This is a genomic window from Myxococcus sp. AM010, from assembly GCF_013372585.1.
Lineage (GTDB): Bacteria > Myxococcota > Myxococcia > Myxococcales > Myxococcaceae > Myxococcus > Myxococcus vastator.
Genome location: NZ_JABXEO010000044.1, coordinates 1 through 56,282, shown reverse-complemented (window position 1 = coordinate 56,282; position 56,282 = coordinate 1). Strand labels below are relative to the sequence as shown.

Below are 56,282 nucleotides of genomic sequence, written 5' to 3'. Positions count from 1 at the left end.
ACCGCTCACCTCCCAAGGCATGAATCAATGACAGCCGGCCCACGAGCGCGCCACCTCCCTGCACCTCCGCGGCGACGCCCCAGTCATCCGTCAGCAGCGCCCGGCCCCGCAGGCCAAAGGCGCCCACGATTCCGCCGCCGCGCGAGCGGATGCCGCCCGCGAAGGAGTCCTTGCGGTGGTCGTAATAGAGCATCGCCTCGCCCCGGAAGGGCCCGCCCCGGCCCAGCCACACGCCGTAGCCGAAGGTGAAGAGCAGCTGCTCGTGCAGGTTCCCGTCGCTCACCGCGCCCGGGTACGTGATGGCCTCCGCCGACGTGCCCACGCTGACCTCCGCGAAGGAGCCCGCCATGGCCGGGCTGATGCGCGACATGGCCAGCCGGCCCCGCAGCGCCACCTCTCCGCTGATGAGCGCGAAGCCCTCGGTGGGGTAGCGGTGGAGCTGGCCAAAGGCCTCCACGTCCAGCGCGCTGCCATCCGTGCCCGCCAGCGAGCGCTCCGGCGCGCCCAGCAGCCGCCACGCCCCGCCCAGGCGCACCTGGGTGTTGCCCTCGGACGGGTCCACCCGCACGGCGCCCAGCAGGCGCAGCGAGTCGAAGCGGGCCTGCGCCCCCACCGTGAGGAAGTGGCGGTAGTCGAAGGCCGCGTCATTCACATACTGGTAGCCCACCTCCAGCTCCAGCGGCGGAAGCAGCGGCGGCGCCACGCCCGGGTCGAACGCCGGCGCCGTCACCGCATACAGATTGGCCAGCGCGGAGATGCCCAGCACGCTGAAGCCCGCCAGCGTCACCGCGTACAGCGGAGCAATGGTGCGCCGCGACGCGCCCGTCAGGGCGATGGGCACCCCGCCCAGCGCGATGAGCCCCAGGCCCGCGCCCTCCAACGCGAAGAGCCGCTTCGCCGTCTGGCCGTCCCCCGCCACCAGGGCCCCCAGCCCGTGGAAGAGCAACCCCGGCACCACCGCCACCGGCACCGCCAGCGGCTTGAAGTCGGGGCGCTCCGGGGGCACCTGCCCCAACGCCTGCTGGGAGGGGCCGACCCGCGCCTGGAGGGGCGCATCCACCGGGACCTCCGGGCCGCCATCTCCACCTCGGGCCAGGCCCGGCGTCGAGAACAGCAGCACTCCACTCAGACACACGGCGCCCCACCGCGAGCGAAGGGGGAGCTCGGACACCATCGGCGACGCCTCTTTCTCCGTGAGGGACCGGCCGCCCCCGCCCGCCGGCAAGCGCAGGCGAGTCCGCTAGATAACCGCGCCGGGGCCCCGCGCGGCAGGCGCCCTGCGTGAAGAACTGTGAAGCCTCACACCTCGGCAACCCTGAAAAACTTCGCACAGAGTGCAATCTGGAACCGAGATTTTCCCCGGAAGGAAGGTATGCTCCTCCCCCGTGGCGGAAAACAGCCCTCAGCAATTCGGTAAATACGTCCTCCTCTCGAAGATCGCCGCGGGAGGCATGGCTGTCACCTACCGCGCGCGGATGACGGGCGCGGCGGGCGTCACCAAGCCCTGCGTCATCAAGCAGATCCTCCCGCACTTCGTCGACGATGCGGACTTCGTCGAGATGTTCATCGGCGAGGCGCGCGTGGTGGCCAGCATGAGCCACAGCAACATCGCGCAGATCTTCGACTTCGGTGAGGTGGACGGGCAGTACTTCATCGCCATGGAGCTGGTGCAGGGCCAGCCCCTGTCCAAGGTGCTGCGCCGCGCCCAGCGGATGGGCATTGGCTTCTTGCCGGAGTCCCTGGCGCTCCATGTGGCCAGCAAGCTCTGTGACGGCCTGGACTACGCGCACCGCCACGTGGGCGACGACGGGCTGACGCTGGGCCTGGTGCACCGCGACGTGTCCCCGGACAACGTCCTCATCTCCTATGAGGGCGAGGTCAAGGTCATCGACTTCGGCATCGCCAAGGTGACGAGCGCGGTGGAGGCGAAGACGTCTCCTGGCACCCTCAAGGGCAAGTACCCGTACTTCTCCCCGGAGCAGGCGCAGGGCCGGCAGGACCTGGACGCGCGCACCGACGTGTACGCCGCGGGCGTCGTCCTCTACGAGATGGTGTGCGGCAAGCGCCCCTATGAAGGGGAGTTCGTCACCGTCCTGCCCCGCATCCTCGTGGGCGACCGCCTGCCGCCGTCCGCGCACAACCCCACCCTCAGCGAGGACGTGGAGACGGTCATCTCCCACGCCCTGGCGCTGGACCGCGAGGCGCGCTACCAGACGGCGAAGGACCTGAGCGAGTCGCTGGTGGAGCTGCTCTACCGCGACAACCCGCGCTTCACCCCCACCCTGCTGTCGCAGCTCATGGCGCACCTCTTCGCGGAGGAGCTGACCGCCGAGGGCCGCCGGGTGGAGGTGTCCCCCGTCTTCCAGGAGCAGCTCGCCGCCTGGCAGACGGGCGTCACGGAAGCAACCCAGGGCCGCGCGCGGCTCCCGTCCAGCAACGCCCAGCGGGGCTCCAGCCCCGGCGTGCGCAGCCGGCCCGGCAGCGACAGCGGCCGCCCTGGCAGCGACAGCGGCCGCCCTGGCAGCGACAGCGGCCGCCCTGGCAGCGACAGCGGCCGGCCCGGCAGCGACAGCGGACGCCCTGGCAGCGAAGCAGGCCGTCGCCCCGCGAGGAGCAACCCGGGGGTGCGCCGTCCCACGAGCAGCGGCATGCGGCGGGTGACCCAGTCCCAGCTGCCTCGCTCCGAGGGCGGCGCCCGCAGGACGTACACCGCCGAGCGCCCCGGCCCCCCCGTTCCGGAGCTGGGCGACGAGCCGAGCACCGACGCGGGCGAAGCGCCCCTCCCCACCCAGGCCACGCCGCACGACACCCCCATCGAAGTGCCCGCCGCCGAGGCCGAGGAGCCCACCACCCAGGCGCACCCGGTGGGGACCTGGAGTGGCAAGGGCTACCGCACCACCGTGGACGACGCCCGGGACGCGCTTGCGCGCGAAGAGGCCGCGCGCGTGGCGAAGGGGAAGGAGAAGGCGCGCATCGTGACGATGTCCGTCATCTATGCGGCCGCCGCGCTGCTCCTCGTCGGCGTGTTCTACAAGCTCGTCTTCGCGCGCGAGTCCACGTCCGACGACGCGTACGCCTCCACCACCACGCTGTGGCTCGCCTCCAAGCCCGCGGGCGCCACCGTGCGGCTCAACGACCAGGTGCTCAAGGGCGCCACGCCGCTGATGGTGGAGGTCAAGATTGGCGAGGCCAACACGCTGGCCCTGACGCTGCCCGGGCACCTGCCCTGGACGAAGCGCTTCACGCCCACGTCGAGCCTGGTGGAGCCGCTGACGGCGGAGCTGAAGCCCATCGCCGCGCCGCCACCGCCGCCGCCCGTCGAGGTGGCCGTGGCGGCGGCGCAGGAGGACGCGGGCGCCGCGCTGGTGGCGGACGCTCTGGAGGACGGTGGCGCGGGCGCCCCGGACGAGGACGCGGGCGCCGCGCTGGTGGCGGAGGCTGGCGGCGCCCCCCTGGAGGACGGTGGCGCTGGCGCCCCGGAGGAGGACGCGGGCGCGGCAACGGACGTAGCCGTCACCCAGGGCGGGGCCGAGGAGGAGGACACGCCGCAGCGGACGATGCAGGAGGTGGACTACCCCACGCGCGTGTTGGTGCTGCGCCCCCGGTACAACGCCGTCCCCCTACCCGAATACAACACCGCCAGCATCGAGCTGAACCCCGGCACGACCTACTCGGTGTGGACGCAGGGCAACGCGTCCATGGCCGAAGGCCGACGCACCGCCTCCGGCACGCTGGCCTACCTCATCGAGGGCGACGGGCCGGTGGACAGCAGCTTCGGCCTGCTCGGCACGTCGACGCGCACCATCAAGGGCGCCCGCAAGCTCCACGTCTTCGCGCTGGATGACGGCGGGCCGGACGACAACAGCGGCTCCATCCGCATCAACGTCCGCCAGTCCGCCTACGTGCCGCCGCGCTCATTCACCTTCGACGCGAAGGAGCACGCGGTGCAACTGAAGCCCGAGCACCAAATCGTGCTGCGCGGCCTCAACCCGCGCTCCACCTACCTGCTCACCGTGCGTGACGACTTCGCGGAGCTGCGCCCCGGTGCCAACGGCCGCGTCCGCCAGGTGCTGTGCATGGAGCGCGGGCCGGCGCCCGAATCCGTGCGCGCCACCCACCGCGTCCTCGAGACCGGCAAGCGCTACCAGGTGAAGAACACGGAGGACCTGCACTGCACCTTCCCCGACCTCCAGGTGAGCGACAACAAGGGTGCCTTCGAGGTGGACATCGTCGACGTGACGGCCATGAGCCGCAAGGAGCGCGCGGAGGCCCTGAGGGGCTCAGGCCGCTCGGAGCGGTAGCGGCGCGGAGGCCCGGCTCGACAAGGACGGGAAAGGCACGTGGGCGCGGGGCCTGGGGGGCACCGGGCCCACGCGTCTTTCCTCGGGACGGACTCAGATGTCCAGGTTCTGCACGTCCAGGGCGTTGCGCTCGATGAACTCGCGCCGCGGCTCCACCGCCTCGCCCATCAGCAGCGAGAAGATTTCGTCGCTCTCCACCGCGTCCTCCACCCGCACCTGGAGCAGCGTGCGCGTGGCCGGGTTCATCGTCGTGTCCCAGAGCTGCTCCGGGTTCATCTCACCCAGGCCCTTGTAGCGCTGCAGGCCCAGGCCGCGCTGCGCGTCCTTGCGGACGGCGGCGAGCACCTCCTGCACGGAGAAGACGGTGATTTCTCCCGCATCCACGCGGACCTTGTACGGCGGCTTGCCCAGCGCCACGAAGGCGTCGCGCAGCGCCGTCAGCTCCACGTACTCCGGCGACGACAGGAAGGCGTGGTCGAGCACCGTCTCCCGCATGGCGCCATTCACGTCGGTGTGGAACACCAGCTTCTTGGTGTGGTGCTCGGGGTCCTGCACCAGCTCGTGGCGCACGCGGCCCAGCACGTCCGGCATGCGGCGCTCGAAGGTGTCGTAGGCGGCCTTCACCACCGTCTCCAGGGCCGCCTCGTCCGTCAGTGTCTCCGCCGACAGCCGCGCGCCCTGCACCAGCGCGTCCACCACGCGCGCGTCCCGGCGCTTGGCCTGCTTCTCCAGGCGCTCCTCGTACGTAATCACCTTCTCCAGCAGCGCCTTCAGCTCCGCGCCGCCCAGCTCGCCCTCGGGCGTCAGCACCCGCGCGTGCTCGGAGGCAATCTTGAGCAGGTACTCGTTCAGCGCGGCCTCGTCCTTGACGTACTGGTCCTTCTTGTTGCGCGTGACTTTGTAGAGCGGCGGCTGCGCGATGTAGAGGTAGCCCTTCTGCAAGAGCTCCGGCATCTGCCGGAAGAAGAAGGTGAGCAGCAGCGTGCGGATGTGGCTGCCGTCCACGTCTGCGTCCGTCATCAGGATGATGCGGTGGTAGCGCGCCTTCTCCGGGTCGTAGTCCTCCGCGCCGATGCCCGTGCCCAGGGCCGTAATCAGCGTCACGATTTCGGCGCTGGTGAGCATCTTCTCGAAGCGGGCCTTCTCCACGTTGAGAATCTTGCCGCGCAGCGGAAGGATGGCCTGGTTGCGCCGGTCCCGGCCCTGCTTGGCGGAGCCACCTGCGGAGTCACCCTCCACGATGTAGAGCTCGCTCTCGTTCGGGTCGCGGCTCTGACAGTCCGCCAGCTTCCCGGGGAGCCCGCCGCCGTCCAGCACGCCCTTGCGGCGCACCGTCTCACGCGCCTTGCGCGCGGCCAGCCGCGCCCGGCAGGCGTCGCCAATCTTCGCCACGACCTTCTTGGCGACCATGGGCGTCTCTTCCAGGAAGGAGCCGAGCTGGTCGTTCACCATCTGCTCGACCAGGCCCTTCACCTCGCTGTTGCCCAGCTTCGTCTTCGTCTGCCCCTCGAACTGGGGGTTGGTCAGCTTGATGGAGATGACGGCGGACAGGCCCTCACGCGCGTCCTCGCCGGTGGGCGTCTCCTTGAGGTCCTTCCAGAGGCTGCCCTTCTCCGCGTAGCTGTTGAGCGTGCGCGTCAGCGCCGCCTTGAAGCCGGACAGGTGGCTGCCACCCTCGTGGGTGTTGATGTTGTTCGCGAAGGTGTAGATGCGCTCGTCGTAGCCGTCATTCCACTGCATCGCGATGTCGAGCGCGACGCCCTCGCGCTCCGTGCTGAAGGCGATGGGCTTGTCGTGGAGCGTCTGCTTCGACTTGTTGAGGTACTCCACGAACGAGGAGATGCCTCCGTCGAACTTGAAGTCGTGCTCCTTGTTCGTGCGCTCGTCGCGGACGGTGATGTGCAGTCCGGCGTTGAGGAAGGCCAGCTCGCGCAGCCGCTGGCTGAGCGTGTCGAAGCTGAACTCCACCAACTCCATCACCGTCGCGTCCGGCTTGAAGGCGATGTACGTGCCGCGCTTGTCGGTGGTGCCCACCTCGCGCGGCGGCGAGTCCGGGATGCCCTGCGCGTACGACTGCTCGTAGACCGTGCCGTTGCGCTGGACGCGGACCTTGAACCACTCCGAGAGGAAGTTGACGCAGGTGACGCCCACGCCGTGGAGGCCGCCGGAGACCTTGTACGCGCCGTTGCCGAACTTGCTGCCGGCGTGCAGCTCCGTGAGGACGACCTCCAGGGTGTCCTTGTTGGGGAACTTGGGGTGCGGGCCCACGGGGATGCCGCGCCCGTTGTCCTGCACGCTCAAGGAGCCATCCACGTGGATGACGACCTCGATGTCGGTGCAGTGCCCGGCCAGCGACTCGTCCACCGCGTTGTCGACGACCTCGTACACGAGCTTGTGGAGCCCGTAGGTCATCGTGTCGCCGATGTACATGCCGGGGCGCTTCCGGACCGCCTCGCGGCCCTCGAGCTTGGTGATGCTGTCCGTCCCATACTCCACGGGCGGCGGAGCAACCGCCGAGCCGGTAGCGGGGGTCTTTTCCATGTGAAGCTGTCCTTGGGAAAAGGAGCCTTGCAACAGGTCCGTGCGTACCACTTCAAGGCACGTCGAACAAGGTTAACGAGGACTCGCAAGGCTGCGTAAACATTCGTGAAATCCGCCTGGCCGCCTGCCTGGGAGGCGGCCCCCGGAGACGAGGTGTTCAGGCGTCGAAGCGGGGCGGCGGGAGGCGGTCCTCCAGCGCCGCGAACAGCTCGTCGAAAACAGCCTTGCGGGCGAAGAGATGCCGGGTGACGAGCACCCGCCCTTCCTCCTTGAGGAACAGGGCGAGCACGCTCCCCTTCCGGCCAATCCGGCGCACGTGGTCAATCTGCCCCCAGTGCAGGTCCAGCTCCTTCTTGCTGAAGGGCCGGGCCACGCGCACGCCCCGCGCGTCCACCGTGACGCCCCAGCCCGTGCGAGGCCGCAGGCGGTGGAAGGACACCAGGAACGTCAACATCAGCCCCGCGGACACGCCAGCGCGGGCCACGGCCTGGACACCCCCTGCGTCACGGGCCTCCGCCAGGGCCCAGGCGGTGAGGACGGCCAGCACGCAGGCCCCCACGAACAGGGCGATGCGGGTGGCGCGAGGGTCGAAGGCGTAGAAGCGCGGGCTGCTCATGAGTGCCCCCGCACCCTAATCCTCCCAGCGCGCGGGTGCGCGGTTTTGAGCGCCGCGTCTGTTCTCCGCCGGGCGGAGCGTGCCCTACGCTCCTGAGCCCCATGACGAATGCCGAGCTGTCCGCGCGCCTGCTGTCGAACGTCATCGCCTTCAAGCACCTTCAGCGGGAGCGGGGCACGCTGCGGCACCTGGGCCTGCCGGGCGTGGACGCCTTCTGCCTGCCGGAGCACCCGGAGCACGCGCGGGCCCAGCAGGCCTTCTTCCACGACGCGGGGGCGCTGCGCGACGCCCTTCCCGCCCTGACGGACTTCTACCGGCGCCTGGACCTGCCCGGCTGGCGCGTGGTGCTGCCGCCCGGAGACGCCGAGGCCCGGCGGGTGCTGGAGGCCGCCGGCTTCGGCCCCGACGCGGTCCGGATGGACGCCATGGGCCTGGCGCTGGGGGACGTGCCCGACGCCCCTCCGGACATCTCCCTGGAGGTCTCCGAGACGCAGGACGACATGGTCGCCATCAACAAGCGCACGTGGGGCCAGCTGGGGCGCCAGCTCGACGTCTGGCTGCGGCCGCCACGGCTGCCCGTGCACACGCTGGTCGCGAAGGCGGCGGGCGTTCCCCTCGCATGTGGCCTGGCCCGGGACGTGGGTGACACCGCGGGCATCTACATGGTGGCCACGGTGCCCGAGGCCCGGGGCCGGGGGCTGGCCGCGCAGGTGATGCGCGGGCTGCACCACCAGGCGCGCGCACGGGGGATGACGGCCGCGGTGCTCCAGGCGACGCCGGAGGCGAAGCCCCTGTACCAGCGCCTGGGCTACCGGGATTTGGGCGCGTGGGAGACCTGGGGCCGCCTGGGCCCTCCTGCCTGCTTCACATCGTCAGATGGCGGCTGACGGCTTCCAGGAGCGTGTCCACGTCCACGGGTTTACGCAGGTGGCCGCAAGCGCCAATCTCATCCGCGACCTGGCGCGCGTTCGCTGACGCGGAGAAGACGAGCACCGGGATGTCCCGCCAGGGGGGCACCTGACGCATGGCCCGCGCGAACGCGCCGCCGTCCATGACGGGCATCATCATGTCCAGCAGGACGAGCCCCGGCAGCTCCGTGGCCGCGCCCAGCACCTCCAAGGCATGTTTGCCATTGCTGGCCCCCAGCACCGTGTAGCCCGCGTCACGAAGCACCTCTTCCAGGGCCTCGCGAAGATCCGCGTCGTCATCCACCACCAGCAACGGCCGACTCACTCACGCCTCTCCTTCTCCAACGGCCCATCCAGGGGAGCGCGCGCCGTTGTCCCGAGCACAGTAACGGCCATCGCACTCCCCCGACGTCGCGAAAAACACGCTGCGCCCTCCCGAGCGCTGGCTGGTGAACGTCCGGGCATTGCCGAGCAGGTTTTCCAGGCCCCCACGGAGCAGACGAGCCCCCGCGCCATCATCTCCGGGGCAAGCCTACTTCCAGGACAGCTCGTACTCGCTGTCGAGCAGGCCGACCTGGCGGCCGTGGACCCGGACCTCGCGCGCGCCCACCGCCTCCAGCACGCCGTACAGCACGCCCTCGTGGTAGGCGGCGGGCATGAAGTCGCGCCGCATGATGAAGCGGGCGCTGGTCTCCCCCGTCCACAGCGGGTAGCGCTCACCGTAGGTCACCGCGGCGAGGTAGGCCTCTCCCAGCGACTGCAACAGCAGCCGCGGCTTGCCGCTGGCCGTGCGCATCAGCTCCCGCCCGAAGACGGACGCCACGAAGTCCACCGTGGCCTGCGTTCCCATGCGCCGCAGCACGCCCTCGAAGCCCTCCAGCTGCGGGGCGAGCAGCCGCGCCGCCGTGGACGACATCCGGAGGAACCGGGTGATGGGGTACATGTGGAGGAGGTTGATTTCCCAGATGCCGGCCACGCCCTTGCAGCGGGCCACGGCGCCTTCGCCTCCCAGGAAACCCACGACGTCCAGCGTGCCCTGGAAGAACATTCCACGCGCCATGTCGTCGTCAGTGGCCGCCAGACGCCGCAACTCCAGCTCCCAGGCCGCGCCACCACCCGCGCTCGATTCGTAACCCGCGTACATGCTCATCTCCCCGAGGGGCCCTTCCAGGGCGCCCGGGGAACACACCGCCACCTCACCTCGCGGATGTTTCCGGGCTCACAGGATTCCTCCCACTTCCGGGAAGCCAACAGTCGCATATTTTTCCGGTACTGTCGAATCAAACCCGGTTCGCCCCGCGGGCCGAGAGGACCATCCGCCAGCCAACGAATGGGGACGGATGGCCCCAGCCGGGCTCAGCCCGCAATCAGGGAGGCCTGGGCGGCGGCCACGGCGGCGCCGGGCTCCGAGCGGTGGCCGGCGGCGATGAGCGCGCGCTCCAAGGCGCCCACCGTGGCGAGGACGTCCGCGGGCCCCACGCGGTTCATGTGGCCCACGCGGAAGTAGCGCGTCTTCAGGTCCGGGTGGAGGCCACCGGCGACGACGACGCCCTGCCCCTTCACGCCGCCCACCAGGGCCGCGTCCACGCCGTCCGGGTAGTACACGGCGCTCAGCGTGTTGGCGGCGACGGCGTCGGAGGTGGGCAGCAGGCGCAGGCCCATGGCCTTCCACGCCGCGCGGAAGGCGCGCGCCATGCGCTGGTGCCGGGCGAAGCGGGCGTCCATGCCCTCGGCCAGAATCTGTCCCAGGCTCACGTCCAGCGCGGCGACGAGGTTCACCGGCGGGGTGGCGAAGTAGGCCGGCCTGCCCGCCTCGTAGGCCTCCATGATGGGCAGCCACTCCGCGAAGTCCGCGTAGACGCTGGCCACCGGCGCCTTGCGCTCGCGCCACGCCGCCATGGCTCGCGGGCCCACGGTGAGCAGCGCCAGGCCGGGAGGAACACCCACCGCCTTCTGGCTGGCCGTGAGGTACACGTCCGCCTCCCACGCGTCCTGGCGGAAGGGCTCCGCCGCGGTGGCGCACACGCCGTCCACCACCGACAGCACGCCGTGCTTGCGCGCGGCCCGCACCAGCGCCTCCGCGGGGGCGAGCACGCCGGTGGACGTGTCCACATGGGTGATGGACAGCACCTTGAAGCCGCCCTTCGACAGGTGCGTCTCCACCTCGTCCAGGGAGGGCACGTCTCCCGGCGCGGCGCGCACGTGCGTCACCTGGGCGCCGTGGCGCTCGAGAATCTTCGCCATCCGGTCGCTGAAATAGCCGGTGTTCACCACCAGGGCCGCGTCCCCGGGCTCCACCAGGTTGGCCACCGCCAGCTCCATGGCCAGCGTGCCGGAGCCGGACACCACGAAGGGCTGCGCGGAGGGCGCCAGGCACACCTCCCGAAGCCGCTTCAGGGCCCGGCCGAAGACGGCGATGAAGGCGGGGTCCGTGTGGCTGAGGGTGGGAGCGCCCAGCGCCTGGAGCACCTCGGGCTCGAACTCCACCGGCCCCGGAATCATCAGCAAGTCTCTCACGGCGTCACCGCTCCTCTCGCGCAGCCGGCGCGAGCAGAGGTGCCCGCGGCCCGGGCCGACTGTGGCGGTCCCCGGCCGCGCTGTCCACGCGCATGTGCTCCGACTCAGAGGCGGACGAGCAGCTCGCGGAGAATGGCGAAGCCCTGCCGGAAGTCCTCCAGGCGGGCCTGCTCGTTGGGGGCGTGGTAGTACTGCATGTCCCCAAAGCCCGTAATCTGCACGTCGCAGCCCTGGCGTTGCAGGTCCCTCACGAGCGGCAGCGAGCCGGTGAGCGAGAAGGGCGTGGCCGCCGCACCGCGCACCACCTGCATGGCCTCCTTCAGCGCGCGCAGGCCCTCCGAGTCCAGCCGGCAGGCGATGCCCTCCGTCCCCTCTCCCTGGAAGCGAAACGCCAGCTCACCGCGCTTGCCGCCCGCCGTGCGCGTGCGCGGGAAGTGCGCGGGGGCGTCGTCGCGCGCCAGCCGGGCGTCGAGCTCCGCCATGAAGTCCGTCACCGCCTTGCGCACCTCCGCCAAATCGTAGAAGGGCGTGAGGCGGAGGTCGCCGCGCAGGACGACGTCGGCGGGCACCTTCGTCTCCTTGGTGTTGGGTGCCTCCACCACGGTGGCCTTGAGGCTGGAGGACGACAGGAAGCCCCAGCGCTGCTCGTCCTCCGTGGGCGGGAAGCGCTCGTGGAAGAAGCGCGCCAGCTCCAGCGACGCGGCCATGCCCAGCTCCAGCGCGTTGACGCAGTTCTGCGGCATGCCGGAGTGGCCGCCCACGCCCGTCACCTTCAGCTCCCACAGCGACACGCCCGCGGTGCCCAGCGTGGGGCCGAAGTTGGCGCTGTCCAGCCAGTACACCGGCTGGCCGTCCAGCGGCTTGAGCAGCCCCTGCTCGGCCACGTAGTTGAGGCCCAGGCCCGGCAGCTCCGAGGACTCCTCGTTGGAGATGAGCACCACCTTCAGCGTGCGGCTGGGGCGCACCTTGCGCTCGGCCAGCTGGGCCAGCAGGTCCGTGAGCACGGCGACGTGTCCCAGGCAGTCGGTGACGCCGCGCCCGTAGAGCACGCCGCCGGGGCCTTGCCACAGCTCGAAGGGGCTGCGCTCCCAGCCCTCGGCCTGTTGGTCCGCCGGGACGACGTCGAAGTGCGCGCCGACGAAGCCGATGGCGCCCTCCCCTTCGCCCGGCACGGTGAGCACCAGGCAGGGACGCGACGCCTGGCCCGGGCCCGCCACGGACTCCGCCTGGATGAAGCCGCTCTCGATGTGCGGCGCCAGGGTGTCCAGCACCACCTGCGCGGCGAGCCGCTCCTCGGGCACCAGCCCCGCGCCAGGGTTGTTCTGCAGCTTCGGAGTCAGGGCGATGAGCCTCCGGAGCACTTCGAGGAAGCGGTCCTCACGCAGGGCAAGAGCTTTCATGAAACGGATTGGAGCCCAGGCGCGCGGTGGAAGTCACCGGAAACGAACAGGCGCCTCGGCCAGGACAGGCGCTGGCGTGGAGCGGTGGACGAAAGGGTCCGCGCAGCCTGGGTGACGCGGCGCTCCATGGCCGGCACTGGTGCGGCGCCGGGTCCGTCCGCATCTTGGAGGCACCATGCCAAAGACATCACCGCCGAGGCCGCCGCGCGCGCTGTTCATCCGGGACTGGGCGCCCGCGTCCCCCGAACCACGGCCCGAGAAGGAAGCGCAGGTGACCACGATGGCGGTGGGTGAGGAGACTGGCGACGGCGGTGAGCTCCAGCGCTGAGGACGCCCGTGACACGGACAGGCACGGTGGTGCTGCTGGGTGCGCGAGACGACGCCCACGTCCAGGAGGTGGCGCGCCGGCTTCGCGCCGAGGACATGGACACGGTGGTGGTGGACACGCGGGCCTTCCCCGAGCAGACGCGGCTGTCGCTCACCGAGTCGCTGGACGGCATCGTCGTGGACGGGCGTGAGGTAGGACGGCCAGCCGCCGTGTACCTGCGCGGCCTGCATGCGCACCCAATGGCCTTCGGGGTGGATGCCCAGGAAGCCATGGACGCGGACTGGCGCACCACGCTCACCGCGTTCCGCGAGAAGAGCGCACTGCTCCTGGGACTGCTGGGCCGCTGGGAGCGGCTGGGCGTGCCGCTCTACAACCCACCCTCCTCGGACGGGTGCATGCACAAGCCCGCGCAGCTCGCCGCGCTCCAGGCGGTGGGGCTTCCCGTGCCCCAGACGCTGTGGACGAATGACGCGGAGGCGGTGCGCCGCTTCGCCCGGAAAGGGCGCGTGGCCTACAAGCCCATCTCAGGCGGCGCGGCGACGCGGGAGTTGAGTGCAGCGGACCTCACGGACGAACGCCTCGCGGCGCTCGCCGCCGCGCCCGTCACCTTCCAGGAGCTGCTGCCGGGAGAGAGCCTGCGCGTGTACGTGCTGGACGGCGCCGTCATCGCGAGCCTGCGCATCGTCTCGTCGGCGCTGGACTTCCGACAGCACGAGGAGCTCATCGAGCAGGTGCCGCTGTCTCCCGAAGTGGCACGCGACTGCGTGAGGGCGTGCGAGGTGCTGGGCCTGCGCTGGACGGGGATGGACTTGAAGCGTGACGCGGACGGGGTGCCGCGCATCCTGGAGCTGAACTGCTCGGCGATGTTCCTGGGCTTCGACGCGCGAGGCGGCACGGACGTGGCGGGGCACCTGGCGCGCGCGCTGGCGCGGCACGCACGCGGCGGGTAGCTCAGCGGCGGCCGAGGAACTGCGGGTCGGACCAATCCCAGAGCCGCTCCGGGTGGTCGTCCACGTCGAGCGGGAGGCTGTTCCAGCGGTACACCGCGCGCGAGCTGGCGCCGTGGACATGGAGGACCAGGCTCAACACGGCCAGCACCGCGAAGGTGGCCGTCAGGCCGCGCCGGGCCTCGGGGCCCTTCCACTGGAGCGCGCGCACCACGGGGACGAGGAAGAAGACGAGGTAGGGGACCATGTCCGAGAAGAAGCGCGGGCCATACGAGTGCCCTGCCCACCAGTGCGGGAAGGTGGAGATGGCGACCCAGTGCAGCGCCACCACTGAGACCAGCGCGGCATGCAGCCGGGTGAAGGTCCGGGCGCGCACGTCCATCCACAGGCCCCACGCGCTCATGAGGAGCACGGGGGTGAACACGAGCAGCCCGCGCGCGGGGGACACGAGGTTGCCGGCCAGGGCCTCGGCCACGCGAGCGGCGGACAGCTCCAGGCGCTGCGGTTCGTAATAGGGCGCCAGCACGGAGCCGTAGTGGACCAGGTTCACCGTCACCCACGGGATGGCCACGGCGAGCGCGCCCGCGAAGAACCTCCAGGCCTGACGCGGATGGGTCCACAGCACGTAGAGCGACAGCACCAGCACGGAGAGGCTGTTGGTGGGCCGCATGACGTAGGCGAGGGCCAGGGCAACGCCCGCCCAGGTCAGGTGACGCGGGGCCTCGCGCGCGCGGACGAGGCAGAGGAGCACCCCGGTGAGGCACAGCAGCGAAGGGCCGTGCTGCCACAGGGCGCGGCTGGCGGTGGAGAGCAGCGGCGTGCAGAAGACGAAGACGGCGGCGAGCAGCAGCGCGCGTTGGCGGGACAGGTGCAGCGCGGCGCCCAGCACGAACATGACGACGCCAGCGAGCGCGGTCAGCGCGGAGGCGAAGAGGCGCTGCGGGCCATTCCACGCATCCAGGTCGACGCGGCCGGTGGCGTCGTAGATGTGACGCCAGTGCGCCAGGGGCTTCGCCAGGGCCGGATGCAGCTTGCCCACGGGCGTGGCGAGGCGCACGAAGCCATCCACCAGCACGACCATGGGCACCGCGGCCAGGGAGGGCCCCAAGGGGAAGTAGTTGTAGAGGTGGCCGTCACGCTCGTAGAGGCCGTGGCGGTAGGACTCGAAGGTGGGTGCGTATTCGTCCAGGTCGAGGTTCCCTTCACGCAGCAGTGACAGCGTGGTGGGGAGCGTCAGCTTGGAGTCGAAGGGCGTGTAGACGGGGAACGCCGCCAGCGCCGCGAAGAAGCCCACGAAGAGCAGCGCCCGCCCCGCCCAGAGGCGAGACGTGGAGCGCGCGGGCGCGGAAGCCACGGGAGTGGAGACGGCGGGTGAGCTCATCGCGACGGGGCAACCTCGCGCGCCCCGGCGGCGGCGCGTTGGAGGGCCGCCGTCTTAGTGCCTTGGGGACGCGAAAGCCAGGAGCAGGTTCAATGCCAGATGCGTGCATGGACAGCGGATGGACACACCGTACAGCAATCCCAGTATGCACGGGCCCCTACTACTATCTGCGCTGATGACCTGCCGCTGGAGGCGCAGCACATGAGGTTCTTCGAGGTTCTCGAGGATGAAGCCACCCGGCAAACGGGGCGTATCGACGGCGTGAGCCCCTGGTGCATCCCGAGCATCGACTGCACCCTCTGTGGCGGCTACGGCAGCCTCGGAGAGGCCTACCCCACCGTGGACCTTTCGCGTTTCGCACACCGTGCCCTGTTGGAAGAACCGCGGAGTGAACAAGCCTTGTCACTGGAGGCGTACCAGCAACTGTGCGAGCAACTGCGGCCATGGGTCCCCCGGGGTGCCCCCTTGGAGCCCGGCACACAATTGGGGCCTGTCGCCGGCAAGGCCAAGGGCCGTTTTGGAGACTTCTACTTCCAGACGCCCTGGGCTCCGTGGCTCCGAACCTCAGCCCTGGAGAAACTTCACGCGGCCGGCGTGAGGGGCCTGCATGGCGCGCCAGGAGAATTGGGCTACCGCGGCCAACCCGCGCCGCCCCTGCACTGCCTGGAGGTCCTCGTCCACGGAGCGTTGCACCCCATCAGCCACGCTCCGGACTGGCAGGCGCCCTGTCCTCGATGTGGCAGCCACCGGAACGGCTACCCACCCGAGTCCGCCGTGCTGGCCGCGAGCACGCTGCCCGCGGACATCGACCTCTTCCGCCTTCGCGACTTCAAGACGGTCATCGTCGCGAGCGAGCGCTTCGTCGAAGCCGTGAAGCAGCTTCGACTCAGCGACATCGCGTTCCGCGAGCTTTCCGTCCACCCAGACTAAGGGTGCGCCGCGGGCGCCTCTGGCGGCGGCTCCACGCCCTCCACCTTGCCCACCTGGTCCAGGTCCTGCCGGTTGCTCAAGGAGAAGCGCACCAGCGCGCGGAGGATGCGGTTGCGCTTCACGTTGCCGAGCACCTCCCGCAGGTCCTCGTACACCGTCGGGTCGCTGATGAGCCCGCCCACGGTGCCGTCTCCCTTCGCCACGGTCGCCGTAATCTGCTTCAGGTCCGCCGCCGCGCTGCCCAGGTCCGCGAACATGCCGCTCGCGTCGCCGTACACCAATTGGTGCACCGCGCCGTTGGGGCTCTTCTTCGCGTCCTCGATGAGCCCCGCGAGCTGCCCGGCCGCCGCCCCCAGCTCCGTCAGCGCCTTCGCGCCATCCTGGCCGTAGACGAGCGCGTGCGCCGTGCCGTCCCCCGTGCGCACCTCGCGCAGAATCCCCTCCAGCTCGCCCACCGCGCCATCCACCCGCGCCGCCGCGTTGGACGCGTTGGCCAGCAGGCCCCGCACCTCGCGCCCGGCCTGCTTGTCGTAGATGAGCGCGTGCAGCACGCCCTCGCCCTTCTCCACCTCTTCCAGCAGCGCCCGCAGCGCGGCCATGCCGCGCGTCACGTCACTGGCCATCTCCGGGTTGGCGTACGTGTCCACCGCCGCCCGCAGCGACTTGCTGATGGCCACCGAGTTCTCCATCACCTGCGACGCCCCGTTGAGCAGCGCGGACAAGTCACCGCTCGAGGACGACTTGAGCACCCCACCCGCCTCCACCGGCGGCGCCGTGGGGTTGCCCAGGGAGATGTCCACCGCCTTGTCGCCCAGCACCCCCATGCTGGACAGCTGCGCCACCGAGTCCTGCCGCACGCGGTCCGTGTAGCGTGACGACACCTGGAACTGGACCTCCAGCCGCGGGTCCTTCGGGTCGGGAGAGAAGACGATGCCCGTCACCCGCCCCACGTTGAGCCCCCCGAGCCAGACGGGAGACTCATCACTGAGGCCCTGCACGTTGGTGAAGTACGCGCGGTACGTCGTCTTGCGCTCGAACAGGCGCGACTGCTGGCCGATGACCATGACGACCACGCTGGCGACCGCCAGACCGATGGCGACGAACAGGCCCGCGCGCATCGCCAGGCGGCGCTCGGTTCCAACGGGAGAGAACAGGCTCATGGCGCGCCTCCAGGGAACAGCTCCACGCGGCGCGCGTCGAGGAAGGCACGCACCTCCGGGACGGTGGAGTGGAGCATCTCCCGCGGGTTGCCCACCTGCACGATTCTCCGATTGGCCAGCATGGCGATGCGGTCTCCCACGGTGAATGCGCTCACCATGTCGTGGGTCACGACGATGGAGGTGCAACCGAGCCGGGTCTTCATCGAGTTGATCAACACGTTGATGGACTGCGTGGTGACGGGGTCCAGGCCCGTGGTGGGCTCGTCCCAGAGGATGACCTCCGGCTCCGTGGCGATGGCCCGCGCCAACCCCACGCGCTTGCGCATGCCGCCCGACAAGTCGGAGGGCATCAGCCGCTCGGTGTCGGGCAGGTCCACCAGCGCCAGCTTCTCCGCCACGCGGGCGCGGACCTCGTCCGCCGGCATGTCCGGGAAGTGCTCGCGCAACGGGTACGCCACGTTCTCCCCGACGTTCAGTGAGTCGAAGAGCGCCGCGCCCTGGAACACCATGGCCACGTGCCGGCGCACCGGGATGAACTGCTCCTCCGTGAAGCGCGTCAGGTCGTGCCCCTGGAAGAGGATGCGCCCGGTGTCTGGCGACAGCAGCCCGATGAGGCACTTGAGCAGCACGCTCTTGCCCGTGCCCGAGCCGCCCATCACCACCAGCGTCTCGCCGGCGCGCACGTCCAGGTCCATGTCGTCATAGACGTGCTTGGCGCCGAACGCCTTGGTCAGGTGCTCGAAGTAGATGAGCTGCTCCCCCGGCCGGGGCGGCTGGAACGCGAACTCAGAAGCGGGCGAGGACGAGGAGCGCATGGCGCGTCACAGGTTCAGCGTGAGCTGGGTGATGAAGAAGTCGGCCAGGCACACGGAGACGGAGGTGGTCGCCACCGTCTGCGTGGTGGCGCGGCCCACGCCCTCCGTGCCGCCCTCCACGGTGAGCCCGCGGAAGCAGCCCACCAGGCCGATGATGAGCCCGAACACCGCGCCCTTGAACACGCCGGAGGCGAAGTCCGGCATCAGCACCGCGTCCAGCGCGCCCTGGAAGAAGAGGTTGAGCGTAATCGCGTACTGGAAGTTCACCACCAGCCCGCCCGCCACCAGCCCCACGACGTCCGCGAACACGGTGAGCACCGGCATCACAATCAGGCACGCCAGCACGCGAGGCACCACCAGCTTGCGCAGCGGGTCCGCGCCCAGCGCGCGGATGGCGTCCACCTGCTCCGTCACCGTCATGGCGCCCAGCTCCGCGGCGATGCCGCTGCCGATGCGCGCGCCCACGGTGAGCGCGGTGAGCACCGGCGCCAGCTCGCGGAACAGCGTGAGGATGACCACGCGCCCCACGGTGTACTGCACGCCGAAGCGCGACAGGAAGTAGCCGAACTGCAGCGAGATGACGAGCCCCGCGAACATCGCGGTGAGCAGGGCGATGGGCAGCGAGCGCACGCCCAGCGACTCCGTGTGGTACACGAGCCCGCGCCAGTCATACGGCGGACGCACCGCGCGGCTGAACACCTGCCCCGTCATCCGCGACAAGGCGCCCAGCGACTCCAGGCGCTCCTTCGCGCGGTCCATGAGGCTCGGGGGCCCGGAAGCCGCCGCGTCCACCTCGGGCTGCCGCGTCGTCATCCCTTGCGCTCCAATTCGAAGCCGGCCAGCAGCGCGTCGAAGTCCGCCATGCGCTCGTCGGCGAGCCCCGGCGGCGCCACGTAGGTGAAGTCGAACACGCAGTTGTCCTTCTTCAGCACCACCAACTCCAGTTGCACGGGCACGCCGTCCAGCTTCGCCAGGTAGCGGCTGCGCAGGGCCTCGCGTCCATCCATGGGGATGCGCTGTTCGGAGACTTCCCGCCTGTCCGTGAAGCCCGCCAGCAGGTGCCGCGTGAGCACCTGGAGCGACGGGTCATCATGTCCCTTGCATGTGGCGTTGACGGAGAGCGCACGGCCCGTACCCACCTCGGCGAAGGCGAGGTCGTTGTCCTCCAGCCGCACCTGCCGCCAGTACGCGGGCAGCTCGCCAATGCGGTAGCGCACGGCGGGCTTGGTGAGGACGGAATCCTCGAACGTCGTCCGGTGACAACCCGTCAGGGGCATGACCACCAGCACGCACAGCAACGTCATCCGCAGCATGGCACCGTTCTTCGTGGCTCTCTCCCGGCCCTGCGGCCGAGTCATGCGTCACAAGTGGCGCACCTGCAAGGAATTCCATGCCGCGTGGTAGGGGCCAAACGTCCACTGTCACACCTCTAAATCCCTCCTCGCGCGTCACATTCCCGCCACCCGCGGTGCGCCGGCCGGCCGTCGCGACACCAACCCGTCAGCGCGGGCGTCACTTCGCGGGCAGTGCCCAGCCACCACCCCCAACCCCAGCTTTGACCCGACGCACGCAAGCCGCCCGGCTCGGAGAGCAGCGCCGCGCGCGCGACACACGGACAAGGAGGACCCCATGGACGGCGGACTCGCGATATTCGGCCTCGGCCTCTTCCTGCTCGGAATCGCCAACCTGTACGTGCGGCACAGCTACTGGCTGGCCGTCCCCGTGCTGCTCCTTGCAGTGGTGTCCATGGGGCTGGCCTTCAGCGAGTCCAAGCGGCTGCGTGAGGTGTCGCTGGGCGTGGGCGTCGCGCTGCTGCTGCTCACCATCGTCGCGCTCGCCGTGGGCACGTCCTGGTGGCTGCCGCTGGCCACCTTCCTCTTCGCCGTGGCGTATGGCGTGCTCTGGGCGGAGTACCGCTTCCCCTTCTTCCAGCACGTGGCCCCAGGCGACGTCCCGCGCCATTCGGAGCGGCGCTTCCACGTCCACTGGCCCTGGCACCGCCGGCGCGTGACGCCGTGACTCAGGCGGCCGGCGGCGGCTCGGCGTCCGCGCGCACCGCCACCTGCCCGCCGTGCACGTCCAGCCAGAGCGTGTCGTCCGCCGCCGCGCCCCGCACCAGCGAGCCGTCCGTGGTGGTGAGCACCACCTGCGCGCCGCTCTGGGCCAGGTAGCCCATCAGGTAGGCGTTGCGCTCGGGGTCCAGCTCGCTCGACACGTCGTCCAGCAGCAACAGCGGCAGGAAGCCCATCGCGGCCTCCAGGTTCTCGATTTCGGCGATCTTCCAACCGAGCACCAGCGCCCGCTGCTGTCCCTGGCTCGCGTAGGCCCTCGCGCTGCGGGCCCCCAGCGTCACCGAGACGTCATCCGCGTGCGGCCCCACCGAGGTGAAGCCCCGCTCCATGTCCCGGCGCAGGCGCGCGGCGAGGCTCTCCCGCAGCATGGCCGCCAGCGCCGGCTCGTCCGCGGCGGCGAAGTCGCCCTCCAGATGCGCGGGCCGGTAGTGGTACACGGCCGGGTCCACCGTGCGGCCAATGGAGGCGAAGGTCGCCTGCGCCCTGGGCGCCAGCTCCGCCATCAGCGCGCGCCGCCGTGAATAGATGCGCGCGCCGGCCTTCGCCAGCGTCTCGTCGTAGGCCTCCAGGTACACCGCGTCCACGGTGTGCCCTTCGCGCAGCAGGCGGTTGCGGTTCTTCAAGGCCCGCGCGTACTCGCGGCTCTCGCGCAGGAAGGCGGGGAAGCGGTTGAACACCGCCCTGTCCAGGAAGCCGCGCCGCGAGTCTGGCCCGCCCTTCACCACCTCCAAATCATCCGGCGTGAAGGCCACCACGGACACGCCGCCGAAGTAGTCCTCCAGGCTGGAGGCCTTCTTCCCATCCACGAAGGCCTGCCGCGTGCCGCCGCCCACCTCCACGGCGATTTCACGCTCGGCGCCCTTGAGGAGGAAGCGGCCCGTCACCCGCGCGCCTTGCGCGCCCCAGCGCACCAGCTCCGACAGGCGCCCCGCGCGCAGGGGCTTGAGCGTGGCCAGGAAGTAGAGGGCCTCCAGCAGGTTCGTCTTGCCCTGCCCGTTCTGCCCCACCGCGATGGTGGCGTGGGCGCTGGGCGCGAGCTGGACCTGGGGGAGGTTCCGGAAGTCGTGGACGTGAAGCGCGAGGAGGCGCACGGCCCCCTCCGTATCACCTCTCCGCCCTCCGGCGGGGGACCTATCTGGCGGACCGCAGCGGCAGCTCCACCACGAAGGTGGCGCCCTCGCCGGGCCGGCTGTCCACCTGGATGGTGCCGCCCAGGGCCTCCACCAGCGTGCGCGTCACGTACAGCCCCAGGCCCATGCCGCCGTAGTTCCGCTCGGACACGGCGCGCTCGAACTTCTGGAAGATGCGCGCGTGGGCCTCCGGGTCGATGCCAATGCCCCCGTCCTTCACCCACAGCCGGGCGCCCGTCCCAACAGGCGCCACGTCGATGTGCACGGGCGCGCCCGCGCCGTACTTGAGCGCGTTGGACAGCAGGTTGGAGACCACCTGCTCCAGCCGCAGCCGGTCCCACGCCCCCTCGAGCCCTTCGGCCCGCGTGACGTGCAGCTCGCAGCCGGCGCGCGCCGCCTCCAGCTCGAAGCGCGCGGCCACCTCGCGCACGAGCGAGGGCAGGTCCACCGGCTCGACCCGGAGCTTCAGCCGGCCGGTGCTGATGCGCGACACGTCGAGCAGCCCGTCCACGAGCTCGGCCAGGCGTGTCACCTGCCGGCGCATGGCCTCCACCTCGCGCCCGTAACGCTGGGCCAGCGCGGACGCCGGGTCCGCGTGGATGGCGCGCGCGAAGGACTGGAGCCGCAGCCCCAGCGACGTCAGCGGCGTCTTGAGCTCGTGGCTGGCCACGGACAGGAACTCGTCACGGGCGCGCACGGCCTCCTTGAGGTGCTGCTCCACCGTCTTCAGGCGGGTGATGTCCAGGAAGGGAATCACCACCACGGACGGGTGGCCGTGCATGGCGGGCAGTATCTCCGACGAGATGCTGAGGGCGTAATGGCCCGCGGGCGTGTGCCACTGGACCTCCAGCCCGTCCAGCCGCTCGCCCCGGGCCGCGCGGGTGGAGGGGATTTCATCCACGCTCAGCCGCCGGCCCGCCAGGTCCGTGACGTGGAAGTGCTCGCCATACGCGGTGGCGGGCACGTCCTTGGGAATGTTCAGGCCGTAGAGCCGGTCCGCCGCGGCGTTGGAGAAGTTGAGGTCGCCGCTGGCCGGGTCCGCCATCACCACCGGCATGGGCATCAAATCCAGAACGGCCTCCAGCCACTTCTGCTGGCTCTCCACGGCCTGGCGCGCGAGCACCTGCTCGGTGACGTCGAAGGCGAAGGTCACCAGCCCGTCCACGAGCCCGCGCTCGTCGCGCAGGGGCTCGAAGATGATGTTCCAGAACTTCGTCTCGACGTGGCCCGCGCCCTCGTAGTCGATGGTGACGGGGTACTCCCGCGCGATGGCGCGCTCGCCCGTCTCCAGCACGCCCCGGTGGAGGCTCAGCAGCTCCGGGGACAAATCCGGAATAGCCTCCTCCTGGGTGCGCCCGTTGAGCTCGCGTCCGCCCATGAGCTTCTGGAGCAGCGGGTTGGCGAACTCGTAGCGTAGCTCGTGGCCGCGCAGCACGTTGATGGCCACGGGGGCCTGGGTGAAGACCTGGAGCAGGTTGCGCCGCTCCACCTGCGCCGCCTCGCGGGCCGCCAGCTCCGCCGTCATGTCCTGGTAGGCCACTGCGATGTGCGTGACGCCGCCGCTGGAGGCGACCAGGGGGAAGCAGGTGCACGAGATGGCGATGCGCCGCGCCTCGGCGGGGGCGCGGATGTGCTCCAGCTCCTTCACGTCGTACCAGAACACCGGCGTCTGGACGCGCTCGCCCGACACGGCCCGCTGGAGCAGCTTCGCGTAGCCCAGCCGCGCGAGCAGCTCGTCCTTGAAGAGGCTGTACTCGGGCGGCGGCGCCGCGCCGAACATCGCCAGGAAGGCGGGGTTGGTGAGCAGGCAGTGACCGTCCGAGGTGAAGACGGCGTAGGGCACCGGCGAATGGGTGAACAAGCCTTCGAGCAGCGCGAGCGAGTCAGGCACCTCGGCGAGCTGCTCGCGCAAGGAGCGGGGCTCCGTCGCCGAGGGCCCGCTGCGCATGTCCTGACTCCAGTGCTGGCCCGTTCGCGTCGCCACGGGCCCAGGGCCTAGCAGAGCCACCCGGGGGCTGCCCAGTCTCCACCGTGTCCGTCCGCCTGCCCACCGCTGCCCCCTGGCACGCACATTGTGATGGTGCACCGGGGAGCCCATGCCAGGATGCACGCACCATGGCGGACTCCCTCAAGACCTTCTTTGACGCGCGGCTCGTCGAACGCCTCGCCGCGTCACTCCACGCCGCGGCGCCGACCTTCCCTCGCGCGGCCTTCATCCGGGAGGCGGCGAAGGGCCTGGATGGCCATGAGCTGATGGACCGGGCGCGTCATATCGCTGGCGCGCTGCACCGTGCGCTGCCCAGCGACTACCCGGAGGCCGTGGAGGTGCTGCTGCGCTCGCTCGGCCCCCGGACGGAGGCCACGGAGGGCGGGGCCATGGCCTCCTTCTTCTACCTGCCCCACACGATGTACGTGGCGGAGCACGGCCTGGCGCACTTCGAGCCGTCCATGCGCGCGCAGCACGCGCTCACCCAGCGCTTCACCGCGGAGTTCTCCATCCGGCCCTACCTGGAGCGGCACACCGCCCGGACGTTGGCCCGGCTGCGTGAGTGGACGGAAGATTCGAGCGAGCATGTCCGGCGGCTCGTGTCGGAGGGCACGCGCACGCGCCTGCCGTGGGCCTCGCGGCTGCGCGAGTTCCAGAAGGACCCCTCGCCCGTGCTCGCGCTGCTGGAGCGGCTGAAAGACGACCCGGCGCTGTACGTGCGCCGCTCGGTGGCCAACAACCTGAACGACATCGGCAAGGACCACCCCGGCCTGCTGGTGCAGGTGGCGACGGCGTGGATGAAGGACGCCACGCCGGAGCGGGAGTGGTTGGTGCGTCATGCGCTGCGCTCGTCCATCAAGCGCGGCGAGCCGGCGGCGCTGGCGGTGGTGGGCGCGCGGCCTCCGTCGGGCATCGAGGCCCGGGTGACGAAGCTGCCCCGCCGCGCGGCCCTGGGTGACACGGTGGAGGTCCACTTCGAGGTGGCCAATCGCTCGAAGCAGCCACAGACGCTGGTGGTGGACCTGGCCGTGCATTTCCAGAAGGCGAACGGCGAGGCGCGGCCCAAGGTGTTCAAGGTGCGTGAGCTGCTGCTCGGCCCGGGACAGGCGGAGACGGTGAGCAAGCGCGTCTCCTTCGCGCAGCTCACCACGCGCAAGCACTACGCAGGACCGCACCGCTTCGAGGCCCTGGTGAATGGACAGGGCTTGCCGCTGGGCGTGGTTCAGGTCAGCGGGTAGGAAGCTCCTGGCAGGCGATTCCCTCCAGTCCGAGGCGCCTCACCGCATCCACGAACCGCTCGGTCCCGATGAGCATCGTCGCGAAGTTCGCGAGCCGGAACACGTCTACGTCCGCCGGGAGCGAAGCCGCGGCAAGGATGGGTTCGTCGGGTCGAGCAAAGGCGCGCCGCCCACAAATCGGACAGGGCGGAGGTCCATCGGATGGAATGCACTCCGGATGCAGCAGACCGCGTGGCCCCAGCTGAAGGTCCAGCAACTCTAGCGGTTCCTTCTTGCGGAATCTCAGTTCCGTCCGGCCACCGAGCAGTCCGCGAACACCTTCAACTCGCAGCCGCTCCACCGCATCGCGACGCACGAGCAAGAGCGCGGTTCCCTCCCAGGTGAATGGACCGAATTCGCCAGACGCCGTGCCCACCAATGGGCCGAAGGCCGCGCCAGGTGGTAGTTCCACGTCCCGGGGAGCGAAGGGGCGCACCCGTTCGCGAAGGCGAGAGAACTCCGTAAACGACTCAGGTCGGGCCTTCTCGAATTCGACATGCTCCGGCAGGTGCGACAGGTCCACGAGCGGATAGTGGTTCCCCCAGGAGCTCCAGGTCGTGCCGCAGGTCGAGCACTTCACGCCGGGGAGACTCCACTTATGCGCGGCGTTGAAGCTGCTACTGAAGGCGGCCGTCGCCGCTTCGTCTTCGTGCAGCCAGAAGAATCGGGTCATCGCTTTCCGCCGCGCGCTCCCCTCTCGCTAGACAATGACCCAAGCCAGGATGGGTGCGCATGCCGGCGACCCTATCCTGCCTGGAGCGGCTCCTCAGCGACCGTGTCCTCTCCACTTCAGACAACGCGGACCTCTCACCGTGGCCCGAAAATCTTCACCAGCTTGTTGTAGACGCCCATCACCAGCAGGGGCGCCACCCACTGGCCAATGAAGCGACTGGGGCGCGAGCGGCCCGTCACTTCCAGGATGAAGGACGAGGCCATCGCGGCGAGGCTCGCCACCAGGAACACGTGTGAGGGCACCTTCGCCGTCTGCTGCTCAATCAACCGTGTCAGTGACGGCTCGGCGTGCTCGGCCCGCACCACTGGGGGCACGTCCCTGTAGTCCTGCTCCGACGCCCGGCTCGCCGGGTTGACGTCCGTCTCCATGCTCCCTCCCAGGGCGGGCAGGCAGGCCCGCCGCATGCAGCGCTCTTCCGCCAGGCGGCGCCATGCAGCCCGGTGGAGAGGTCCCCATCATGGTGTGACCGATGGAGGAAAAGGGCGAGATGGCGAACGAGTCCATGCACACAGACGCCGGCCAGTCAGGCGACCTTCAGCTCCCTGAAGAGGGCGCGGGCCCCCTGCTCCAGCGTGACTACTGGGCGGTCATCCAGCGCTGCCGGGTCTCCCCCGAGGAGATCATGCGCTGGGTGGCCGTGCGCTTCGCCGAGTTCGCGCCCGCCGAGCTCTGCGTCTTCGAGCGCAAACAACAGGAGCGCGAAGGCCAGCCGCTGGCGCTGAACGAAGAGCTGACGGTGAAGATTCAGGGCGCGGGCACCTTCGCCGTGCGCGTCATCCACCAGGACGCCCAGAGCTTCACGCTCGGCACGCTCCACGGGCACCCGGAGGCGGGCCGCATCACCTTCGGCGCTTACCGGAACGCGCGCGGCGATGTCATCTTCCACATCCGCAGCCGGGCGCGCTCCGGCTCGACGCTCCACTACCTCGGCTTCGTCACCGCCGGAGACGCCATGCAGACCAACACCTGGACCGAGTTCGTCCTGCGCGCCGCGCTGACGGCCGGCACCGGAGTGCATGGCGTCATTCACGCGGACACCACCGAGCTGGAGGACGAACCGCCCGGCGGCGACACCGTCCACGGGCCCACCTTCGTGGCGCGAGGAGACGGAAGACAATGATTGAGTGGCGCTGGTTCTCCGGCTGGACGGAAGCGGAAATGGTGCCCCGGCTGGCGCGGGCTCGCACGCTGGAGCGCAACTTCCCGGAGGTCTCCGGGGAGATGACGCTGCAGGGCGGGTGGAGCCAGGTCCGCTCGGAGAGCGTGCTCGGCCGCGAGCCACCAGGGCGCCCTGTCCCGGGCGGCCTCTTCGAGCGCGCCCAGCAGGTGCTGGAGACCTTCGACTTCTCCGACCCGCGCATCGTCGCCTGGCACTTCTCCGACGAGGAGCCGATGCAGGGCCGCACGGTGCTGCTGGAGCTGCGCTCGCTGGGCCAGCAGCTGCGCTACCTGTGCGGCGTGCGGGTGGGCGGCGCGCGCGAGGAGCATGGCGAGGTGTGCAGCATCTTCGGCTTCAGCTTCGAGACGCTCCAGGGCCACATCGAGGCCGGGCGCGAGTGGTTCCTGCTCAAGAAGGACCACGCGAGCGGCGAGGTACGCTTCCACATCGAGGCGGCCTGGCGTCCCGGCCAGTTCCCCAACTGGTGGAGCCGGCTGGGCTTCACCCTGGTGGCCCCGCGCTACCAGCGCGCGTGGCACCGGCTGACACACGTGCGGGTGCGCGAGCTGGCGCTGAAGCACCCGGAGCTCGTCGGCCAGCACGCGAGCCACGGCCAGTTGGCGCACTCCGGCCATGCGCTGGGGACGGCCCCGGTGCAGTTCTTCGCGCAGCGGGCGCCAGGACGGCGAGAAACGCAGTTGGAGGAGGAGATAGAGGCCATGAATCGAGGACACGGGTTGAGGGCCCTGGGATTGGGCGTGCTGGCGGGGATGCGGAGCATGAGCGCGCCGACGCTGGCGAGCCGCTGGCTGATGAAGACGCAGCCTGACAGCGCGGACCGGCTCACCCGGGCCCTGGCGCATCGCTGGACGCCGCGCGTGCTGGGGCTGCTCGCCGTGGGTGAGCTCATCGCGGACAAGCTGCCGATGACCCCCGCGCGCATTACCGCCGTGCCGTTGACGGGCCGGATGTTGTCGGGCGCCCTGGCCGCGGCCTCGGTGACGACGGAGCATCGGCGCGGCATGCGGCTCGCCGCGGCGGCCCTGGGCGCCGTGGCAGCGCTGGCGTCGAGCTGGGCCTGCTATTCGCTGCGGCGCGCCGCGACGAAGAAGCTGGGCGTGCCGGACGTGGCCGTGGCCCTGACGGAGGACGCCCTCCTCGCGGGCCTGGCCTCGCGGCTGCTGCCCATCCGCGAGCATCAGGCCACGCTGTCACCCGCGTGACGGCCCCGCGCGGGCCACGGACGCCAACGTCAGCGAGCTCCACGCGGCCAATACCGGCCGCGGCCCAGGGATGTCGCCAAAAGTTCCCGAATGCAGGACGCGGAGCGACGTCCTCACCGCCCGCGCCACGCCGCCGCGCGGGCCGCGTGCACCAGCGCGGGCAGGTCCTTCACGGCCGAGCCCGCGTCGGCCCCGGCCTCCGCCGTGGGCACGCGCGCCCGCTCGGGCGAGAACAGACGCGCGGGTGTCTGGCCCTGGCCACGCAGGAGGATGAACAGCCGCAGCGCGTCCCGCAGCCGCTCCACGTCCTCGCCCTGCTCGCCTCGAGCCCGCTGCGCCGCGTTCCACAGCCGCGCCCACGCGGTCTCCTCGTTCCAGGCGTCCACGGGACGTTCGCGGGACAGCAAGGCCAACTGCGCGGCCAGTTCGAAGAGCCCCGCGCGCCCCTCGCCGAAAGCCTCGCAGGCCGAAAGCCGCACCTCCTCGGCCACATCCACGCCCGCGCCGCCCGACTCCTCTGGACGGCTGGCGCTCGCGTGCCCCACGGGCCAGCCCATCCGCGAATCGTCGCCCCTGCGCCCCCCCGTGGGTGGCTGCGGGCCAGGCGCCGCGGACGGCCCAGGCCCGCCAGTCCGCGGCTCCGCGCCGCGCCCCTCGCGCGCAGCCAGCCACACCAGCAGCGACGGCACCTCGGCGTCCGTGGGCACCACCGGCGCCAGCCGCTCCGCCAGCACGCCGCGCAGCCGCGCCCAGGCCACGCCCCGCCAGAAGGCCGCGTGCAGCAGCAGCTCCGGCCCGCTGCGCGGCACCCGCCGCGGCGCCCGCGAAACCCGGGCCAGCAGGAAGCGCTTCACCTGCCCGCGCGTATCGAAGTGCGCCAGCCGCTGCCACAGCGCCGCCAGCGAGACCTCCGCCAGCGGCAGGGCCCGCTGGAGCGCCTCCGCCTCCTCCACCGTGAAGGGCAGCCCCCCGTCCGGCGCGGGCCGCTTGAAGACGTGCTCGAACACCTCCGCGGCGGCGCACGCGGCGCGCAGCTCCGGCAGGTTGCGCGGCAGCAGCTCCACCGCCCGCGCCCAGCTGTGCCGCCCCAGGAGCGGCCCCGCCTCCAGCACCGTCTCTTCCAGCTTCAGCAGCGCCTCGCCCAGCGTCGCGGGCCGCCCTTGCGCGGGCAGCCGCTTGAAGGCCACGCGTTGCACGCCCTCCCGCAGGCGCTCCACCTCGCGCATCAGCTTCATGGGCGCGGCGCTCGCCGGCCACCCCTCCGCGGCGGCGCGGCGCTTCAGCGCGGCCAGGGTGGCGTCCACCTCCGGCTGCGCGCGCGCCACCTCCAGCAGCAGCTCGAACTGCGAGCGCACCCGCTCCTTCCAGAAGAAGGACGCCAGCATGCCGCGCAGGGCGCGATAGCGCAGCCGCGTGGCCTCCAGGAGGTCCGCGCGGTCTTCCAGCCGGGCGCGCAGGTGGTCCGGGTGCGTGGCCATGCCCTCACCATAGGAAGGCGCCGGCCGGGTGTCAGGCCCCCACGGGGCCCAACGCGTCACGAGTGAACGGAGCGGGCCCCCTCAAGGGCCCCTGGCCGACTCACACGCGCATGGGCATGACGACGGCGGTGAAGCTCCGGTCGCCAGGGGCGTGGAGCACGCCCGGGCTGTGCTCGTCACCCAGCTCGAAGGAGACCTCGTCCGTCTCGGTGACGGCGAGCACATCCATCAGGTAGCGCGCGTTGAAGCCGATGGTGATGCTGTTGCCGCGGTAGGCCAGCTCCAGCACGTCCTTGGCCTCGCCCAGGTCCGGGTTGCTCGCGGTGATGATGAGCTGGTTCTCCTCCAGGCCGATGCGGACCGCGTTGCTCTTGTCCGCCGACAGCAGGGCGATGCGCTTGAGGCTCTCCAGCAGGCGCACCTTGGGCACCAGGACGACCTTCTCCCCTTCCTTGGGGATGACGCGCTGGTACTCCGGGAACTGGCCGTCGATGAGGCGCATCACCATGGTGAGGCCCGGCTTCTTGAACAGCGCCGAGTTCTCCGCGAAGCCCAGGTGGCACTCCGCGTCCGGCGCCTCGTCCAGCAGGCGCTTGAGCTCCATCAGGCCCTTGCGGGGGATGATGACGCCGCTCTTGAGCTTGAAGTCACCCGGCAGCTCGCGCTCCACCAGCGCCAGCCGGTGGCCGTCGGTGGCCACCATGCGGACCTTCCCGGTGGCCTGGGGCTCGAAGAAGACGCCGTTGAGGATGTAGCGCGTCTCGTCGCTGGAGATGGCGAACTGCGTCTTCTTGATCATCTCCAGCAGCGTGTTGCCCCCCACCTGCACCAGGGGCGCGTTCTCTTCCTTCGGCAGCTTGGGGTACTCCTCGGCCGCCATGCCCACGATTTTGAAGTGGGCCGAGCCGCTGGAGATGTCCACGTAGTTGTTGGCCAGCTTCTTCAGCGTGACCTGCGCGTCCGGGAGGTTCTGGACGATGTCGAAGACGTACTTGGCGCTCAGCGTGACGGCGCCCGTCTTGAGGACCTCGGCCGGGTGCTCGGACACCACGCCGATGTCCAGGTCGAACGCGGTGACGGTGATGCCGCCCTTGTTCGCGGTGACGAGCACGTTCGCCAGGATGGGCATCGTCGTCTTGCGCTCCACGATGCCCTGGGCGCGGTAGAGGGCCTTCTTCAGCTCGTCGGCGGCGATGCGGAATTCCATCGGAGGGCGTCCTTACGGGTCTCGGCCGCGAAGGCCGATCTACGAGGCCGGATGTAGCCCCTGCACTCCAGTCCGTCAACGAACCCGGAGCGACGCTGGAGCATCCATGTCCGCCTGCAACTGACCGCCAGTCATCAATTCGCGAGACAGACTGGCTCCTGGCGGCGAGCCGGAGCACACTGGCGCCCCTTTCCTCCTCTGGAGCCCGTCATGAACAGCCGCTCGCTGGTGCTCGCCGCCCTTGTCCTTGGCTTCGTCTCCGGATGTAACAAGCCGCCCGCCGCGACGTCCTCGCCAGCGGCGAGCGAGAAGGCCCCCCCCTCCAGCGAGAACGGAACGCCCCCCATGAACTCACCGACCCGCGATGACTCCCCGCCCAAGCAGGGTGAGAGCACTGTCTACATCGTCAAGGACAGCGGCGTGCGCTGCTTCGCCCCGCCCTGCCCCACCTACAACGCCTTCCCGGTGGACACGCCGGACGCGGAGCCCATCCCCGTGCACGAGCTGGAGCTGTCAGCGGTGACGAAGGGCTCGGACGCGCAGACGGAGGCGTTGATCCGCAAGACGCTGGACGGCACGGGGCTCAAGGTCCAGGGCACCCTGGAGACGCGGCCCAACGCGGGCCCGGCGGGCGCTGCCACGGTCCTGCGCGCCAGCAAGGTCGAAAACTGAAACCACCCTTCCGGGCGGGCCTCAGATGTGGAGGCCCACCTGGATGCCGGGCCAGTGCTGGAGGCGTTGATCCGGCTCCGGATGGTTCTCCCGGAAGGAGAACCGGGTGATGGCGTCGAAGTCCGACTCGCCCCAGGAGAACCACGCGTTGTACGTGGGCCCGGCGAACACGGCCAGACGCGACAGGAACTGGAAGCCCAGCATCAACCGGGCCTGCCCCAGCACGTTGCCACCGTCACCCTCCAGCGGGTTGCGCACCGGCTGGACGGCGCCGCCCGTCACGTCCAGGTCCACCCAGAGCCGCTGGGACAGCGTCATGTGCCCGCCCACGCCCGCCGCGAAGCTGAAGCGCGCGTCGCGGCCCGGCTCCAGGCCCGCCATCAGCGTGAAGTAGACAGCGCCGCCGCCCAGCTTCACGCCCATGTTGGAGACCTGGATGTCGCTCACCCAGAACTCCATGTGCGTGGACCCCCGGCGCAGCCCCCGTGAGGCCGGCTCGGGGACGTCCTCGCCCACCTGTTGGGCGAAGGCGCCCCGCTCGCCCATCAGTGAAAGGCGGGGGGCGTACCGGGAATTGGCGGCGGCTGTCCCCGCCCACAGCCCGAATGCGAGGAGCGCAAAGGATTTCATCACTCCTGCTTTTCCAGCGTGAGGGAGGCCTGCGTCAAGTTCCCGGGCAAGGACAGCGGTGCCGAGGAAGCGTCGGGATTTCCAGACAACGCCTCCGCGGCGGCCAGCACCACCTCGACGTCGAAGGGCGCGTCGGACGAAACGAAGAAGAAGCGCTCGAAGCCCGGGGCGTCATCCAGCTCGTAGGCGCGCGGCAGCACCTGTGTTCCCGACGGAACCAGGGCCATGGCCTGGGGGCCCTCCTCCGGCGCATGGAGGGTGACGGCGCCGTGGCCATCCAGGGAGACGATGACGCCATGCGAGCGGCCCGAGGCGATGTACGCCACCTGCACCACGTCCCCCGCGGCGGCGGCGGCCCCGTCGGCGAGCCGCTCCGGGCGGGCGGTGGACTGCCGGTGGATGACCAGTTGCGGCGCCAGCCCCTTGATGCGCGTCACCTCCCGGGTGTCCCCCGGGGCCGTGCCCTGCCCTGTTTCGGAGGAAGGCAGGGCCACCATGACCAGCGCCACCGCGGCGAGCGCCGGCACCAGGCCCCACGCGGGCGACAGGCGGAAGGCCGGGCGGGGCGTGTCCCGCCGGGCCACGCGCGCCTCCACTTCGCGGGCCACCCGGGCGGGCGGCAGCGTCTCCAGCGTGGCGCGCGTGTCGGCCTCCAGCGCGGCGAGCCGGGACAGGCCCTCCGGCTCCGAGGCCAACCGGGCGCGAGCGGCTTCCAGCTCCGCGGGCGGCAGCTCGCCCAGGGCGATTCGTTCCAGCAACCAATCTGGGGTGCGGTGGTGGGCGGATGTCATGCGGCCTCCAGCTCCAGCTCCTGCAGCACTGCCGACAGCGCCCGCAGGCGCTTGCGCACGCCGGACACGGACAGCCCCACTTCGCGGGCCGTCTCCTCCAGCGTCATCCCATCCACCAGGTGCAGCACGGCGATGTCCTGACTGGACGCGGGCACCCGGCCGAAGAGCCTGTCCAACAGGCCGCGCGCGGCGGCGCGGGACTCGGGGTCCTCGGCGGAGGCAATCTGCAGCACCAGCTCGTCCTCCCGGTCCTCCGGGCGCCGCTTCGCGCCGCGCAGCCTGTTGAGGCACACCGTGGTGGCAATGCGGTGCAGCAGGCTCGACGGCGCCGCGTCCTTCAGCGCGCCCTGGTAGCGAAGCAACTGCACGAACACGTCGTGCATGGCGTCCACGGCCTTCTCCTCGTCACGCAAGAGGAAGCGGCAGCGCCGGAGCACCTGGGGGCCATAGCGCCGGTAGTAGGCCTCCACATCGATTGACACCGCTCGCTCGCCTCCCTCGGTTGCCGCGGACAGGGAAACACCGCGGCCTCGGTGAACTGTCACCCGGACTTTTCAGTCCCGTGTTTCCCGGGGGCTTCCCTGGAATCAGCGCAGTGTCCATGTACCCAGGTACAATGCCGCCCCTTCGATTCGGTAAAAGCTACAAGCAAGCAGGCACACGAGCGCGAGCAAGAAGGGCCGAGCAGTGTCAGGTTGGCGATGAAATCGAGGCGGGTTCGCTGTAACTGAGAAACACAACCCCGATACTTGCCCCCTCGACCTGCCCTCCACCGCGCCCGTGCTCACCTCCAACGACTCCGCCCTGACCGGCCTGCTGAACGCGTATCTCTCAGCGCAGCTCGCCGGGAACCGGCGTGAGGCGTTGCGGCTGCTCGTGGACGAGGGACTGCTCCGAGGCATCCCCCTCCAGACGCTGCACCTGGAGGTCATCCAGCCCGCCCAATATGAAATCGGCCGGCTGTGGCAGGAGAACCGCATCTCCGTGGCGCAGGAGCACCTGGCGACCGCCGTCTCGCAGCTCGCGCTCGCGCACCTGTACCGGCACCTGCCCAGGGACCCGTTCAACGGCAAGGTCGTCCTCGTCTCCTGCGTCCGGGGCGAGCTGCATGAAATGGGCGCGCGCATGGCCAGCGACTTCATGGAGATGGCCGGCTTCGACGTGCGCTTCCTGGGCGCCAACGTTCCACCGGAGCACCTGGCCCGAATGGCGGCCGAGCTTCGCCCGGACCTGGTCGCCCTCTCCGTGACGATGACGTACCACCTGCCCGCGCTCCGCGAAGCCGTGGCGCACGTGCGCAAGACACTCCCCGATGTCCCCATCGCCGTGGGCGGCCTGGCCTTCAACTGGGCACGCGGCCTGGAGGAAGAGCTGGGCGTGAACTTCTTCGGCAAGGACGCGCGGGAGTTCGTCGCGTCCGCCTGCCGGGTCCTGGGAGTCTGAAGGCACCATGGAGAGCGTGAGCAAGAGCGTGGAAGCACAGGCGGACCGGCTGGCCACCGCCTCTCAGGAGGCCCTCTATCTGGACCCCTTCTGGGCCGCCCGCTACGGCCTGGAGCGCGCGCGGCGCTTCGGTGACGAGGACGCGCGCTTCCACGTCCGCTACCTGGTGCAGGCCCTGGACGAGCACCGCGTCTCCGTCCTGGAGGGCTACGCCCGCTGGCTGCGCACCCTGCTGGTGTCGCGTGGCATGTGCTCGCGCCACCTGGACCAGCACTTCGCCGGGCTGGCCGCCGCGCTGGCCACGGCAGGGTGGGGCCCTGGCAGCGCCCCCCACGACTACGTGAGCGCCGCGCGACAGGCCCTCCGCTACCTGGAAGGTCCGGCCCAGCCGCTGGAAGAGGAGGCGCCCGAGCTCGCCCGCGCCGCCGCGGCGCGCCTCACGCTCTACATCATCCCCGAGGACCGGCCCCGCCTGGAGGAAGAGCTCCAGTTGCAGCTGTCCTACGTGGCTGACGCGCTCGCCGCCGGGAAGTCCGACCTGCTGGGCGACCATGTGCGCTGGTACGCCGGCTTCTGGCCCCGGCGCGGTTTTGGCCTCCTGGCATTTCCCAGCGTGCTGGGCATGTTGAAGTCCGTGCTGGGCTCACGTCACCCCGAAGCACGAATGCTCCTCGCCGAGGCGGGAGTGTCCTGGGAGGAGACCCGTTCATGAGGCAACTCGCCCCCACCGAGCCACTGTTCTTCGACGACCTCAGCCGCGAGGTCGCCCTGGCCTGTGACACGGGAGGCACCCTCACCTGGGTGGACGCCCGCGCCCGGAACGTCCTGGCCGCCGAGCCCGGGAAGTCCCTGCGCGCCCTGGCGGCCCAGGGCACCGAGGAGAAGGTGGACCGGCTGCTGGTCCAGGCGCGCGACGAGAAGGTGGAGGGCTGGGAGCTCATCCTCTGCCGCGACCAGACGCCCTCCACCTTCGCCTTCCGCGCCCGGCCCCATGACGGGGGCGTGCTGCTGGTGGGCAGCCTGGTGCCGGAGGACTACGGCAGCGCGCTAGAGCGGGTGAGCACCACCCTGAGCGAGGTGTCCACGCTCCACCGGGAGACGGAGCGCCAGCAGCGCGAGCTCAAGCGCCGCGCGGACGAGCTGGCCCGCCTCAACGGCGAGCTGGAGGAGTCCAACCGCGGCGTGCGCAGCCTCCACGCCGCGCTGGATGAGAAGGCTGAAAGCCTCCAGCTGGCCGCGGAAATCAAGAGCCGCGTGGTGACCAACGTCAGCCACGAGTTCCGCACCCCGCTGCACTCCATCCTCGGCCTGTCGAAGGTGCTGCTCAACCCCATCAATGGCCCCCTGAGCGACGAGCAGGAGAAGCAGGTCCAGTTCATCCGCAACTCCGCGGAGGCCCTTTTCGAGCTGGTGAATGACCTCCTGGACCTCTCCAAGATGGAGGCCGGCAAGGCGGCGCTGCGCCACAGCCGCTTCGTGGTGCACGACGTGCTCAGCGCGCTGCGCGGCATGATGAAGCCGCTCCTGCCGCCAGACGCGCCGGTGGAGCTGCGCCTGGTGGAGCCGGACGCTCCGCTGGAGCTGGAGACGGACGAGTCCCGGCTGAGCCAGGTGCTGCGAAACCTGGTGTCCAACGCGCTGAAGTTCACCGAGTCCGGCCACGTCACCGTCTCCGCCGCGCCTGGCCCCCGGGACACGGTGGTGTTCACCGTGCAGGACACGGGCATCGGCATCGCGCCGGAGCACCACGAGCGCATCTTCGAGGAGTTCTCGCAAGTGGAGAGCCACCTGCAACGCAAGGCGAAGGGCACCGGCCTGGGCCTGCCGCTGGCACGCAGGCTGACGGAGCTTTTGGGCGGCACGCTCACCCTGAAGAGCGCGCTGGGTCAGGGCGCCACCTTCACCATCACCCTGCCGCGCGTCCACATGGAGGTCACGGAGATGACCGGCCTGACGGCGCGCAGCGAGCACCTGGACCCCAGCCGGGCCCCGGTGCTGGTGCTGGAGGATGACCGGCAGACGCTCTTCCTCTACGAGAAGTACCTGGCGCGCTCCGGCTTCCAGGTGCTGCCGGTGCGCAGCACGGAGGAGGCGCGGCGCGTGCTGGAGCGCGTGCGCCCCGCCGCCATGGTGCTGGACGTCATGCTGGAGGGCGAGACGAGCTGGAGCTTCCTGGCGGACATGAAGAACAACGAGGCCACCCGCGACATCCCCATCCTCGTGGTGACGGTGACGGACCGCGAGCAGAAGGCCCGCGCGCTGGGCGCCGACGAGTTCTGGCTCAAGCCGGTGGACGAGGCGCAGCTGCTGCGCAAGCTGCAGGCCATGGCCCGCACCGGGCCGGTGGAGCGCATCCTCATCATCGACGACGATGACGTGCACCGCTACCTGCTCAAGCAGCTCCTCAAGGACATGCCCTACGTCCTGCTGGAGGCCGCTGGCGGCAAGGAAGGCGTCCAGCTGGCGCGGGACAAGTCTCCGCACCTCATCTTCCTGGACTTCGTGCTGCCGGACATCACCGCCTTCGACGTGCTGGACGAGCTGAAGGCGGACCCGCGCACGCGGGAGGTCCCCGTCATCCTCCACACCTCGCACGAGCTGAAGGAGGACGAGCGCACGCGGCTGGCGAAGGAGACGGCCGCCATCCTGTCCAAGCACACGCTGAGTCGCGAGGCGGCCATCACCCGCATCCGGGACGCGCTGTCCAAGGCGGGCCTGGGCTCCCAGGCGCTGCTGCAGGAGGCAAGCCGCCGTGGTTGAGCCCCGCCAGGCCACCGTCCTCAACGTCAACGACGACGACGCCAATCGCTACCTCGTCAACCGCCTGCTGTCGCTGGCGGGCTACAACGTGCTGGAGGCGGCCACCGGCATGGCCGCGCTGCTGCTGGCGCAGCAACACCGCCCGGACGTCGTCATCCTCGACGTGAAGCTGCCGGACATCAGCGGCTACGAGGTCTGCGAGCGGCTGCGCGCCGACCCGCACACCGCCTCCATGGCGGTGCTGCACACCTCCGCCACCTTCGTCACCTCCGACAAGAAGGTGCGCGGCCTGGAGGGCGGCGCGGACGCCTACCTCACGCAGCCCTTCGAGGGCGCGGAGCTCGTCGCCACGGTGAAGTCGCTGCTCCGCCTGCGCCACGCGGAGCAGGTGGCGCGCCACCGCGCCAACGAGCTGGCGGAGATGGACCGCCGCAAGGACGAGTTCCTGGCCATGCTGGGGCACGAGCTGCGCAACCCGCTGGCCGCCATCATGACGGCCATTGGCATCCTGGAGCGCAGGCCCGCCGGCGATGACAAGGACGCGCGCATGCGCGGCATCATCCAACGCCAGGCGACCCACCTGGCGCGGCTGGTGGATGACCTGCTCGACGTCAGCCGCATCACCCGCGACAAGGTGGAGCTGCGCCCAGGCCGCGTGGACCTGGTGCCCGTGCTGCGGCAGGTGCTCCAGGTCATGCAGCCCCTGGCGGAGTCGCGCGGGCTGGGCCTGGACGTCACCCTGCCCTCCGGCCCGCTCTGGCTGCGGGCGGATGCCACGCGGCTGGAGCAGATCTTCACCAACCTGCTCGACAATGCCCTCAAGTACACCGACGCGGGCCGCGTCCGCCTGCACGTGGAACAGGAAGGCGTGGACGGCTCGGCCCAGGCGGTGGTGCGGGTGCAGGACTCTGGCATCGGCATCCCGCCGGAGGTCCTGCCGCACATCTTCGAGCTGTTCGCGCAGGCGGACACCTCGCTGGAGCGCACCCGCGGTGGCCTGGGCATTGGCCTGACGCTGGTGCGCAAGCTGGTCCAGCTCCACGGCGGCGAGGTGACGGCGCGCAGCGACGGCCCCGGCCACGGCAGCGAGTTCGTGGTGAAGCTGCCGCTGGACCCCACGCTGGGCGCGCCCGCGCCCGCGCGCAACGCGGTGGACCTCCGCCGCGCCCGGCGCGTCCTGGTGGTGGAGGACAACCCGGACGCGCGTCAGGCCATGCGCGACCTGCTGGAGCTGTGGGGCCACCAGGTGACGGTGGCGCCGGACGGCCTCCAGGGCGTGGCGCTCGCGGTGTCGCAGCCACCCGAGCTGGCGCTGGTGGACATCGGCCTGCCAGGGTTGGACGGCTACCGGGTGGCGCAGACGCTGCGCGCCCAGGTGGGCAACGGCATCCGGCTGGTGGCCATGACGGGCTACGGCGACCCGGAGGGGCGGGACCAGGCGCTGCGCGCCGGGTTCGACCGGCATCTCATCAAGCCCGTGAAGCCTGACGAGCTGGACAGAATCCTCTCCGAGCTGTGAGGGATTGAAGCGACAGGGGTCAGCGGCGGTTCAACGCGTTGGCCACCAGTCCCAGCAGCTTCACCTTCGCGGGCTCCAGCGGACGCACGGTGCGCAGCAGGCGCCGCACCTCGGGGCGCTCCTGTGGAGCGGTGGACGCCTCGCCAGGGCGCGCGACACCGTTGACGGCGTTCGCCGAGAGCCCCAGGAGCTCATCCGCGGAGACGTGCAGTTCGTGGCACAGCTTCAGCAGCGTCTGCACGCTGGGAAGCATTCCGCCGCGTTCCAGGCGCCCGTAGACCTCGGTGGCCACATCGATACGCTCGGCCACGTCCGCCTGGGTGAGCTCCAGGCGGGTGCGAGCAACGCGCGCAGCAGCTCCGATGGTGGTTGCGAGTTTCTTGTCCATGCCTTACCGACCCGAAACGTTTGGCCGCTGGCATAGGACGTATGGGGGCAGACAGACAGAACTTGCCGGGTCAGCCTCCAATTGTCCACCCATAGGGTTGCTGTGCACGAGGTGGACTCGCGGAGTCCATCCACGACGCGCGGCGGGGGCCTTTTCTCGACGGAGAACGTCGGGTGAGGGGCCTCCGCGAGCCTCCCGAACCCACGCGGTCTCCGGGCTGGCGGGAGAACCTGCTGCGTTGTGCGGCGACTTTCCTACGGTTCCGTCGAGTCCTGCACGCTGTCCCGCCCTCTAGGGTTGGTTCATGTTTTCAGCGTGCGCATAAGCGGGTCGCCACGCCTCATATCTATCCGGAAATACAGGACTTGATGAAGAACGGGAGACCCCACCGGGTGTGCGAATCCTTGGTGGGCTGATACCGGGGGTGTTTCCAGACTCAGGTGAACGAGCGCGGTGGCGAGCCGGCGGGTACGCTGGGGGCCGATGGCGGTCGGCCGGAATCTGCTGGTGAAGCTGTGCGTGGCGATGGGCGTGGTGGCGCTGCCGCTGCTCGTCGTCATCCTGGGGTTCGTCCTGCCGCAGCTGCGGGAGCAGCTTCGCGAGGACCGCATCCTGGGACTGCGGCAGGCGGTGGAGACGGCCTACGGCGTGCTGGAGGTCCATGAGGCCCGGGAGCGGTCGGGCGCGCTGACGCGGCAGGAGGCGCAGGCGCAGGCGGCGGCGCTGCTGGAGCAGCTGCGCTACTCGCGGGTGGAGTACTTCTGGGTCAACGACCTGGACACGCGGCTCGTGATGCATCCGCACCTGCCGGACATGCTGGGCAGGGACTTGAAGGGCTACCGCGACGTGCGCGGCAAGCCGGTGTTCGTGGACATCGTCACGCTGGCGCGAGCGCAGGGCGAAGGCGCGGTGTCCTACGAAGCCACGCGGCCGGGCTCGCCGGAGGCCATTCCGAAGGAGAGCTACGTGAAGCTCTTCGCGCCCTGGGGCTGGGTGCTGGGCACGGGCGTGTACGTGGAGGACCTCGAGCGCGAGGTGGCGGCGGTGCGCCAGCGCATCCTCCTGGCGGTGAGCGGCGCGCTGGTGCTCGCGCTGCTGGCCGGCGCCTACCTGTCGCGCCGGGTGGTGCGGCCGGTGCGTGAGCTGGCGCAGGCGGCGCACCGGGTGGCGCGCGGGGATTTGGAGACCCGGGTGGAGGTGCGCTCCTCGGATGAGGTGGGCCAGCTGGCGGCGGCCTTCAACACCATGGTGGCGGGGCTGCGCGAGGTGGTGGCGGCGCTGGTGGATGCAGCGGGCGCCACGGCGGCGGACGCGGAGCGCATCCGAACCTCCGCGGAGACGTTGTCGGCGACGACGCGGGAGCAGTCGGACTCGCTCCAGCACGCGGCGCGGACGGTGCAGGACATGAGCGCGCGCGTCTCCCAGGGAGCGGAGGCGGCGCGCACGGCGGCGAAGACGGCGGCGGACAATGGACAGGTGGCGCGCGAGGGTGGCGCGGCGGTGGGCCAGGCGCGGCGGAAGATGGCGCAAATCGTGGAGGTGGTGGAGGAGGCGGCGCGGACGGTGGAGCGGTTGCAGACCTCCGGCCGGGTGACGGCGGAGATGTTGCGGCTCATCCAGCAGGTGGCGGAGGAGACGCAGTTGCTGGCGGTGAACACCGCGATTGAAGCGGCGCGCGCGGGCCAGCACGGCAAGGGCTTCGCGGTGGTGGCCGGCGAGGTGCGCAAGCTGGCGCACCGGACGCGGGATGCGGCGGGGCAGGTGCAGACGCTGCTGGGCCGGAGCGAGGCGGACACGCGGGCGGCGGCGGACCTGATGCGCCAGGGCACCACGGCGGTGCACGAAGGACTGGGCCTGTCCTCGGCGGCGGGAGACGCGCTGTCGCGGCTGCTCGCCGGCGTGAATGAGATTGGCGGCAAGGTGGAGCGGATGGCGGACGAGAACACGCGCCAGTCCGAGTCAGGGGAGCGCATCGCCGGGAGCATCCAGGCGCTCTCGGTGCGCTCGACGGAGTCGGTGGCCGGCGTGCAGCAGATTGCCCGCTCCGTGGAGGATCTGCGGGCGCGGGCCTCCAAGCTGAAGGAGCTGGCCGGGCGCTTCACGGCGCGGGGGTGAATGGTGCGCGGTACGCTTGGTCGCTATCCTTTAAGGAATGCGCCACGAACGGTGCTTGCTCTTCGCCACCCTCTGGTTCGCCGCGTGCGCTGGCACCCCTGGATGCCCCGTGAAGCCGAGCACTATGGCTTCGCGAACGCTACCAGCCGGCGTGTCTGGGGCCGAGGGCCCTGGGAGGCCATTTCCCCTTCCGATGACATAGACGTGGTCATCGACCAACTCTGCCCCGCCATCATGCGGCTACCGGGCGCGACGGACGGCGACTATGGCCAGGATTACTGCGGGGCGCTCTATACCCTGGGCGATGGCATCTACCACGCGAGCTTCCCGTCCCCACTGGGTACGAAACGCCCGGTGGGCCCCAGCAGGCGAAAGACCTGCTACGCGCCCATGAGCGTCCAGGACACACGCGGCCGGGCATCAGTCATCGCCGACTATCACAGCCACCCCTGGTCACCGTCCCCCATGTCGGAAGAGGACCGCAGGGCGAACACCCAGCGGTACTTCATCCGCATCCAGTTTGATGCCCGGTGCATCGTCCATAAGCTCGTCCCCCATGCGAATGAGGCCCGGCCTAGCGAACTATACGTCCGGGAGGCTCAGCAATGGAGGCTCGTTGGACGCATCCTTCCCGAAGACAAGGCCACCGGCCGCATCACCACGGTGACGGAATGAAGTCCAAGCTCCTTGCACTCTGCATGTTGCTGTCCGGATGTGTCCCCCGCTCCGCGACGCTCCCACGCGCCGCACCGGAAGAAGCCGCGTGGTTCAAGTTCCCGGACGCGCTTCCTGCTGACGGCCGACACGCGCTTCCTTCGGCCACGGCGGCCGCCATCCAGTTGGCGATGGATGATTTCCGTCCCAGGCACGTTCGCCTTCCGGGCAACGCCTCCCCCGCGGAGGTCTGTTTGAACCAGCGGCAGTCCTATGACGTGAGGACCTCCCCCATGCCAGAAGGCATCCTCCTCGTTCGTTTCTCCGTCAGCTCAGGTGCCTGCATGCAAGAAGGCCCCGTCACCGACATGGGCGCCATCTATGCGGTGGACACTCGCGCGTGGCGCATCCTGGCGGTGCAGCAGCCATGACGCGCTCTGGGCCACTTTCGCTCCTCGTGCTCGGAGCCCTGTCGATGGGCTGCGCCACGACCGCGCCGATCCTTCCCCGAGCGACACCCGAAGAAGCAGCGGGGTTCACCTTCCCACTCGAGCTCCCATCGGAAGGGATGCTCCACCTGGAAGGGAACACCGCCGCGGCCATTCAGCTCGCCATGGATGACTTCAGGCCACGCGGTGCAGCCATCCCCCCGGGTGTTCGCCCCGACGAGGCCTGCCTCTACCTGCCTCAGTCCTACGACGTGACTTCCGCACCGGGGCCGGAGGGCGAGGTCTTGGTTGAGTTCCAGCAGAACGACACCGCTTGCCCGCCTTCACTCGCGCTCTCCGTGGAAGCCATCTCCGGCAAGCCGCTTCGGGAGATCACGACCTACGCCGTGGACGTCCGGGCCATGCGCATCCTGGCGGTGGGCGTCCAGACTCGACCCAGGCCCTGACTGACGGCCTCTTCCGTCGGCGGTAGGGTCGCCACTACTGCGGGCGGCCCGGCACGAACGGATGCGCAGCCGCCAGTAGCACGGCCTTGGGGAAGACTTGTGGGCAACTCAGGGCGCGCCGTGGGCGGCGCCGAGCGCGCGCCGGTCCACCTTGCCGGCGGAGGTCCTCGGAAGGGCGTCCACGAAGCGAACCGACCTGGGCGTCTTGTAGCGCGCGAGCCGTCCGTCGCAGAAGCGCAGCAGGACCTCCGCCGAAGGCGCGGTGCCCGGCCGGGCGACGACGAGCGCGCGCGGCGTCTCCCCCCACTTCGGGTCCGCCACGCCGATGACGGCGACCTCGGCCACGTCGGGGTGCCCCGCGAGGACGCTCTCCACCTCCGATGGGTAGATGTTCTCACCGCCGGAGATGATGAGGTCCTTGCTGCGACCCACGATGCGGAAGCAGCCCTCCGCGTCCCGCGTGGCCAGGTCGCCAGTGTGCAGCCAGCCGTCCGCGAAGGTGCGGGCGGTGTCCTCGGGCCGACGCCAGTAGCCTGCGCACAGGTGAGGGCCTCGCAAGAGCAGCTCGCCCACGTCGCCCGGCTGCGTCTCACCGTCGATGCGGGCCTCGACGTGGAACAGGGGCACCCCCACCGCGCCCGGCTTGCGGCGCACGTCTTCCGGCGGAAGCCAGAAGTTGTTGGGGCCCGCCTCGGTGAGGCCATACCCCGTCTTGAAGTCCACGCCCCGAGCGAAGAAGCGCTCGAAGACAGGCTCCGGGCAGGGCGCGCCGCCGCTGATGACCAGCTTGAGGCGTGAGAGGTCCACGGCATCGAAGCGCGGGTGGCGCTGCATCTCGATGAACATGGTGGGAACGCCGAAGAAGAGGCTCACCACGCCCCGCTGCACGAGGTCGAACACGCCCTCCACGTCGAAGCTCCGGCACACCACCGATGCGCCGCCGACGTAGGCCAGCGGCGCGGTGAAGACGCTGAGGCCGCCCGCATGGAACAGCGGCGCATTGAGGATGGCCACATCATCGGCGGTCAGTCCCCAGCCCATCACCGTGTTCACCGCGTTGGCGGTGATGGAGCGGTGCGTGAGCACCGCGGCCTTCGGCAGCCCGGTGCTTCCACCTGTGTAGCAGAGCACCCACGGGGCATCCGCCTCCAGCTCCAGCGGAGGAAGAGGCGCGTCCCGCTGCGTGTCGCGCTCGGAGAAGGCGCGCTCGCCCGGCCCTGGAGCCGCGAGGCTGAGCCAGTGACGCACGAAGGACGCGCCAGGCCGCACGGCGTCCACCTGGGCGCGGAACTCCGGCCCGGAGACGAACACGGAAGGCTCTGCATCGGCGAGCAGCCCACCCAACTCCGCGGCGCTCAGCCGCCAGTTGAGCGGCTGAAGGACGGCGCCCAGCTTCGCGCACGCGAAGAAGAGGTCGAGGAACTCGACGCAGTTGTAGGCGAGCACGGCGACCCGGTCCCCTCGTCCCACGCCCAGCCCATGGTGGAGGAAGGCGGCGGTACGCGAAGCCGCATCGTTCCATTCCCGAAAGGAGATGCGCCGCTCGCCATGGTCGGCGTCAATGAGGGCGGTACGCTCAGGGGCCAAGGAGGCACGCCGGGCCAGCCAGTCATGGACGATGGGCATGGTCTCCACGCTAGCTGAGGAGGCCCCGCGGCGCTCCGGTTGGAGGTTTGAATGGAGTTTGAGTCTACCCTCCACTGTGCAGGGTAGACTCAAACTCCCCTCAAACTCGCTGGGTTCACGCATGATGCAAGGCCAAGGAGCCAGGGAAAAGACGCATCGACCTTGTCGCTTCCATTGACGCCTGCCTCCGTCCAAAAGAAGCCGCGCGGCCACTTATGAGTCCCTTCTGGCGGAAGCTGCTCATCGCAATGGCCTTCCTGTTGTGCGCGGAAGCAGGAGCCGCCTCCACACGGCTGCCGCGCGCCGAGCGCACCCGCCGCGCGAAGTCCTCCGCCACCCTGGAACAGTCACTCCTCGCGGCCGTGCGGGACACGGGCTTCGACCAGGTGCTCGACTTCAAGCGCGCCGGTGCGCGCATCGCCCATGTGCCCTACGTCGACGTCGCCGTCATTGAACTGGACGCCCGGAGCCGTCCCACTGCCGCCGCCAACGTGCTGCTGTCTCGCGACTACCCGACTGGCGTCATCGTCCCCATCGACGTCGCAACGCTGGGCACCACGGCGGTGCGCTACTCGGCGTGGAATCTGGACCGCTGGGACAGCGGCGCCCAGGACACCACCCCCACGGAAGCCCTGGTCCCCGGACGAGACAAAGCGCCGCTCCGCTTCATGGCGCCGTACCCCGCCTCGCTCTTCAAGTTGCTCATCGCCTTTCGCGTCCTCCGGTGGGTGGACCAGGGTCACCTCACGCTGGACCAGCCCTGGCGCTTCCTCCGGGACACCGAGGACAAGGGTACGCGCCTGATACGTGACTGGCTGGAGCCGATGGTGACTGAATCGGACAACACCGCCACCGAGGCCCTGGTGAAGCTGCTCCACGCGCAAGGCGCGATGGCGGGCCTCAACGCGGAGCTGGCGGCGCTGGGCCTGGACACACTGCAAATCCACGGCACGTCCCCGGTGACGGGCCGGAGCTGGAACCCCGGCCAGATTCACATGACGGCGCTGGATACCGCGCGGCTGTTGCTGCTCATCGAAGGAGGCCCCGGCGTCCTCTGGCGCACCGCCTCCGGCCGCGAGGTGACGGCGAAGGCGCTCTCTGGCGCGTCCAGGGCCCACCTCCAATCCCTGCTCGCCGACCAGGCCCTGCATGAAGCGCTGTCCTCCACGCTGCTGTGCGGAGACGCCCGCGTGGAGCCAGGCATCCCCGCGGCGGTCCCAACGCGCTGGGTGCACCCCGAGGACGGCACGGTGACAGCGGCGGAGACCGCCTTCGGCCGGGACACGCGCCCCTGCAACGCGACGGCGGAGGTCACCTTCCTCCACAAGACAGGGCTGACGGAGAACTACGGCAGCGACGGCGGCATCATCCGCTCCCTGCCCGGCAAACCCTGGCGCCGATACATCGTCGTGTTCCTGTCCAACCTGGGCTACCGCTACTACGACGCGAAGGTGGCTGACGCGGCTGACTTCGCGAAGGGCGAAGACGGCTTCCCTTACGTCAGCACGTCCATCAGCTACACGCAGCGCATCCCAGCCCTGGGCCGCCGCATCGACGCGATGATGCGGGAGCGCCAGCGAGCCCGGCCTCCGCCCCCGAAGGACGCCGCGCGCCAACAAGCGCCCCGCCCCGCCAGCAAATAACTGAACCGCAATTGAGAGGCAGGAAGCAGGACGACAGGTAGGAACCATCAGCGATGCGCGAGCTGGCCAGGACGCGCGGCGGCACGCACCTGCTGGCGAAGCTCCGCCAATTTTCGGGGCCCCGTGCGTTCGAGGCGTGCCGTCTCCGGCTGCTCGCGGAGGCGCCTGACCAAGTCGGCGATCCACCGCGTGGGCTCCACTGAGGACAGCGCCCCCAGTTTCAGCGCTTCCTCGCAAGCGGAGTCGTTGCCGAGGAAGTAATGCGCCACCATCCAGTAGTGGAGCAGCATTGGCTGTTCCGGATACAGGTGCTTTTCATCCTCCCAATCCTTCAATCCAGGCGCCTGAGCAAGCTCCTCGGAGAGGGCTACGCTTGGAGTTCCCCAAAGGACATTGAGGAGCCACCGCGATCGGTCATGGAGCTTGGCGCTATCGAGAAAGTGCGCGGATGGGTGGCCGCTCCGGGCAGACTCCAGACGGTCATCAAAGGCATCGGCGACACGCAGTAGTTGCTTGAACCGGGTGATGCCAACCTGGCCCGGGCTCCGGCGCCCCTCCTCAGGCTCGAGCTCCGACAGCCAGGTGTTGAGGATGAACCCCTTGAGGCTGCGTGGCCGTCCGAGTCGGCCGGTGTCATGCGAGTAGGAATGAACGCGAAGCAGCCCAAGCGGGTCCGGCAGCAAACTCACGAGCGTCCTATCGCCCGAGCCGTGGTCGCAGAGGCGAAAGAGTCCGGCAAAGAGTACCTCTGCGCCGGGAGGGAGAAAGTCTCCGCCCTCCACGTCCGCGCCAGACGGAATCAATGCGTCCGGGTAGAGATCAAGCCCCAGGGAGAAATCACCCGAGCGCCAGAAGCCTTCCGCGTCATCATCGAGGTCGAGTGCAAGTTCAATGGACCTCCATGTCGAAAGTTCGTCCGGCGCGCGCCATCCGTACACCTGTGCGATGTCGTCTGGAATCTCGGCGAACTCCGCCATGTCGGCTCCCGCGAGACGGGCACGGAAGAGGTCGGGTTCACGCGCCACGAGCAACTCAACGACGTCACCGAGTGGAGTGTCGGACAACGTGTCTACCGTCAAGTCGTCCAGCCGCAGGGGCACGAGCATCTCGTACGTGAAGAGGACTTCCAACAAGTGGGACGAATACCATGGGCATCACCGCCTACCGAAAGCTCGCGAAGAGATAGCGACTTCTTGTGGCGACGTCGGCGCCTTTCGCCGCGCTCCGGCACAGCGCAGGCCGCACCAGCGCGACCGGGCCACGTCCGCCGCGCCCCTCACGTGGGTGCGCAGCCCCCCTCTGAAGCACGCCCTCACGGCACCAGCACCAGCTTTCCCACCGTGCCGCCGGACTCCAGGGCCCGGTGCGCGTCCGCCACCGCGTCCAACGGATACGACTTCACCGGTGGCGGCACCAGCTTCCCCTCCTCCAGCCAGCCCAGGAGCCGCGCCATGGACTCCTCCAGCACGGCGCGCTGCTCGAACAGGTACGACAGGTTGAACGCCAGCACGCTGGTGTTGTCATTGGTGAGCGTCAGCGGATCAAACCGCGGCGTCCTCAACCAGTCCCAGGCCAGCTTCGCGTAGTTCGGCCGGCCTCCCGTGCGCGGCAGCATGGAGTGGAAGCCGTAGATGACGAGCTTCCCCGGCGACGCCAGGTGCTTGTAGCTGTCGCGCAGCGTGGACGGCCCGTTCGCATCCAGCACCACGTCATACCCTCGCGGCGCCGCCCGCTCCGCCGCGGCCCACAAGGCCTCCCGGCTCTTGTCGATGACGACCGCCGCCCCCTGCGCGAGCGCCGTCTCCACCTTGTGCGTCCCACCCACCACGCCCACCATCCGGCACCCGGCGATGCGGCCCAACTGCAGCAACGCCCCACTCACCCCGCCCGCCGCCGAGTGCACCAACACATGGGCGCCCGGGCGCGGGTGCGCCAACTCGAAGAGCGCGTAGTACGCGGTGAGGAACACCGTGGGGAACCCCGCGGCCTGCTCCATGCTCAGCCGCGCGGGTAAGGTGAACACCTGGTGACGGGGCACGGTGACGTGGGTGGCGTACCCACCAAAGCGCGTCACACCGAACACCCGCGCGCCGGGAGCCAGGTCCTCCACCCCTTCGCCCACGGCCTCCACCCGGCCGGCGAACTCGAAGCCCGGGGTGATGGGCCACCCCACGTACTCCTTCGCGGAGGCGTACAGCCCCATGCGAATGACGCAGTCCGCATAGTTCACCCCAATGGCCTCGGTGGCCACCCGGACCTCCCCGATTCCAGGTGAAACCTGATTCACCTCTTCAAGGTGGAGCTGCCCGTACCCACCTGCCTTGCGGATGACGACCTTGCGTGCGCGCATACCCCGTTGAGTACCACGCGACGCAGCGCGACAACGTCCATGCACGTCCACTCGACGGAAGACGCTCGCGGGAGATGTCTCTAGACTGTGTATCGCGCTCGAGGACAGTTCCTGTTCCGGACGCGCTCTCCAAAAACAAACATAGGAGCATGCCCATGCGTCTGAGGCCTTCGCTGTATCTCGCGAGCACGCTGCTGCTTGGCATCACCACCGGCTGCGGCGAGGACTTCGCGGCCCACGAGGAGGCGCTGGGCGAGGTGGAGGCCGCGGCGGTCTCCACCTCCGGCGCCACCACGCACTTCCGCAACTGGCTGTCGTCCAACGGCTACAACAGCTACGACTTCGTCCGCGCGGACCTCAAGGGCGGCAGCTACGGCGGCAAGGCCAGCGCCTCCGACACCGTGACGAGGCAGCCCGTTATCTTCATCCACGGCAACTCGGACAAGGCGGTGGGCTCGGGCGTCTTCGGCCAGACGGGCTGGACGAACTCCATCGAGTACTTCCACTCACGGGGCTACAAGACGAGCGAGCTGTACGCGACGACGTGGGGCCCGGCCAACGCGCTCCAGTCCGCGAACCAGTACCACTCCAAGCAGAACGTGATGAAGGTGCGCAAGTTCATCGAAGCGGTGAAGGCGTACACCGGCGCCTCGAAGGTGGACATCATCACCCACTCCATGGGCGTGACCCTGGCGCGCAAGGCCATCCTCGGTGGCACGGCCCACGACGCGGCGGACGGCGGCAGCTACAACGTGGGCGCATCGCTCACGTCCTCGGTGGACACCTTCGTCGGCATCGCCGGCGCCAACCTGGGCCTGACGTCTTGTTACATGTCCGGCCCGTCGACGCCCACCTGCGGCGCCACCAACGGCCTGTACCCGGGCTACCTCTACTGGGGCAGCGTCACCGGCCGCTCGGCGTACCTCAATGACCTGCGCTCCAGGAGCGGCTACGAGGGCGCCTACCGCTACGCCCTCTACTCCACGGCGGACGAAATCATCGGCTACGACGGCATCGTCTACGGCGAGTACACGTCGCGCATCCCCGGGCAGACGGGTGAGAAGCGCTACACCGGCTACCCCTACGGCCACTTCAACTCGAAGGACCTGACGGCGGAGGTCCAATACGGGATGGTGGTCAACCACACCATCCCGTAACCGGCTCCACGCGGGCGCCTCCACCCGCGCATCCGGGGTGGAGGTGCACCGGGCAGCGCGCTACGGCTGGGGCAGCACGCCCGGCGTCGGCTCGCCTTCCTGGCCCGGCGTGGGCGGAGGCAGACTGTCCGGCGTGAGCGGCTCGGATGCCGGCGCGGGCGGAGCCTCCGGCCGCGGCGCCTCCTCCTCCGCGGGCGCGGACGGCGCCTCGATGCGCTCCGCCGCCACGTCGCGGACGAAGGCGAAGGCCGCCTCGTTGAAGCGCTCCGCGCAGTCGAGCTGCACCGTGTGCCCGCACCCCTCCAGCGCCACCAGCTTCGCGCCGGGGATGTGAGACGCGCCGTACTCCATGACGCCGCGCGCCTCGCCGCCGTGGAGGAAGGGGCTGGGGATGAGCCGGTCATCCGTGCCGTAGATGATGACGGTGGGCACGGTGACGCGGTGCAGGTTTCCGCGCACGAAGTCGTTGTTGGACAGGCCCCGCACCGTGCGCACGTTGGCGTAGGCGTAGGCGTCGAACTCGGGCGACTTCGCCAGCCGCACGCGCTCCTCAATCAGCCACTCCAGCTCTGGCCGCCAGTGCATGAAGTTGGCCTGGCGCACGCTGCCCCAGATGCTGGCCTCCGGCGCGGTCTTGATGAACTCGGAGCTCATCACGCGCGCGAACCACTCCTTCTCCCGCCAACTGAACTTCTCGAAGCCGGCGGGCGACGCCAGCACCAGCCCACTGAGCGACGCCGGGTAGCGGATGGCGAAGGAGAGCGACGTCTGCCCGCCCATGGAGTGGCCGGCGAGCACGGGCTTGTCCAGGCCCAGGGTGTCCACCAACTCCAGCACCGCGTCCGCCATGGCCTCCATGGTGTACGGGAAGCTGCCGGGCTTGTCGGACTTGCCGTAGCCGGGCAGGTCCACCGCGATGACGCGGTAGCCCTGCTGCTGGAAGGCGTCCAGCTGCGCCCGCCAGAACTTCAGGTACGAACCCAGGCCGTGGATGAAGACGACGGCCTTCGCGTCCGGGCCGCTGCCGGGCATGTCGACGTAGGCCATTTCTGGCACCACGGCCATGCCGTACTGGTTCGCGGTGCGCGGCAGCGCCAGCCGCTTCACCGGCCAGGGCTGCTTCGAGCCCTCGGAGGTGTAGTCCAGGTCCTGGAAGGAGAGCGCGGGCTGCTGCGCGAACGAGCGCACGCAACCGCCGGAGGAGAGCCCCGCCGCGAGGAGCAGGGCCGTGAATGCGCGGGAGGTGCTCATGGTCAGAACGCGTACCAGGTGAAGGTGGTGAAGACGGAGAAGGGGTTGGTCCGGATGGTGGGCGAGCCCTCGTAGAAGCTGCCCCGGAACAGGTAGCCCGCGTGCAGTCCGGCCGTCATGAGGTAGCGGATGTGGTAGCGCAGCTCCGCGTTGACCTCGGTGCCAATGTACCGGCCGCGCTCGACCTCGGGCGTCCACCGCGCGGGCGTCGCGTCGGAGGTGGCGGTGCCCACGCCCAGCTTGAGGTTCAGCTTGTTGGGCACCATGTCCCACGCCGCGGTGGCGATGGCCGCGCGCATGCCGTAGCCCTGGTTGGAGATGTCCGTCACCGCGCCCGTGTAGTTGTTCACCGTGCTGGTGAACGGGAACAGGATGAGCATCTTGTGGTTGAACCACACCGCGCCCGGCAGGCCGTACTGGTTGAGCGTGAAGGCGCCGGTGTAGCGGCTGTCGGAGAGGTCGCTGTCACCGGTGGTATACATGCCCTCCAGCGTGAGCATGTCCGCGGACCCGCGGCCCCACTGGTACATCAGCTCCAGGTTGGCGGAGAGGCCGGAGATGGTGAGCTCGTCCAGGGCGGAGCGCTCCGGGTCGTCGCTGACGTACTTGCCGCCGTTGTACATGACGAAGCCGGACGCGCCGAACCGGCCCGTGCGGAAGTCGATGTTGTGGTTGAAGTTGGCGCCCGCCCAGAAGACGTTGCCCGTGGGCCGCGCGATGTCGAAGCGCGCCGTGCCCGTGAAGGTGTTGAGGCCCGTGGAGGACGGGCCGCTCTTCACCAGGCCCTCGAAGGCGTAGGCGTCCCCCTTCGTCTGGTCATTGAGGAACCACAGCGACAGGCCCACGTTGGTGTTGGGCCGCACCGGGTACACGTAGTCACCGGTGATGAGCCAGATGTACTTCAGGCGCGGGTCGTTGCGCGTGGCCTTGTCTGCCTGCGCGGTGCCCAGCGGCAGCAGGCTCAGCTTGGCCAGGCCCTTGTAGCCGCTGAAGAGGGAGAGGCCCGTGGCGTCGCTGCCCAGGAAGCTCATCTTGTAGCCGGTGCGGGTGATGTCCGACAGCGGCGTGCGCGTGGGGTCGTAGACGTTGTCGTAGGCCGGCTGCGTGCCCACCAGCAGCGTCAACTGCCGCGGGTTGCGCGTGGGGTACAGCGCGACGTTGACGTTCTTCGTCTGGATGTTGACCTGGTCGGCGTTGAAGCCGCCGCCCTCGTTCTGCTGGAGCGCGTTGGCGGAGCGGCCCCACATGTAGTCGATTTCGAACTGGGCCCGGAAGGAGGCCAGCCCGTCCACGAAGTGGGGGCTGTACTCCAGCACCGGAATCCACCGCTGCTCGATGAAGTACGCGGACAGGCCGGGCTCGGCGCGCACCGCGCTCCCCGCGGGCAGGCCGATGGGGCCCAGCGCCACGCCGCGGAGGCCAGCCGGGTCGCCCACCTGGTTCTGCACCGACACGCGCGTGAAGAAGTAGTTGATGAGGCTGAACTCGCGCGGCTTCGCGTCCTCGTCGCGGTTCGCCTCGTCGTTCCACTCACCGAAGTAGAGGCCGGGGACCGGCGTGCTCTGCGCCGCCGCCGGGAGCGACACCCCCGCCAGCGCCAACGCCAGGGCTCCCGCGGACCGCCGCGCCGCCCTGCGTGCCTCGGACAACCACCACCGTGCCATAAACACCTCGGCCCCGTGCGCGGGGGCGCTCCCAGCCTTCCGGCCGGACTGCGAACGTCTGCGTGCTCGACTCGCTCCGTGGCCCGCGGACCGCCCGCCTCGCGAGGCCGTGCTCCACCCCTGCGCCCGCGCCACACGGCGACCGCCGGGCGCGGGCCCCACACGGAAGGGAGGAGGAGCACGCCTCCCTCCCGGCGGGTTTCACACTAGCTGCCGCTGATGACGTAGCTCTGCACCGCGCTGCCCTCGAATGGACGGCTCTCGCCCGCGATGACCTGGTTCACCGTGGCCGAGCCCACCGCGCCCGCCGCGCAGTTGGCGCCCGTGGCGCCGCCCTCGAAGAAGAGCTCCAGGTCCAGCCGCCGCTGGTCCGCGGAGAACGAGCCGCGGCCCACCTGCCGGAAGCCCGGGAAGGAGAACACGACGTCGAAGCACTCGCCGTCCGCCGACACGTTCTCGATGCTCACGACGGTGGAGGTGAAGGACAGCGCGTTCTGCGGCAGCTCCGGGTTGCAGGTGCCGGTCTGGCCCGCCTGCGGCGCGCCCTCGATGGTGCCCGGGATGCTGTCCACCCGGAAGTTGCCGCCCTGCACCGACATGGTGACGCTTTGGTAGCACTGCGAGCTGGCGCCGAAGTTGACGTCCTCGCTGAAGCCGTTCGGATGGGTCGGGATGTCGTCCCCGGTCATCGTCAGCGTCTTTCCTTCCAGGAACGTCAGGATGCCCTGCGACGTGCTCAGGTTGGGGGTGTTGTCGGGGCCGTTGTCGATTGGGTCGCTCTCACCACAGCCCACCAGGGACAGCGCAGACGTCATCACCGCGGACAGCAGCATCTTCTTCATGGGTTGCTCCTCTTCCTCCGGCGGGCATCGCCGGGCTGACGCGACAGTCAACAGGCAGCGAGCCACCGTTGGCGTGGCCCGTCCTTCAAGGTGCCTTCACGCTCAATGACGCGAGCGGTCCCGGTCCGCGGCCACGGCCGCGTCGCGGAGCTCGCGCTTGAGAATCTTTCCGGCCGCGGAGATGGGCAGGCGCTCCAGCAACTCCACGCGCTTGGGCACCTTGAAGCGCGCCACGCGTCCCCGCAGGTGCTCCAACAGCGCCTCCGACGAAACCTTCCCGTCCGGCTTCAACACCACGAAGGCGCGGCCGACCTCGCCCCACTTCTCGTCGGGCACGCCCACCACGGCGCACTGGGCGACGGCGGGGTGCTCGTACAGCACGGACTCCAGCTCCAGCGGGTAGATGTTCTCTCCGCCGGAGATGAACATGTCCTTCTTGCGCCCGGCGATGGTGAAGAAGCCGTCCGCGTCCATGCGCGCCAGGTCGCCGGTGTGCAGCCACCCTTCCGGGTCAATGGCCTCGCGCGTGGCGGCCTCGTCCTCGAAGTAGCCGGAGCACATGGAGGGCCCCTTGAGGAGCAGCTCGCCCACCTCGCCCGTGGGGACCTCCCGGCCGTCGTCATCCACCAGCTTCGCGGCGATGAAGTAGTTGGGCCGGCCAATGGAGCCCGCCTTCGACACCGCGTACTCCGGCCCCATGCTGAAGAGGCCCGGGCCGAACTCCGTCATCCCGAAGCCCTGCTTGAAGGGCACCGGGTGCACCGCCTGCCACGCCTGGATGAGCGGCACCGGCAGCGCCGCGCCGCCGCTGGTCATGAAGCGCACGGAGGAGAAGTCCGTCGTCTTGAAGCGCGGCGACTCCAACAACTGCTGGTACTGCGTGGGCACCGCGAAGAAGAGCGTCACCTGCTCCTGGGGGATGAGGTCCAGCAGCGCCTCCGGCTCCCACCGGCGCATGAGGACGACGGTGCCGCCCACGGTGAGCAGCGGCAGCGTGTACACGAGCAGCCCGCCCGTGTGGAACATGGGCGTGTGCGTCACCGTGACGTCGCCGGGCCGCACCTCGTGGACCAGCGTGTTGAGCGTGTTCCACGCCACCATGCGGTAGCTGACGCGCGCGCCCTTCGAGCGCCCCGTCGTCCCGCCGGTGAAGATGAGACAGAGGATGTCCTCCTCGGACACCGCGTCCTGCGTCACCGGCGCGCCCGGCACGTGGGCCAGCGCCGCCGAGTAGGCGTCCGCGCCCGGCAGGCCTCGCGACTCCAGGGCCACCAGCCGGGGGCCGCCGCCCAGGCGCTCGCGGACGTCCGCCACGGTGTCGCGGAAGTCGTCGCCGAAGAGGAGCACGCCGGGGCGGATGGAGCGCATCAGGTCCGCCAGCTCGGCGGCATGCAAGCGCCAGTTGAAGGGGACGAAGACGGCGCCGAGCTTCGCGCAGGCGAACAGCGCGTCCAGGTACTCCACGCCGTTGTGGGCCACGAGGCCCACCCGGTCCCCCTTCTTCACGCCGGCCACGTCGCGCAGCCAGCCGCCCAGCGCGGTGGCGCGCGTGTTCATCGCGCGGTAGGTGAAGCGGCCCGCGTCCCCACGGGACGGGTCCACCACCGCGACGCTGTCGGGCCAGTAGAGGGCGCCACGGCCCATCCAGTCACCGATGAACATGTGCGCGCCCTCCGTCATGGCGTGGCTCAGGCCGTCCAGCGGTAGAGGGCGGAGGCCATGGCGAGCCCGCCGCCGCTGGCACATAGAGCCACCAGGTCGCCGCGCTTCACCTTGCCCTGCACCACCGCGTCATCCAGCGTCATCGGGATGCAGGCCGAGCCCGTGTAGCCCCACTTGTCCATGGTGTAGTGGGCCTTCTCCATCGGCTGGCCCAGGATCTTCATGGTGGCTTCGATGGTGCGCAGGTTGAGCTGGGTGAAGACGAACTGCTTCACGTCATCCAGTTGCAGCTTCTGCCGCTTGAGGAGCTGGTCCAGCAGCATGGGCCAGCGCTCGGTGTTGAACGTCGCGGGGAACTTGCGGACGAACTGCACCGCGGGCTTGCCGCCCGTGAGCTCCAGCGACTCGGCGGTGGCCGGGCGGTGCGTCCCGCCGGTGTAGACGCCGAGCGCGTCGTGGTACTCGCCGTTGGCCAGCAGCTTCGCGCCCATGAAGCCGGGCGTGTCACCCGCGCCCAGCACCACCGCGCCCGCGCCGTCCGCGAACAGGGTGGCCGTCTTCTTGTCCTTCCAGTTGATGTAGCGCGACATGCCGTAGGCGCCCACGACGAGGATGCGCCGGTAGCTGTCGTCCGCGGTAATCGTCTTGGAGCCCACGTCCAGCGCCGTCACCCAGCCCGCGCACGCGCAGTTGAGGTCGTAGGTGCCGGCGTTCACCGCGCCCAGCTTCGCCTGCACCACGGAGGCGGTGGCGGGGCTGAGGTAGTCCGGGGTGTCGGTGGCGATGATGATGAGGTCCAGCTCCTCCGGCTTCGTGCCCGCGCGCTCCAGCGCCTGGCGGGCGGCGCCCACGCAGAGGTCGGAGGTGGCCTGGTCATCCGCCATCATGTGGCGCTCGCGAATGCCCACGTTCTGCTGGAGCCACTCATCCACCTTCTCACCGAGAATCTTCTCGACGTCAGCGTTGGTGAGGACCTTCTCGGGGACGTAGCGGCCAGTGGAGAGAATCTGGGCGTATCGCATGGGTGTTCGTCAGCTCCGGGCGCCGCGCGCCGGTCGGCGGGCGGAACGCAGGGTGTTCTTCTTCGGGGTCTTCGATTTCGGCTTCGGCTTCGGCTTCGAAGCGGCGGAGGACTTCACGGTGTTGCGGCCCGTGGACGCGCGCGGGTCCAGGCCGTGGGAGATGAGCGTCATCGCGGTGTCGAGCACGCGCTCGAGCCCGGGGTCCTCCTCCCAGAGGACCCAGCGCATGCCGAGGAAGTCACTGATGCCCATGAGGCAGTAGGCCAGCGCCTCCGGGTCCATGCGCCGCACCTCGCCCGCCTCCATGGCACGGGTGAGCCCGCTCACGTAGCCGCGAGCGAAGCGGTCGTAGTAGCGGCGGTAGCAGGCCTCATCCACGAACTCCGCCTGGCGCACCACGCGATAGAGGTTGGGGTGCTGCCGTACGAACTGGAAGAAGGTGCGCAGGCCCTGACGCTCCACGTCGACGCGGTGCTCACAGTCGGCCACGGACTCGGCGATGAGCCGGCGCAGGCGCGTGCCCAGCTCGTCCACGACTTCGACGAAGATGGACTGCTTGTCGGGGAAGTAGACGTAGAACGTCCCGAGCGCCACGCCACCCTTGCGCGTGATGTCCGCGATGGAGGCGCGCTCGTAGCCCTTCTCACCGAAGACCGACTCCGCGGCCTTCAACAGCTTCGCACGCGTCTTCTGGCCTCGCGGCGTGACGGGTCCGGAGCGGTCTTGAGAAGCTGAAGCCCGATTCATGTTTCACCTAGCGGTAGCACCCGACAGAGAGGGTGTCAAAGCACGGTCGATGGCTCCGCGCGTCAAAGCGCACATACGACGCGGAGCGTCAGCGCGCGTGTCGCGCCAACGACAGAAGAGCCTAGCGTGAATGTGCGCCTCCGCGCGTCCCGAGTCGCGGTGCGGCATGGTGCTCCCGCGCTGGGGGTGCGGCGCGGGCACGGCGTGCCGCATCATGCGCGGTCCGTGCGGCCGAGGGCGACCGGGCGTGCTCCGAGCGTAGGGACGAGCAGGGCGCTTCGCGAGGCGGCGACTCCCGCGTCCAGGCCCGCCGCCCCGCCCCGGCGCTTCGACTTCCAGCC

At 70.0% G+C, this 56,282-nt stretch carries 51 protein-coding genes (1 of these 51 running past the window's edge); 20 read left to right on the top strand and 31 right to left on the bottom strand.

The window, feature by feature from the left end; genetic code table 11:
* A protein-coding gene (locus HV826_RS20525) for a hypothetical protein (protein WP_255217320.1) crosses the window boundary here: on the bottom strand, positions 1-1,174 show its 5' portion. Its footprint begins 2 nt before the window's first position; 1,174 of the gene's 1,176 nt are visible here — the first part of the coding sequence; its start codon is at positions 1,172-1,174; its stop codon straddles the left edge of the window (only 1 of its three bases is visible, at position 1).
* Positions 1,175-1,385: 211 nt separating this feature from the next.
* Between HV826_RS20525 and HV826_RS20520 the strand changes: the two genes are divergently transcribed.
* Positions 1,386-4,301, top strand: coding sequence for a protein kinase domain-containing protein (locus HV826_RS20520; protein WP_176418715.1), 2,916 nt, complete (start codon positions 1,386-1,388; stop codon positions 4,299-4,301).
* Positions 4,302-4,394: 93 nt separating this feature from the next.
* Here the strand turns inward: HV826_RS20520 and gyrB are convergent, their stop codons facing one another.
* Positions 4,395-6,842 carry a DNA topoisomerase (ATP-hydrolyzing) subunit B gene (gene gyrB, locus HV826_RS20515; RefSeq protein ID WP_176418714.1) on the bottom strand — a complete coding sequence of 816 codons (2,448 nt, stop codon included), beginning with the start codon at positions 6,840-6,842 and terminating at the stop codon, positions 4,395-4,397.
* Between the two features lie 157 nt (positions 6,843-6,999).
* The gene (locus tag HV826_RS20510) at positions 7,000-7,458 is read right to left on the bottom strand and encodes a hypothetical protein (protein ID WP_176418713.1); all 459 of its coding nucleotides are present in this window, start codon (positions 7,456-7,458) and stop codon (positions 7,000-7,002) included.
* 101 nt (positions 7,459-7,559) lie between these two features.
* On the opposite strand from HV826_RS20510, the gene HV826_RS20505 reads away from it, so the two are divergent.
* The gene (locus HV826_RS20505; RefSeq protein WP_217918705.1) at positions 7,560-8,345 is read left to right on the top strand and encodes a GNAT family N-acetyltransferase; all 786 of its coding nucleotides are present in this window, start codon (positions 7,560-7,562) and stop codon (positions 8,343-8,345) included.
* On the opposite strand, the gene HV826_RS20500 is transcribed toward HV826_RS20505, so the two are convergent.
* The 4 genes from HV826_RS20500 to HV826_RS20485 all read right to left on the bottom strand — a co-directional run bounded on the left by HV826_RS20500 (position 8,323) and on the right by HV826_RS20485 (position 12,283).
* Positions 8,323-8,691, bottom strand: a complete 369-nt coding sequence (locus HV826_RS20500; RefSeq protein ID WP_176418711.1) for a response regulator — start codon at positions 8,689-8,691, stop codon at positions 8,323-8,325. The two genes, HV826_RS20505 and HV826_RS20500, sit on opposite strands and share 23 nt — an antisense overlap.
* A 207-nt stretch (positions 8,692-8,898) precedes the next feature.
* Positions 8,899-9,510: a DUF2378 family protein gene (locus tag HV826_RS20495; protein ID WP_176418733.1), complete on the bottom strand. Its 612-nt coding sequence runs from the start codon at positions 9,508-9,510 to the stop codon at positions 8,899-8,901.
* Between the two features lie 212 nt (positions 9,511-9,722).
* Entirely contained in the window at positions 9,723-10,883 is a 1,161-nt protein-coding gene (locus HV826_RS20490) for an alanine--glyoxylate aminotransferase family protein (RefSeq protein WP_176418710.1), read from the bottom strand.
* A 104-nt stretch (positions 10,884-10,987) separates the two neighbouring features.
* Complete coding sequence (locus HV826_RS20485) at positions 10,988-12,283, bottom strand: M20/M25/M40 family metallo-hydrolase (RefSeq protein WP_176418709.1); 1,296 nt, start codon at positions 12,281-12,283, stop codon at positions 10,988-10,990.
* A 175-nt stretch (positions 12,284-12,458) separates the two neighbouring features.
* Here HV826_RS20485 and HV826_RS20480 point away from each other — a divergent pair, with 175 nt between their 5' ends.
* Complete coding sequence (locus tag HV826_RS20480) at positions 12,459-12,611, top strand: hypothetical protein (protein WP_176418708.1); 153 nt, start codon at positions 12,459-12,461, stop codon at positions 12,609-12,611.
* A gap of 8 nt (positions 12,612-12,619) precedes the next feature.
* Entirely contained in the window at positions 12,620-13,561 is a 942-nt protein-coding gene (locus HV826_RS20475; protein ID WP_368670960.1) for a RimK family alpha-L-glutamate ligase, read from the top strand.
* Position 13,562: 1 nt separating this feature from the next.
* On the opposite strand, the gene HV826_RS20470 is transcribed toward HV826_RS20475, so the two are convergent.
* A complete protein-coding gene (locus HV826_RS20470) occupies positions 13,563-14,939 on the bottom strand; it encodes a glycosyltransferase family 39 protein (protein ID WP_176418707.1) in 1,377 nt (458 codons plus the stop codon).
* A 201-nt stretch (positions 14,940-15,140) separates the two neighbouring features.
* On the opposite strand from HV826_RS20470, the gene HV826_RS20465 reads away from it, so the two are divergent.
* Positions 15,141-15,869 (top strand): double-CXXCG motif protein, encoded by a 729-nt coding sequence (locus tag HV826_RS20465; protein WP_176418706.1) that lies wholly within the window; start codon positions 15,141-15,143, stop codon positions 15,867-15,869.
* Here HV826_RS20465 and HV826_RS20460 read toward each other — a convergent pair.
* The 4 genes from HV826_RS20460 to HV826_RS20445 are packed head-to-tail and all read right to left on the bottom strand — an operon-like array spanning position 15,866 to position 19,202.
* Entirely contained in the window at positions 15,866-17,029 is a 1,164-nt protein-coding gene (locus HV826_RS20460; RefSeq protein WP_176418705.1) for an MlaD family protein, read from the bottom strand. The genes HV826_RS20465 and HV826_RS20460 overlap by 4 nt on opposite strands.
* On the bottom strand, positions 17,026-17,844 hold the full coding sequence (locus HV826_RS20455) for an ABC transporter ATP-binding protein (protein WP_176418704.1): 819 nt from the start codon (positions 17,842-17,844) through the stop codon (positions 17,026-17,028). The genes HV826_RS20460 and HV826_RS20455 overlap by 4 nt, the downstream gene beginning before the upstream one ends.
* Positions 17,845-17,850: 6 nt before the next feature.
* Entirely contained in the window at positions 17,851-18,657 is an 807-nt protein-coding gene (locus tag HV826_RS20450) for an ABC transporter permease (protein WP_176418703.1), read from the bottom strand.
* Positions 18,654-19,202 carry a hypothetical protein gene (locus HV826_RS20445; RefSeq protein WP_255207963.1) on the bottom strand — a complete coding sequence of 183 codons (549 nt, stop codon included), beginning with the start codon at positions 19,200-19,202 and terminating at the stop codon, positions 18,654-18,656. The genes HV826_RS20450 and HV826_RS20445 overlap by 4 nt, the downstream gene beginning before the upstream one ends.
* A 271-nt stretch (positions 19,203-19,473) precedes the next feature.
* Here HV826_RS20445 and HV826_RS20440 point away from each other — a divergent pair, with 271 nt between their 5' ends.
* Positions 19,474-19,863, top strand: coding sequence for a hypothetical protein (locus HV826_RS20440; protein WP_176418702.1), 390 nt, complete (start codon positions 19,474-19,476; stop codon positions 19,861-19,863).
* 1 nt (position 19,864) lies between these two features.
* Here the strand turns inward: HV826_RS20440 and recF are convergent, their stop codons facing one another.
* Together recF and HV826_RS20430 are read right to left on the bottom strand one after the other, a co-directional pair.
* Positions 19,865-21,007 carry a DNA replication/repair protein RecF gene (recF, locus tag HV826_RS20435; protein ID WP_176418701.1) on the bottom strand — a complete coding sequence of 381 codons (1,143 nt, stop codon included), beginning with the start codon at positions 21,005-21,007 and terminating at the stop codon, positions 19,865-19,867.
* A gap of 40 nt (positions 21,008-21,047) precedes the next feature.
* Positions 21,048-22,994: a PAS domain-containing sensor histidine kinase gene (locus HV826_RS20430; protein ID WP_176418700.1), complete on the bottom strand. Its 1,947-nt coding sequence runs from the start codon at positions 22,992-22,994 to the stop codon at positions 21,048-21,050.
* A gap of 167 nt (positions 22,995-23,161) precedes the next feature.
* Here HV826_RS20430 and HV826_RS20425 point away from each other — a divergent pair, with 167 nt between their 5' ends.
* A complete protein-coding gene (locus HV826_RS20425) occupies positions 23,162-24,271 on the top strand; it encodes a DNA alkylation repair protein (protein ID WP_176418699.1) in 1,110 nt (369 codons plus the stop codon).
* Here HV826_RS20425 and HV826_RS20420 read toward each other — a convergent pair.
* Both HV826_RS20420 and HV826_RS20415 read right to left on the bottom strand, forming a co-directional pair.
* A complete protein-coding gene (locus HV826_RS20420; protein WP_176418698.1) occupies positions 24,261-24,983 on the bottom strand; it encodes a double-CXXCG motif protein in 723 nt (240 codons plus the stop codon). The two genes, HV826_RS20425 and HV826_RS20420, sit on opposite strands and share 11 nt — an antisense overlap.
* A 134-nt stretch (positions 24,984-25,117) precedes the next feature.
* Positions 25,118-25,411 (bottom strand): hypothetical protein, encoded by a 294-nt coding sequence (locus tag HV826_RS20415; protein ID WP_240358140.1) that lies wholly within the window; start codon positions 25,409-25,411, stop codon positions 25,118-25,120.
* Positions 25,412-25,530: 119 nt separating this feature from the next.
* On the opposite strand from HV826_RS20415, the gene HV826_RS20410 reads away from it, so the two are divergent.
* Positions 25,531-26,163, top strand: a complete 633-nt coding sequence (locus HV826_RS20410; protein WP_176418697.1) for a DUF1990 family protein — start codon at positions 25,531-25,533, stop codon at positions 26,161-26,163.
* Positions 26,160-27,425, top strand: coding sequence for a DUF1990 family protein (locus tag HV826_RS20405; protein WP_176418696.1), 1,266 nt, complete (start codon positions 26,160-26,162; stop codon positions 27,423-27,425). Before HV826_RS20410 ends, HV826_RS20405 begins: the two co-directional genes overlap by 4 nt.
* Before the next feature lie 113 nt (positions 27,426-27,538).
* On the opposite strand, the gene HV826_RS20400 is transcribed toward HV826_RS20405, so the two are convergent.
* Positions 27,539-28,903 (bottom strand): hypothetical protein, encoded by a 1,365-nt coding sequence (locus HV826_RS20400; protein WP_176418695.1) that lies wholly within the window; start codon positions 28,901-28,903, stop codon positions 27,539-27,541.
* Positions 28,904-29,003: 100 nt separating this feature from the next.
* Entirely contained in the window at positions 29,004-30,110 is a 1,107-nt protein-coding gene (gene dnaN / locus HV826_RS20395; RefSeq protein ID WP_176418694.1) for a DNA polymerase III subunit beta, read from the bottom strand.
* Between the two features lie 210 nt (positions 30,111-30,320).
* Here dnaN and HV826_RS20390 point away from each other — a divergent pair, with 210 nt between their 5' ends.
* Positions 30,321-30,782, top strand: coding sequence for a DUF6748 domain-containing protein (locus tag HV826_RS20390; RefSeq protein WP_176418693.1), 462 nt, complete (start codon positions 30,321-30,323; stop codon positions 30,780-30,782).
* Between the two features lie 21 nt (positions 30,783-30,803).
* Here HV826_RS20390 and HV826_RS20385 read toward each other — a convergent pair whose 3' ends face one another.
* From HV826_RS20385 to HV826_RS20375, 3 genes are read right to left on the bottom strand one after another with little or no spacing between them, the layout of a single operon-like run.
* The gene (locus HV826_RS20385; RefSeq protein WP_176418692.1) at positions 30,804-31,412 is read right to left on the bottom strand and encodes a peptidase; all 609 of its coding nucleotides are present in this window, start codon (positions 31,410-31,412) and stop codon (positions 30,804-30,806) included.
* Positions 31,412-32,203: an ActD-like protein gene (locus tag HV826_RS20380; RefSeq protein ID WP_176418691.1), complete on the bottom strand. Its 792-nt coding sequence runs from the start codon at positions 32,201-32,203 to the stop codon at positions 31,412-31,414. The genes HV826_RS20385 and HV826_RS20380 overlap by 1 nt, the downstream gene beginning before the upstream one ends.
* Entirely contained in the window at positions 32,200-32,685 is a 486-nt protein-coding gene (locus tag HV826_RS20375; protein ID WP_163781150.1) for an RNA polymerase sigma factor, read from the bottom strand. The genes HV826_RS20380 and HV826_RS20375 overlap by 4 nt, the downstream gene beginning before the upstream one ends.
* 298 nt (positions 32,686-32,983) lie before the next feature.
* Here HV826_RS20375 and HV826_RS20370 point away from each other — a divergent pair, with 298 nt between their 5' ends.
* Genes HV826_RS20370 through HV826_RS20355 form a run of 4 tightly spaced genes read left to right on the top strand, consistent with a single transcriptional unit; the run spans position 32,984 to position 37,925 of the window.
* A complete protein-coding gene (locus tag HV826_RS20370; protein WP_176418690.1) occupies positions 32,984-33,646 on the top strand; it encodes a cobalamin-dependent protein in 663 nt (220 codons plus the stop codon).
* A 7-nt stretch (positions 33,647-33,653) separates the two neighbouring features.
* Complete coding sequence (locus HV826_RS20365) at positions 33,654-34,358, top strand: hypothetical protein (protein WP_176418689.1); 705 nt, start codon at positions 33,654-33,656, stop codon at positions 34,356-34,358.
* Positions 34,355-36,406: a hybrid sensor histidine kinase/response regulator gene (locus tag HV826_RS20360; RefSeq protein ID WP_176418688.1), complete on the top strand. Its 2,052-nt coding sequence runs from the start codon at positions 34,355-34,357 to the stop codon at positions 36,404-36,406. Before HV826_RS20365 ends, HV826_RS20360 begins: the two co-directional genes overlap by 4 nt.
* A complete protein-coding gene (locus HV826_RS20355; RefSeq protein ID WP_176418687.1) occupies positions 36,399-37,925 on the top strand; it encodes a response regulator in 1,527 nt (508 codons plus the stop codon). Before HV826_RS20360 ends, HV826_RS20355 begins: the two co-directional genes overlap by 8 nt.
* A 19-nt stretch (positions 37,926-37,944) precedes the next feature.
* Here the strand turns inward: HV826_RS20355 and HV826_RS20350 are convergent, their stop codons facing one another.
* Positions 37,945-38,313, bottom strand: a complete 369-nt coding sequence (locus HV826_RS20350) for a helix-turn-helix transcriptional regulator (protein ID WP_176418686.1) — start codon at positions 38,311-38,313, stop codon at positions 37,945-37,947.
* Positions 38,314-38,796: 483 nt separating this feature from the next.
* Here HV826_RS20350 and HV826_RS20345 point away from each other — a divergent pair, with 483 nt between their 5' ends.
* From HV826_RS20345 to HV826_RS20330, 4 genes are all read left to right on the top strand, one after another.
* Positions 38,797-40,428 (top strand): methyl-accepting chemotaxis protein, encoded by a 1,632-nt coding sequence (locus HV826_RS20345; RefSeq protein ID WP_217918704.1) that lies wholly within the window; start codon positions 38,797-38,799, stop codon positions 40,426-40,428.
* A 204-nt stretch (positions 40,429-40,632) separates the two neighbouring features.
* Entirely contained in the window at positions 40,633-41,103 is a 471-nt protein-coding gene (locus tag HV826_RS20340) for a hypothetical protein (RefSeq protein ID WP_368670959.1), read from the top strand.
* Positions 41,100-41,513, top strand: coding sequence for a hypothetical protein (locus HV826_RS20335; RefSeq protein WP_255217319.1), 414 nt, complete (start codon positions 41,100-41,102; stop codon positions 41,511-41,513). The genes HV826_RS20340 and HV826_RS20335 overlap by 4 nt, the downstream gene beginning before the upstream one ends.
* 137 nt (positions 41,514-41,650) lie before the next feature.
* Positions 41,651-41,977, top strand: coding sequence for a hypothetical protein (locus HV826_RS20330; RefSeq protein ID WP_255217318.1), 327 nt, complete (start codon positions 41,651-41,653; stop codon positions 41,975-41,977).
* A 108-nt stretch (positions 41,978-42,085) separates the two neighbouring features.
* Here the strand turns inward: HV826_RS20330 and HV826_RS20325 are convergent, their stop codons facing one another.
* Positions 42,086-43,603 carry a long-chain fatty acid--CoA ligase gene (locus HV826_RS20325; protein ID WP_176418684.1) on the bottom strand — a complete coding sequence of 506 codons (1,518 nt, stop codon included), beginning with the start codon at positions 43,601-43,603 and terminating at the stop codon, positions 42,086-42,088.
* Between the two features lie 215 nt (positions 43,604-43,818).
* Here HV826_RS20325 and HV826_RS20320 point away from each other — a divergent pair, with 215 nt between their 5' ends.
* Entirely contained in the window at positions 43,819-45,246 is a 1,428-nt protein-coding gene (locus HV826_RS20320) for a serine hydrolase (RefSeq protein WP_255217317.1), read from the top strand.
* Between the two features lie 47 nt (positions 45,247-45,293).
* Here HV826_RS20320 and HV826_RS20315 read toward each other — a convergent pair whose 3' ends face one another.
* The gene (locus HV826_RS20315; protein ID WP_176418683.1) at positions 45,294-46,379 is read right to left on the bottom strand and encodes a hypothetical protein; all 1,086 of its coding nucleotides are present in this window, start codon (positions 46,377-46,379) and stop codon (positions 45,294-45,296) included.
* A gap of 179 nt (positions 46,380-46,558) precedes the next feature.
* Entirely contained in the window at positions 46,559-47,596 is a 1,038-nt protein-coding gene (locus HV826_RS20310) for a medium chain dehydrogenase/reductase family protein (protein ID WP_176418682.1), read from the bottom strand.
* Positions 47,597-47,751: 155 nt separating this feature from the next.
* Between HV826_RS20310 and HV826_RS20305 the strand changes: the two genes are divergently transcribed.
* Positions 47,752-48,753, top strand: coding sequence for a lipase family protein (locus tag HV826_RS20305; RefSeq protein WP_255208529.1), 1,002 nt, complete (start codon positions 47,752-47,754; stop codon positions 48,751-48,753).
* A 60-nt stretch (positions 48,754-48,813) separates the two neighbouring features.
* Here HV826_RS20305 and HV826_RS20300 read toward each other — a convergent pair whose 3' ends face one another.
* The 6 genes from HV826_RS20300 to HV826_RS20275 all read right to left on the bottom strand — a co-directional run bounded on the left by HV826_RS20300 (position 48,814) and on the right by HV826_RS20275 (position 55,941).
* Entirely contained in the window at positions 48,814-50,004 is a 1,191-nt protein-coding gene (locus HV826_RS20300; RefSeq protein WP_176418680.1) for an alpha/beta fold hydrolase, read from the bottom strand.
* Positions 50,005-50,006: 2 nt separating this feature from the next.
* Positions 50,007-51,668: a hypothetical protein gene (locus HV826_RS20295; RefSeq protein ID WP_217918702.1), complete on the bottom strand. Its 1,662-nt coding sequence runs from the start codon at positions 51,666-51,668 to the stop codon at positions 50,007-50,009.
* A gap of 206 nt (positions 51,669-51,874) precedes the next feature.
* The gene (locus HV826_RS20290) at positions 51,875-52,510 is read right to left on the bottom strand and encodes a hypothetical protein (RefSeq protein ID WP_217917944.1); all 636 of its coding nucleotides are present in this window, start codon (positions 52,508-52,510) and stop codon (positions 51,875-51,877) included.
* Between the two features lie 102 nt (positions 52,511-52,612).
* Complete coding sequence (locus HV826_RS20285; RefSeq protein WP_255217316.1) at positions 52,613-54,190, bottom strand: long-chain fatty acid--CoA ligase; 1,578 nt, start codon at positions 54,188-54,190, stop codon at positions 52,613-52,615.
* A gap of 8 nt (positions 54,191-54,198) precedes the next feature.
* Positions 54,199-55,194 (bottom strand): 3-oxoacyl-ACP synthase III family protein, encoded by a 996-nt coding sequence (locus tag HV826_RS20280; protein WP_176418677.1) that lies wholly within the window; start codon positions 55,192-55,194, stop codon positions 54,199-54,201.
* A gap of 9 nt (positions 55,195-55,203) precedes the next feature.
* Positions 55,204-55,941, bottom strand: coding sequence for a TetR/AcrR family transcriptional regulator (locus HV826_RS20275; RefSeq protein ID WP_176418676.1), 738 nt, complete (start codon positions 55,939-55,941; stop codon positions 55,204-55,206).
* Positions 55,942-56,282 lie beyond the last annotated feature (341 nt).

Coding starts and splice junctions, on each gene's coding strand:
- HV826_RS20305 (WP_255208529.1), top strand. CDS start 47,752: ATGCGTCTGAGGCCTTCGCTGTATCTCGCGAGCACGCTGCTGCTTGGC.
- HV826_RS20390 (WP_176418693.1), top strand. CDS start 30,321: ATGAACAGCCGCTCGCTGGTGCTCGCCGCCCTTGTCCTTGGCTTCGTC.
- HV826_RS20285 (WP_255217316.1), bottom strand. CDS start 54,190: ATGACGGAGGGCGCGCACATGTTCATCGGTGACTGGATGGGCCGTGGC.
- HV826_RS20300 (WP_176418680.1), bottom strand. CDS start 50,004: ATGAGCACCTCCCGCGCATTCACGGCCCTGCTCCTCGCGGCGGGGCTC.
- HV826_RS20320 (WP_255217317.1), top strand. CDS start 43,819: ATGAGTCCCTTCTGGCGGAAGCTGCTCATCGCAATGGCCTTCCTGTTG.
- HV826_RS20450 (WP_176418703.1), bottom strand. CDS start 18,657: ATGACGACGCGGCAGCCCGAGGTGGACGCGGCGGCTTCCGGGCCCCCG.
- HV826_RS20420 (WP_176418698.1), bottom strand. CDS start 24,983: ATGACCCGATTCTTCTGGCTGCACGAAGACGAAGCGGCGACGGCCGCC.
- HV826_RS20430 (WP_176418700.1), bottom strand. CDS start 22,994: ATGCGCAGCGGGCCCTCGGCGACGGAGCCCCGCTCCTTGCGCGAGCAG.
- HV826_RS20345 (WP_217918704.1), top strand. CDS start 38,797: ATGGCGGTCGGCCGGAATCTGCTGGTGAAGCTGTGCGTGGCGATGGGC.
- HV826_RS20470 (WP_176418707.1), bottom strand. CDS start 14,939: ATGAGCTCACCCGCCGTCTCCACTCCCGTGGCTTCCGCGCCCGCGCGC.
- HV826_RS20295 (WP_217918702.1), bottom strand. CDS start 51,668: ATGGCACGGTGGTGGTTGTCCGAGGCACGCAGGGCGGCGCGGCGGTCC.
- HV826_RS20310 (WP_176418682.1), bottom strand. CDS start 47,596: ATGCGCGCACGCAAGGTCGTCATCCGCAAGGCAGGTGGGTACGGGCAG.
- HV826_RS20405 (WP_176418696.1), top strand. CDS start 26,160: ATGATTGAGTGGCGCTGGTTCTCCGGCTGGACGGAAGCGGAAATGGTG.
- HV826_RS20440 (WP_176418702.1), top strand. CDS start 19,474: ATGGACGGCGGACTCGCGATATTCGGCCTCGGCCTCTTCCTGCTCGGA.
- HV826_RS20455 (WP_176418704.1), bottom strand. CDS start 17,844: ATGCGCTCCTCGTCCTCGCCCGCTTCTGAGTTCGCGTTCCAGCCGCCC.
- HV826_RS20510 (WP_176418713.1), bottom strand. CDS start 7,458: ATGAGCAGCCCGCGCTTCTACGCCTTCGACCCTCGCGCCACCCGCATC.
- HV826_RS20485 (WP_176418709.1), bottom strand. CDS start 12,283: ATGAAAGCTCTTGCCCTGCGTGAGGACCGCTTCCTCGAAGTGCTCCGG.
- HV826_RS20495 (WP_176418733.1), bottom strand. CDS start 9,510: ATGTACGCGGGTTACGAATCGAGCGCGGGTGGTGGCGCGGCCTGGGAG.
- HV826_RS20465 (WP_176418706.1), top strand. CDS start 15,141: ATGAGGTTCTTCGAGGTTCTCGAGGATGAAGCCACCCGGCAAACGGGG.
- HV826_RS20425 (WP_176418699.1), top strand. CDS start 23,162: ATGGCGGACTCCCTCAAGACCTTCTTTGACGCGCGGCTCGTCGAACGC.
- HV826_RS20460 (WP_176418705.1), bottom strand. CDS start 17,029: ATGAGCCTGTTCTCTCCCGTTGGAACCGAGCGCCGCCTGGCGATGCGC.
- HV826_RS20480 (WP_176418708.1), top strand. CDS start 12,459: ATGCCAAAGACATCACCGCCGAGGCCGCCGCGCGCGCTGTTCATCCGG.
- gyrB (WP_176418714.1), bottom strand. CDS start 6,842: ATGGAAAAGACCCCCGCTACCGGCTCGGCGGTTGCTCCGCCGCCCGTG.
- HV826_RS20360 (WP_176418688.1), top strand. CDS start 34,355: ATGAGGCAACTCGCCCCCACCGAGCCACTGTTCTTCGACGACCTCAGC.
- HV826_RS20400 (WP_176418695.1), bottom strand. CDS start 28,903: ATGGCCACGCACCCGGACCACCTGCGCGCCCGGCTGGAAGACCGCGCG.
- HV826_RS20330 (WP_255217318.1), top strand. CDS start 41,651: ATGCTCCACCTGGAAGGGAACACCGCCGCGGCCATTCAGCTCGCCATG.
- HV826_RS20445 (WP_255207963.1), bottom strand. CDS start 19,202: ATGACTCGGCCGCAGGGCCGGGAGAGAGCCACGAAGAACGGTGCCATG.
- HV826_RS20290 (WP_217917944.1), bottom strand. CDS start 52,510: ATGAAGAAGATGCTGCTGTCCGCGGTGATGACGTCTGCGCTGTCCCTG.
- HV826_RS20385 (WP_176418692.1), bottom strand. CDS start 31,412: ATGAAATCCTTTGCGCTCCTCGCATTCGGGCTGTGGGCGGGGACAGCC.
- HV826_RS20365 (WP_176418689.1), top strand. CDS start 33,654: ATGGAGAGCGTGAGCAAGAGCGTGGAAGCACAGGCGGACCGGCTGGCC.
- dnaN (WP_176418694.1), bottom strand. CDS start 30,110: ATGGAATTCCGCATCGCCGCCGACGAGCTGAAGAAGGCCCTCTACCGC.
- HV826_RS20505 (WP_217918705.1), top strand. CDS start 7,560: ATGACGAATGCCGAGCTGTCCGCGCGCCTGCTGTCGAACGTCATCGCC.
- HV826_RS20415 (WP_240358140.1), bottom strand. CDS start 25,411: ATGGAGACGGACGTCAACCCGGCGAGCCGGGCGTCGGAGCAGGACTAC.
- HV826_RS20275 (WP_176418676.1), bottom strand. CDS start 55,941: ATGAATCGGGCTTCAGCTTCTCAAGACCGCTCCGGACCCGTCACGCCG.
- HV826_RS20380 (WP_176418691.1), bottom strand. CDS start 32,203: ATGACATCCGCCCACCACCGCACCCCAGATTGGTTGCTGGAACGAATC.
- HV826_RS20280 (WP_176418677.1), bottom strand. CDS start 55,194: ATGCGATACGCCCAGATTCTCTCCACTGGCCGCTACGTCCCCGAGAAG.
- HV826_RS20410 (WP_176418697.1), top strand. CDS start 25,531: ATGGCGAACGAGTCCATGCACACAGACGCCGGCCAGTCAGGCGACCTT.
- HV826_RS20335 (WP_255217319.1), top strand. CDS start 41,100: ATGAAGTCCAAGCTCCTTGCACTCTGCATGTTGCTGTCCGGATGTGTC.
- HV826_RS20350 (WP_176418686.1), bottom strand. CDS start 38,313: ATGGACAAGAAACTCGCAACCACCATCGGAGCTGCTGCGCGCGTTGCT.
- HV826_RS20325 (WP_176418684.1), bottom strand. CDS start 43,603: ATGCCCATCGTCCATGACTGGCTGGCCCGGCGTGCCTCCTTGGCCCCT.